We start from the raw sequence: 55,243 nt of genomic DNA, 5'->3' as shown, positions 1-55,243 counted from the left end.
AGGTAACGACGCGGATCACCGAGCTTGTCGTAAGGCAGCAGTCCCGCGGGGTCGTGGCGCACGATGTGGCGGGGCGGGTTGTGCACCACGCTGCCGGCGTTCTTCCAGGACAGCCCGGCGATCTGTTCCAGCGCCGGGCCGTTGCCGCTGAGCGTGGCGACCAGCTCTGACAGGGTTTCCTCGCCCTGCGCGCGCACCGCATAGTCGACATAGGGCGCGGCCAGCGTGGCGTCCGTGTGCAGCGTGGTGAAGTAGCCGCCCCAGATGATCGGCAGCGCCGGGAAGCGCGCGCGGATCGCCTGCGACACGGCGATCGCCGGCGCCACCTGCGGGCCTCCCATCACGCCGACGCCGACGGCGTCGAAGCGCTCCTGTTCCAGCACGCGCAGGGTGTCGTCGACGAAGTCGCGGTCCACGTTGCCGTCGATGATGCGGCTGCTGCCGCTGCGCTCCAGCGCCGCCGCCAGGTGCAGCAGCGCCAGCGGGAAGCGCGCGCTCGTGCGCGAGGTGATGGTGGGGTTGATCAGCAGGGTGCGTGGGGAAGTCATGGGAAGGCCTGCGGGCAAGCGGCGTCAGGGTGCCCGCCGCAGCTGGAATACCAGCGCGACGGGAACCTCCAGCGCCATGCGGTCGAAGTGCGCGCCGGCGGGAACGTCGGCCGGGTCGAGCATGGGTTCCAGCACCTGTTCGATCTGCAGTCCGAGCGTGGCGCAGGCGCGATGCCAGTGGCTGTACAGATGCGGCGTGTGGCGCACGGCGTAGCTCAGGCCGCCGGCCTTGAAGTCGCGCCGCCAGCCGAGCGCATGGCCGATCGGATGCACGTCGCTCAACAGCAGCGTGCCGCCGGGCCGGGTCACCCGGCGCAGCTCGGCTAGCGCTGGTTCGAGGTTGTCGAGGTGTCCGACGACCAGGCCGCAGACGGTAAAGTCCGCCTGCGCATCCGGCAGCGGCAGCGCGGCCACGCTGCCCTGCACCAGCGCGACCGGCACGCCGGCATGCAGCGCGGCCAGTTCCGTGTCGGCGCGCTTGAGCATGTGCGGCGAAAGATCCACGCCGGTCACGCGCGCCACGCCGCGGCGCAGCGCGTGCAGCATGTAGCGCCCGCTGCCGCAGCCGACGTCGAGCACGGCCTGCCCGCGCAGGCTGGCGGGCATCAGTGCCAGCATCGCGCGCTCCTCGGCCTGCATCACCGGGTTGTGCGCACGCGCCGGGTAGCCGGGCGCCCACAGCGCGTAGGCCGCGCGCGGTTCGAGTGTGGGCTGGGCGGTCATGGGTAGCACCTGGCTTCGGCAGTGGCATCGCGCGCGCGGTCGTTGCGCGCAGCGACGCGTTCGAGTCCGGGCTCGAGCGCGAGCAGCGCCGGCTCGGCCAGCGCCGCGGCCAGCAGCTTCGGCTTGCCGTCCAGCGTTACCGGCACCGTGTCCACGCCAGCGGCGGCGAACCATGCGGCGAAATCCGGATCGGCGATGCGCGGCACGCCGTCGCGCACCACCGCGCGGATGTCGCTGCGGCGGACGCCGGTCAGGCTGCCGGCCGGGCCCCCACCGCGGTCCTCGACGATCACCAGGTCGGCCCGCGCGCCCGGCGCAAGGCTGCCGCGCGAAGGCAGGCGCAGGATGCGCGCGGCCGCGGTGGTGGCCAGCTCCAGCACCTGCATGGGGCCGAGCTCGCCGCGCTCGACCACGCCGCGCATCTCCTCGAGCAGGTCGCGCGCGCCGCTGAGCCGCGAGTCGCTGCCCAGCGCCAGCCGCCCCGCCGCGCACAGCCGCCGCGGGTCGAGCGAACGCCCGAGCAGGCGGTGGTTGCTGGTCGGGCACCACACCACCGCCGCGCCGCTGGCGAGCACGCGGTCGATGTCGCATTCGCGCAGGCCCACGCCGTGCACCAGCACGCTGTTCGCGGCGAGACAGCCCAGTTGATCCAGCTGATCGAGTTCCGCTTGCGCGATGGCGTCGGTGCCCTCGGCCAGGTGGATCAGCCACGGGCGATCGGCAGGCGTGGCGGCAAAGCTCTCCTGCACCGGCGGCCCGTAACCGGGCCAGCCCGGCGCGTAGCTCCAGCCGTAGTCGCGCAGCAGCGCCACCGGGAAATCCAGCGCGTCCAACGCCGCGTGCCAGGGGTCGTGATGCGCCACGCAGGTGACTCCGGCAAGCAGGTTCTTCAGCGCGCCGTGGCGCAGCCGCCGCGCCTTCGGCACCCGCAGCGCGGCGGCCACGGCGGGGTCGGCGAAGTGCGCCTGGAACGCCGCGATCCAGGCGTAGCTGTTGGGGAACGGCGCGCCGTGGCGCAGCGGCGGCACGGCGTTGACGTGCAGGTGCTCGTGCGCGTTGACCAGGCCGGGAAAGATCAGGTGGTCGCGCAGGTCGATGCGCCAGGCCCGCGCGGCCAGCGAAGCGCCGATGCGCCCGGCGCGGATCGGCAGCGGCGCGCGCGAGGTTGCCGCCGGCGTGACCGTCGCCGCGCGGCACAGGCTGACATCCAGCGCGGCCTGCAGCACGTCCATCGCTCAGCGCCGCCGCAGCACGATCAGAAAGTGATCGCCCATGTCGCGCAGCAGCGGCAGCGCGCCGAAGCGGTCGTCGAGCCGGCCCAGCCGCTCGCACCAGCGCGGGTGGCGGCGGCAGTAGTCGACCAGGTAGGGCGGCGGCATGAACAGGCTCAGCGCGCGATAGCCGGCCAGCGCGAAGTGGCCGGCGAACGCGCGGTAGAACTCGCGCGGCAGGTAATAGCAGGCCCACACCGTGTGGCGGTTCATGCCCACCGCGGTGGCGCCGCGCGCGGCGCGCACACCGGCGCGGCGGAAGCGGCCGCGCAGCGCGTAGTGCCCCAGTTCCCACGGGCAGATCCGACCCATCACCGAGAACACCAGTCGGCCGCCGGGGCGCAGCAGACGCGCGCACTCGGCCGCCACGCCGGCGAGGTCCGACACGCAGTTCAGCGGGCCGAAGTTCGAGTAGATGCCATCGAACGCGTCGTCGAGCCGGTCCAGCTGCTGGATGCCGAGGTGGATGGCGCGCACCTGCGGCGACAGGCTCGCCGCCGCCGCGCGCGCCCGGGTGCGCTCGACCATCCGCGGCGACCAGTCGCTGGCGACGACCTGGTGGCCGCGGCGCGCGAACTCGACGGCGTCGATGCCGGTGCCGCAGCCGAGGTCGAGCAGGCGCGCGGCGACCGGGAACTCGCCCTGCATGGTGTCCCACATGGTCAGGCGCATGCGCTGGATCAGCTCGTTGTTGCCGCGCGGGCCGTCGTAGTCCGCGGCGACGCTGTCGAAGGCATGCTGCGTGTCGAGCAGCTGCGCGTCGTCCAGCGACATGCCGGCGCCTTCGAGTTTGTGCTGTCCGTTCATGCCCATCCGCGTTCCGCCGCCTCGATGGCTCTGGCCGTGAGTGCCGGCCGTGGCCGCTTTGGTTGAATGCGCGGCGGTCACGCCCGCGAACGCCGCGCCACGTCCCGCGCCAGCGCCGCGGAGGCGCCCAGGAACAGCGCCAGCAGCAGGCCGAGGCCATAGGTCAGCTCGGGGTTCGGGAAGGCCTGCTTCTCCGGCACATAGGCCGGCCACACCATCGAGGTGTCGTAGGTGTAGGCCGGCCCGAGGCGCTCGACGAGATCGTTGCGCTGCTGGGTCAGGCCGCGCACCTCTTCGTTCTTGTTGGCCAGCAACAGGCTGGCCAGCACCGGGTTTGCCATGTCCTTGCCGCCAACCGCGTGCAAGCCGCCCGGCTCGGCCGCCTGCTGGTAGCGGGCGTGGTCGGCCTCGGCGGTGCCCAAGTCGGCTTCGATCCGCACCAGCCGCGCGCGAGCCGCCTGCAGCGGCGGCTCCTCCAGCTCCCGGTGCACCGCGCGCAGCCGCGCCACCGTGGCCGCAGCGAGTTCGCCGGCCTGCTGGGGCGAGTAGGCGCGCACGGTCAGCTTGACCAGCGAGCCGGCGTAGAGCATCGGTTCCAGCTTCAGGCTGTTGCGGTAGAGCCGCGCCACCGGCGTGGTTTTCGCGTAGCCGGCGCTGGCCAGCACCTGGTTCTGGAACGGCACCAGCTGCAGCCGCTCGGTGACCCGCTGCAGCGGCTCGACCTTCGGGTCCTGGCCCGCCGGCACCGAGCCGACCTGCGCGATCTGGATCCACGCGGTCGCTTCCCACTGGCGTTTCACCAAATGTGCGAAGGCGTAGGTGCAGGCCAGGGTCAGCACCAGCACCAGCACGAACCACTGCCACTGGCGGGTGAAGATCCGCCACAGGTCGATCAGGTAGATTTCATCGCGTTCCATGGTTCGCCACTCGCTGGGTGGAAGGTGAAGGGGCCAATGCGCGCCGGTTCGGCAGCCAGCTGGCGATGACCGGCAGCACCAGGCAGATGCCGATGAAGCCGGCGTTGGTCCAGGTGAATGCCTGCGGCGCGAACGGCGACATCACGCCGACATAGGTCATGCGCAGGAACATCAGCAGGGAGAACAGCGGCACCGCCGGGCGCAGCCGCTGCACGCTCCACAGCAGCAGCGCGTACAGCGCGAACACCGACAGCGCGGCGCCCACCGGACCGAACGCCAGCAGGAACGGGAAGAACTCGGTGCCCACGTTGATGTTCGACGCATCCAGCGGGATGCCGGTGCCGGCGGTCGCCACCGAGCCGTGCAGCGGCACCAGCTGGTTGATCAGGAAGTCGGGGTTGCGGTAGCCCTTGGCCAGGATCGCGCTGAAGTTGTAGGGGCCGGCGCTGGCGTACAGCAGCAGCCATTTGATGGCTTGCGGCGCGGCGTGGTACGCCGCACTGAACGGCAGCGTGACGTGGTCCAGCGGCCCCGAGCGCAGCATGCCGAGGATCGAGAAGATGCTGCTGCCGGCGAGCGCCAGCAGCAGCAGCGTTTTCCACGGCAGCGGCCGCGCCTCGTCACGGCGCAGCACCAGCACCAGCGCGAACGAGAAGAAGGTGGCGAACAGCCGGTTGCGGTCGATCACCAGCACCGGGAACACGAAGCCGATGGCGATCAGCGCAATGCGCAGCCGCCGGCTGCGTGCGCACAGCAGGCCGATCGGCGGCAGCACCCAGCACATGTCCGAGACGTGCCGCACGTGCGCGCGGCCGCCGTCCATCACCGCATAGGCCGAGGGCTTGTCGAACAGCGGGATCGGGAACAGCGTAAGGTCGAGCACGCAGAACAGTACGATCAGCCAGGCCAGCGCCAGCGCAAGGAACGCCTCGCGGGTGCCGGCGTAGTGGCGCGCGCGGAAACGCGCGAACTCCGGCAGCCGCACGCCCGCCTGCACGTCGAACAGGATGATCACCGCCGCGAGCAGGGCCAGCAGCAACAGGCCCTGCAGGTAGTCGACGGAAAGGTCATAGGTGAACCAGGTCAGCCCGCAGGCGAACAGCAGCGGCAGGCTGAGCCAGCTGGAGGGAAGCCGCAGCAGCTGTTTCATGGCAGCCCCGCGTGGGGCGGCGGCGACGGCGGCCGGGTGCGCGCCGCCAGCACCAGCGACAGGTAGGCCGCCACGTGCGCCAGCAGCGGCCCCGGCCGGCGCTGCAGGAAGGCGATCTTGGCGTCGATGTAGTGCGCCTGCGCGCGCAGCAGGGTGCGGTACGGTTCGTCGAACAGGCCGGCGCGGCGCAGCGCGATGTGCCGCGATTCGGCGAGGTTGCCCAGGCGCGTCTCCAGGTGCCGGGTGCGGCTCAGGTTCGCGTCGTGCATGCGGTAGGCGCACACGCCGACGTCGATGAAGCCGAGCGCGTCGCGCGCGGCCAGGCGCAGGAACAGGTCCCAGTCCTCGATGCGCAGCCCCTCGCTCCAGCGGTCGACGGTGTCCAGCGCGCTCTTGCGGATCAGCGCGACCGGCCCGCCCACCGCCCACTGCCGGATCACCGCGCGACGGATGCCGTCGTCGGAGCGGTACAGGCTCTTGTCGGCGCCGTGCAGGTCGCACATGCCGCTGTCGTGCAGCTTGCGGTCGTCCTGGTCGACCACGATCGAATCGCCGATCACCGCGCCCTTGCCCGGGTGTTCCTGCAGGTAGCGGACCTGGGCGTCGAGCCCGCCGGGCAGCAGATAGTCGTCGCTGGCGCCTGGGCGCAGGAACTCGCCGTTCGCGCGCGCCGCCAGTTCGTTGAGGGTCGCGGCGATGCCGCGGTTCCCGCGCTGCACGTACTCGATCGGGATGTCCATGCAGTGCGTCGCCACCCAGTCGGCGATGAGCGCGCCGGTGCGGTCGGTCGAGCCGTCGTCGATGATGATCAGCTCCTTCGCCGGGTACGGGTCTTCCAGCACGCTGTCCAGGCAGCGGCGCACGAAGCGCTCGTGGTTGAACGCCGGAATCAGCACCGAGACCAGCGGCGGCGCGGCGCTTACGGATACGTCGTACGCCATCTCACAGCCCTCCCAGGTAGCGCCGCACGACCAGCAGGTTGAAGGCGAGGTAGCCGAGGTAGTTGGCGGCGAAGGCGTACATCGCGCCGACCAGGCCGAAGCGCGCGGTGAACACGTAGACCAGCGCCAGGTAGCTGGCCGCGAACACGCACTCGGAGATCACGAACAGCCGCGTCATGGCCTTGGCCAGCATCACGTAGGAAAGGATGAAGGCGGCGATCTTGATGACGTCGCCGACCAGCTGCGGCGCGTACAGCGCATTGGCCGGCGCGAAGTCCGCGCTGAACAGCCAGCGCGTCAGCGGCTCGCGCAGCAGGTACACCGAGGCGGCCAGGAGCACCACCACCGGCAGGATGTAACGGTACGCATGGCGCAGCTCGGCCAGCAGCGCGTCGCGCCCCTGGATCGAGGCCAGCTTGGGCAGGTAGTAGATGTTGATGGCCGCGGTGAGGAACAGCAGGTAGGCGTCCGACACCTTGCCCACCGCCTGCCAGTAACCGACCTGTTGCCAGCCCAGCTGCAGCGCGAGGTGGTCGCGCACCGCGATGTTCACCAGCGGCGAGACCAGCGCGGCGGTGAGCGTCATCACCGAGAACGCGGCCAGCCGCCAGGTCATCTCGCGGTCGAAGCGCAGCCGCAGCATGCTGCGCCGGAAGTACGGGCTGCGCCACCACGCCGGCAGCCCGACCAGCAGCCACAGCAGCTGGCCCAGCACCAGCGCCAGCAGCGCGCCGTACAGCTGCAGCCAGCGCGCCAGCGCGATCACCGTGGCGATGCTGAGCAGCGAGCCCAGCACCTGGATCAGCGCCAGCCGGCGCACGTCCATGAAGCCGTTGACCACGGCCAGAATGTAGTTGACCAGCGCGATGCCGAGCTGGGCCACGGCCAGCACGCGGATCAGCCCCGCGTAGGCCGGGTCGTCGAGCAGCCACGACGCCAGCGGCCGGCTGAACGCCAGCGCCAGGCAACCCATCAGCAGCGAGGCGCACAGCGCGTACCACAGCGCGGCGGCCAGCAGGCGCGCGAGGCGCTGTGGATCCTCGCGGTATTCGGCCACGTACTTCACGATGCCGGCGCTGATGCCGCCGCCGGCCAGCACCGCCAGCAGCGACATCAGGCTCATGAACTGGCCCAGCTTGCCCACGCCCTCCGGCCCGGCGAACCACGCCACCAGCTTGACCACCACCAGCGCCGCCAGCAGCCGCGCCGCGGTGGCCAGGCCGGAGTAGAAGCCGGCGCGCGCGATGTTCATGGCGGACACCGGAATGCCTGGCAGGCGTCGATCACCCGCTGCACCGCCTCGTCGCCCAGCGTGGGGTCCATCGGCAGGCTCAGCACTTCGTCATGCAGGCGTTCGGTCAGCGGCAGCCGCAGCTGGTACAGCTCCGGGTAGGCCGGCTGCCGGTGCGGCGGCACCGGGTAGTGCACCTGGCTGTGGATGCCGTGCGCGAGCAGGTGCCGCTGCAGCGCGTCGCGCCGGGCGCAGCGCACCACGAACAGGTGCCAGGCGTGGCCCTCCTCGTGCGTCACCTGCGGCAGCCGGATCTGCGCATGGCGGATGCCATCGCGGTAGCGGCGCGCCACTGCGCGGCGACGCGCGACATCCTCGTCGAGGTGGCGCAGCTTCACCCGCAGCATCGCCGCCTGGATCTCGTCCAGCCGCGAGTTGACGCCCTGCCAGAGGTGGCGGTACTTCACCTCGGAGCCGTAGTTGCGCAGCGCCGCGACTTGTCGCGCCAGCTGCGCGTCGGCGGTCACCACCGCGCCACCGTCACCCAGCGCGCCGAGGTTCTTGGCCGGGAAGAAGCTGAAGGCCGCCGCGTCGCCGAACGCGCCGGCGCGGCGGCCGTCGCACGCCGCGCCATGCGCCTGCGCGGCGTCCTCGATCAGCAGCAGCCGGTGCCGCTGCGCCAGCGCCGCCAGCGCCGGCATGTCGGCCAGCTGGCCGTACAGGTGCACCGCCATGATCGCGCGTGTGCGCGGCCCGATCGCCGCCTCCACGCAGGCCGGGTCGAGGTTGAAGCTCGACGGGTCGGGCTCCACCGGCACCGGCAGCAGCCGGTTCGCGCTGACCGCGAGGAAGCCGGCGATGAAGGTGTTGCCCGGCACGATCACCTCGTCGCCCTCGCGCAGCGCGCCGAGCTGCCGGTAGCCGCGCAGGATCAGCGCCAGCGCATCCAGTCCGTTGCCCACGCCCAGCGCGTGCGGCACGCCGCACCAGGCGGCGAACTCGCGCTCGAACGCCGCCAGCTCCGCGCCCATCACGTACCAGCCCGAGTCGATCACCCGCGCCACCGCCGCCTTCAGCTCGTCGGCGTGGCGCGCGTTGATCGCCCCGACGTCGAGGAACGGCACGTCGGCCAGGGCGACTTCGCTCACGGCGCCGGCCATCACAGCGGCCACTCGTAGAAGTCGTGCACCACCGCGCGCGCGCCGAAGTATTCCTTCTGCGTGACCAGGCCGCCGTTGAGCACGCGTCCTTCCTGCTCGGTGGAAATGCCGAAGCTGAAGTACGCGCGGTCGGCGTAGACGCCGCCGATCAGTTCGGCCAGCAGGAAGCTGAGCGCGCCGGCACTGCGGCCCTGCTCCGACACGGCCATGTACTGGGTGTGCGCGACCTTGCCGAGGTCGTAGACCAGCACGCCCGCCAGCAGCTCGCCCTCGCGGCGCGCCTCGTGCAGCACCAGCTGCTGCGGGAAGCGCGCCTGCAGCAGGCGCAGTTCCGCCAGGCTGTGGGTCGGCCGCGCGTCGTGCTTGCGCAGCACCTCGCTCAGCAGCGCGTGGAACTGTGCCGGGTCGGCGGCGGGCTTGAGCTCGATGCCGGCCTTGCGCGCCTTGTTGACCGCGCGCTGGCGGCCCTGCGAGAAGTGGAACGCCTCGCGCAGCGCGATCGCCGAGGAGAGGTCGCGCCGCTGCAGCCGCGCGCCCAGGCAGTGCAGCGCGTACAGGTCCTCCTCGGCCGGGTAGGCGTGGAAGATGTGCGGCACCGCCTTGTAGATCACCCGCTCCACGCCGAGCGCGCGGTAGTGGCGGGCGATCTGCCCGAACACGCCCAGCGTCGACTCGGCGCGCAGCTCCTGCGTGGTGAGCAGCCCGGCGTAGGTGAGGCCGGCGTGGCTGGTCACCACGCTGCCATGGCGGCTGGCGGGGAACACCGCCACCGCCTCGCCGTGCCGCTCGACCACCAGCGACTGGTCGACGAAGCGCTCGGCGTGGTAATCCATGTAGCCGCGCCGGTGCAGCAGGTTGCCGTTGCGCGAACGCCCGACCAGCGCGTCCCAGGCCTGCACGTCGGCAGCGGTGTAGGGCCTAACGCTGCACATCGGCGGCTCCCTCCGCATCGTCGGCGGTGGCCAGGCCGAAGCCGTCCACGCCCATGTCGTTGCCGTTGTAGAACATCAGCAGCCGGTCGCGCCGGCGGATCAGCGCGGGGTAGCACAGCGTGCGCGAGTCCCAGCCGCTGGTGGACAGCGCGATGCCCAGGCTCGCGTCGCGACGCTGCCACGCGATGCCGTCGTCGCTGGCGGCGACGCCGGGAAAGTAGTCGCCATTGAGGTTGCCGCGGGTGAAGTACATCAGGTAGCGGCTGCCGTAGCGGTACACGCGCGGCCGGCCGATGCGGTATTCGCTGCCCTGCGGGCGCAGGCAGACCTGGTCCGCACGCGGGATCGCAGAGAGGTCGTCCGTCGCCACGTGGCGGATGTGGTAGCGCGGGAACGGCTGGCCGCCGATGCTTTCCCAGTCGTCGCCCACCGCGTACCACAGGCGCCAGCGGCCGTTCTCGTACATGGCCGTATGCACCGCGGCGATGGTGCTGCGGCCGGGCGCGCGATCCAGCATCGGGGTGTCCTGGGTGCGCTGGAAGCTGTTGCCGCCGTCGCGCGAGATGGCCAGACCGGTGAAGGCCAGGAACTTGGCGCGGGCCACGCGCTGGAAACCGACGTAGAACAGGTGCAGGCCGCCCGGCGCGTCGACCAGGTCGCCCAGGATCATGCCGCTGTCGTCGAAGCAGCCGCCCCGGCCGATGTCGAGCACCGGCTCGGCGCTGACCCGCACCACCTTCGCGGGGTCGTCCGCGCGTACGTCGACGTAGCCGATCCGGCTGACCCCGTCGGCGTCGCGAAAGCCCGCATAGACGCGGATGAGCTCGTCGTCGAGGCGGTACGGCGTGGGGGTGAGCGCCGAGTGGCGCATCCAGCCGCCCACCCCCTGCCGCGCGGTGTCGAAGATCAGCCCTTGCTTGGCCCAGGCGAACATGCGCGCGTCACAGCCTCACGTCGAGGCTGGACTTGCCGGGCAGCGCATGCGCCGGCGAGCCGACGTAGACGCGGCCCGGCTCGGTGTCACGGGTCACCAGCGCGCCGGCGCCGATCACGTTGTCGGCGGCGACTTTCACGTGGTCGTTGAAGGTGCTGTTCACGCCCACGAAGCTGCTCTGGCCGATCTCGCAGTAGCCGGAGATGACGGCGTGCGAGGCGACGAACACGTGGTCGTGCACCACCGTGCGGTGGCCCACGTGGTTGCCGCTCCACAGCACGCAGTTGTCGCCGATGCGCACGAACGGCTGCACCACGTTGCCCTCGAAGATGAAGCTGTTCTCGCCCACCTCGGCGTTGCGCCACACGAAGGCGCGCGAACTCACGTAGCTGGCCAGTCGGTAGCCGCGGCGCTTCGCATCGAGGTAGAAGCGCGTGCGCAGGCGGTTCAGCTGGCTGGCCGGTATCGCGACGAACACGTCGAACCCGGCTGGCGGGTAATGTGCTTCCAGCGTCTCGTACGCCACCACCGGGCGGCCGGCCAGCTGCGGCTGCGCGAGGTAGTCGCGCTCGACGCTGAAGGCGACCACGTCGCGGTCGCCGTCGTGCTCGAAGTACTCGCAGGCGATCTGCGCGAACTCGCCCGCGCCGACGAGGACTAGAGGCTTTGGCATGCGGCCAGGCCCTCCTGGTACACCGGGCCGCGCACCTCGCGCAGGAACGCCGCGTAGTCGGTGATGTAGTCGGCCGGGTCGTACACGTGGTCGGCCAGCACCATCAGCACGCAGTCTTCGCTGAAGTCGTACAGCTCGCGCCACACCATGCTGCCCAGGTGCAGGCCGTACGCGGGGTCGTCGAGCACCACCTGCACCTTGCCCGTGCCGTCGTCCAGCAGAAAGGTGACCGAGCCGCGCACCGCCACCGCCAGCTGGTTGAGGTGGCGGTGCGCATGCCGGCCGCGGTGCACGCCGTCGTGGGTGGCGAACAGGTAGTACACGCGCCGGATCACGAACGGCACGTTCCGGTCCTGCTCCAGGGCGACCAGCATGCCGCGGCTGTCGCCGTGCTTCTGCAACGGGATGCGTTCGATTTCCATGTTCCGGGCCCGGCAGTGATGTCGAGGGGAGGACCGACCTCACTGGGTGCCGCCCGGCGCGCGAAAGGTTGCGGCGGGAACCTCGCCGGGCGGCAGCGACTCCGATGTCATGCGGGCGACGCTCACGGCGGCCGCGCCGGACTCGCGGCGGCTACCTTGGGACCCTGCATCCATGACATGCTCTGGCCAGCGCAGCACGATGGAAACTCCCCGCGCCTTCCCGCCCGGGTGGGCGCGAACGCCGCCGGCATCAATACTGGCCGTTTCATCACGCACCGATGGGCTTGACGACGCTCTGGCAAGCAGCACGGTCCCCCGCCGCACCCCGGCTTGCGGTGCGCTCCGGCCGGTGTGGCGCGCGTGCGGCTGAGGCGCCGGTGACGCGGCCGCACGTGTATCGCGCGCGCGGCAGTCGGGTCTTCCGCGGCGCGCTCGCGCTGCTGCTCGCCGCGGCCAGCCTGGCGCCGGCGCTGCATGCGCAGGTCGCCTTCAACGGCGCGGCCGCGCTCAGCTCGCAACTGGTGGACCGCGGCCAGGCGATGACCCCCGACACGCCGATCCTGCAGGGCACTGCCTCGTGGACCTTCCCGGCCGGCTGGTCGCTGGGCCTGTCCGGCAGCACGCGGCTACGTTCGCCCGGCCGCCTGCTGGCGGCGCTGGCGCAGGCCTCGCGGCAATGGGCGCCGGCCGGCAACTGGCAGATGCAGGCGAACCTGCTTTATTACCGCTACCAGGGCAGCTCGCGCTCGCGCGCGTTCGACCGCGCCGAGGCGGGGCTGAGCTGGAGCTATCGCGACGTGCTGACCCTCGGCCTGTCGGCAATCCACGTGACCGGCGGCCGGAACCGGCTGCGCGGCGCCGCGGACGCCAGCCTGCAGTGGCCGCTGACGCGCGAGCTTTCGCTGTCCGCCGGCGCGGGTATCGCGCAGGCCCCGATCGCGCCGTACGATAGCTACGGCTACGACCGCCCGGGCCCCTCCGAATACGCCCGCGCCGGCAGCTACCGCCAGCGCCCGGCGGCGGAGTTCCGGCGCTACGGCCACCTCGGGCTGCTGTGGAGCCGCGGGGCCTGGCGGGTGGAAGCCCAGCGCATCCTGGCCGACCCGCGGACGCGCTGGCAATCGGACGCCTTGGACGCCTCGCCGTGGGTGCTCACCGTCTCGCGCTCGTTCTGACCCGGAGGCAACCTTTCCGCACTGACGCGGCACCCATCCAGCAACCCGGCACCGTCCCTCGACCCAAGCGAGGATCCCATGCATGACGACGAGCTCGACTCCGACGTCACCGACCGCATGCTGCTGCAGCGCATGTCAGGCGGTGATCGTGCCGCGCTGGGCATCCTGTACCGCAGCTACCACGGCCGGCTGTGCCGCTTCCTCGGCCGCCTGACCCGCCGCGCCGACGTGATCGAGGAAGTCATCAACGACTGCTTCTGGATCGCCTGGCAGAAGGCCGGCAGCTTCCACGGCGACTCGCGCGTCTCCACCTGGCTGATGGGCATCGCCTACCGCAGCGGGCTGAAGACCCTGCGCCAGTACGGCGACGCGCCGGTGGAGGACGATCCCCGCCGCGAGGAGCGCAGCGCCGTCCACGACCTGGACGAGGACCGCGAACTGCGCGACTGGCTGAGCAAGGGGCTCGACCGCCTGTCGGCGGACCAGCGCGTGGTGATCGAGCTGGTCTACGGCGTGGGGCACAGCCTGGACGAGGTGGCGGTAATCATGCAGTGTCCGGTGGGCACGGTGAAGGCGCGTCTGTTCCATGCGCGGGTCAAGCTGCGCAACGTGCTGCCGAGCCTGGCCGGCGAGCCGCCCCAACACACCGAGGCCATGCCATGACGTTCCCGCTGGATTCCGGCAAGGACTGCGTACGCGCCTGGGAAATGATGCCGTGGGTGCTGCAGGACAGCGCCACGGCGGAACAGGGCGCGTGGCTGGAAGGCCACCTGGCGCAATGCGCGGCCTGCCGCGCGGAGTTCGCCCAGCAGGGCCGGCTGCGGCTGGCGCTGTCGCTGCCGGCGCAGCTCGCGCCCGACGTCGAGGCCGGACTGGGCCGCCTGCTGCAGCGCCTCGACGCGCCCGCGGCGCCGGCTGCCCCGGCGCGCCCGCGCGCGGCCGGCTGGATCAACCGCGCGCTGGTCGCCGCGGTGCTGGTGCAGGCGCTCGGTATCGGCATCCTCGGCGTGAAGCTGTGGTCGGCGGACGGCGCGCCCGCCTATCGCACGCTGAGCCAGCCAAGCCAGCCCGCGCTGGCGGGGACGATCCGCGTGGTGCCCGACGCCGGCATGACGCTGGCCGACTGGAACGCGCTGCTGCACGCGCTGCGGCTGCAGGTGGTGGCCGGCCCCAACGACGTCGGCGCCTATACGGTGGCGCCGGCCAGTTCCGCCTCGACCACGCAGCAGGCGCTGCAGCAGCTGCGCAGCACGCGCGGCATCGTGCTGGCGGAGCCCCTTGCCACGCCATGAAGCGCGGCCTGCCCGTTCTCGTCATGGCGCTCGCCCTGGCCGCGTGCGCGTCCACCCCGCCGCAGGCCACCGGCCCCGGCCGCATGACGGCCGGCGACGCGGCCGCGATGGACAGCCAGCGCGACATCATCCTGGCGGTCGCCAACCCGCTGCAGTCGCCGCCGATCCACGCCGGCTCCAGCGTGCTCGGCTACGCCCCGTCGCGCTACTACGGCGCCGGCCAGCAGGCGGCCTCGACGCTGGCCGCGCTGCGCCAGCGCTACGCCTTCAGCGAGCTCGCCGGCTGGCCGATCAAGGCACTCAAGCTGTACTGCATCGTGCTGCAGCCGCCGCCCGGCACCAGCCGCGACAGCCTGCTGCAGGCGCTCGCCGCGGACCGCCGCGTGCAGCTGGCGCAACCGCTGCACGACTACGCCGTGTACGCGAAAAGCGCCGGCGGCGGGCACGCGTACAACGACCCCTACGTCGGCCTGCAGCGCGGCTTCATCGAGACCGAGGCGGCGCGCGCGCACCGCTACAGCGAGGGTCGCGGGGTGCGCGTGGCGGTGGTCGACACCGGCGTCGACCTGACCCATCCCGACCTCCAGGGGCGCATCCACGACGCGCACAACCTGGTCGACGACGACGCGGCGGCGTTCGACCACGACAGCCACGGCACCGAGGTCGCCGGCGTCATCGCCGCGGTCGGCGACAACCACCTGGGCATCGTGGGCATCGCCCCGCAGGCCCAGCTCAGCGTGTACAAGGCCTGCTGGTATCCGTCCGCGCCGAATGCCGGCGCGCGCTGCAACTCCTTCACGCTGGCCAAGGCGCTGGCTGCGATCATCGACACCGACGACCGCATCATCAACCTGAGCCTCGGTGGCCCCGCCGACCCGCTGCTCGACCTGCTGCTGGTGCAGATCCTGCAGCAGGGCCGCATCGTGGTCGCCGCGATCCCGCCGGAGGGCAACCTGGCGGGTTTCCCCGACAGCACGCCCGGCGTGTTGCTGGTCAGGGTGAGCGGCCCGTCGGCGGCGCCGCCCGGCGTGCTCAGCGCGCCCGGCCACGACATCCTGACCACCCAGCCCGGCGGCGGCTACGACTTCACCTCCGGGCCATCGATGGCCGCGCCGCACGTGAGCGGCATGGCCGCCCTGCTGCTGTCGCTGGCGCCGAGGCTGGACGTGCGCGCGATCCGCGACCTGCTGCTACGCAGCAGCAGACTCTCCGGCGGCGTGCTGCAAGTGAACGCCGCCACCGCCGTGACGGAACTGCGCGGCACGCCGCAAGCCTCCCGCTGAGCGGGCGGCGCCCTATCGGGCGGCAGTTCGCCTGGTGGTTTTTACACAGCGCATTCACCCGGCTGATCGCAATGTAACCCGGCGCCCAGGTGCGGGTGCCACGGTCAGGAGCATCCCATGTCGCCGAAGCGGCACGCCGACTTGAGCCAGGAGTTCGTCGAGCAGCAGCGCCTGCGCCTGCTGGCGTTGCGCAAGCAGTTGCTTGGCGGCGAGGAAAACGATCTGGCCGGCAAGCGGGCGTTCCAGCTGCAGCATGGCGATGGCGAAGAGGCCGAAGAAGAAGAGGACGACGCGCAGGATCTGTCGCGGCGGGAAGTCGACCAGGCCCTGCACAACGTGGACGATCGCCGCGTGGCGAACATCGAGCGTGCGCTGCAGAAAATCGCAGAAGGCAGCTACGGCCGGTCGGACCTCAGCGGCGAGCCGATCCCGCGGGCCCGGCTCGAAAGCGCACCCGAAGCGAACCTCACCGTGCAGGAAGAACGCCGCCAGGAGGCCGACGCGGCGCGCTAGTCCGTCCGACGGAGCAGGCCGGCCGCGGGCGTGTCGGCGACGCCGCTCCGATATCCGGGTTGCGGGCGAATGCAGACGCAGTTGACGGGATCGCCCGAATTGCCCGGGCATGCCGGCGTTCCCGCGTGCTCGAATCCCTCACGCATTGACCTGCGTTTCTGTGTTGACGCGCCGCCAACACGGACAAACCTATTTTACGGACTCTCCCGTAGAGCAAACCACACGCCGTCTTTCTGATCGTCTACCGTCACCGGTGGCAACCATGGCATCCAGCCCGCAACACTACGACTTCCTCATCCTCGGCAGCGGCGAATCGGGAAAATACCTGGCCTGGACCATGGCCAGGGCTGGCCACCGCGTCGCCGTGATCGAGCGCCGCTGGATCGGCGGCTCCTGTCCGAACATCGCCTGTCTGCCGAGCAAGAACGTCATCCACAGCGCGCATGTGGCATCACTGGTTCGCCGCGGCAAGGAGTTCGGCATCGCTGCGGGTCCGGTCGGCATCGACATGGCGGGGGTGCGCGAGCGCAAGCGCACGATGGTCAATGAGCTGATCACGATCCACCGCAACAACTACGCGAACAGCGGCGCGGAGCTGATCATGGGCGAAGGCCGTTTCATCGCACCGAAGACGATCGAGGTGCAACTGCAGGATGGCGGCACCCGCGTGCTGAGCGGCGAGCTCGTCTATCTGAATCTGGGTACCCGTGCGGCGATCCCCGACGTACCGGGCCTGCACCAGTCCACGCCACTCACGCACGTCGAGGCGCTCGAACTGGACCACGTGCCGGAACACCTGATCGTGCTGGGCGGGGGTTATGTCGGCCTCGAGTTCGCGCAGCCGATGCGGCGCTTCGGCAGTCGCGTCACGGTGGTGGAGCAGGGCCCGCAACTGGCCGGCCACGAGGACCCCGACGTGGCGCAGCTGCTGATGCGGCGCTTCGCCGACGAAGGTATCGCGGTCGAGCTGAATGCCCGGCCGATCAGGGTCGAGGGTCGCTCCGGCGACAAGGTCCGCTGCCATGTGCAGACCGCGACGGGCGCCAAGGTCATCGAGGGCAGCGACATCCTGGTGGCGGCCGGACGCACGCCGAATACGCAGGCGATCGGTCTCGACGTCGCGGGTGTGAACCTCGATGCGCGCGGCTATGTGCAGGTCAACGAACGCCTGGAGACCAGCGCGCCCGGGGTGTGGGCGATGGGCGACTGCGCGGGGAGTCCGCAGTTCACCCACGTTGCGTTCGACGACTTCCGGGTGGTCAGGGACAACCTCGCCGGCGGCCAGCGCACGACCCGGGACCGGCTGGTGCCGTATTGCATGTTCACCGATCCGGAGCTTGGCCGGGTCGGTCTGAACGAGACGGCGGCACGGCGCGCCGGCATCGCCTACCGCGTTGCCCGCACGCCGATGGCGGCGGTGTTGCGCACCCGCACGTTGTCCGAGACGGGCGGATTTCTCAAGGCGCTGGTGGCCGCCGACAGCGATCGCCTGCTCGGCTTCACCGCGCTGGGCGTGTCGGGAGGTGAGGTGATCGCGGTGGTGCAGACCGCGATGCTGGCCGGACTTCCCTACACCGCCCTGCGCGACACCATCTTTACCCACCCCACGATCGCCGAGGGCCTCACGGTACTGTTTGCCAACCCACCGGCCATGCCCGCGGCAGCCACGCACTGACCACGCGATCATCCCGCCGGGAGCGGCGTGCCCCGCGCACGGACGCGCCGATTTTCACCGATTCAAAACGGTGCCAAGGCACATCATTCGACAGGTATTCCCGCATGGGTGGTCGTGCATGGATCTCCTGCAGGGAAACGCCATTGCGCACGGGTCATCCGCAAGGAATCACGATCTTCGCGCCGCGGAAGAGGCCGTCACGACAACGACCGACAACCATGGAAGCATCCCCGCGGACACACAAATTTTGCAGCACGGAACCATCAGACTAGAGACTGCCATGACCATCCTCGCCGCCGGCACCACCGCGCCGGAGTTCACCCTGCATTCCACCCCCGACCAGAGCGTGGCGCTGAAGGAGTTCCGCGACCGCAACGTGATCCTGGCGTTCTACCCCGCCGACTGGAGCCCGGTGTGCAGCGACCAGCTGGCGCTGTACAACGAGCTGCTGGACGAGTTCGCCCGGCTCAACGCGCAGCTGCTGGCGATCTCGGTGGACGGCGTGTGGAGCCATGCCGCGCTGGCGCGCGAGCGCAAGTTCCACTTCCCGCTGCTGTCCGACTTCGAGCCGAAGGGCAAGGTGGCGCGCGCCTACGGCGTGTACGACGCGGAGCACGGCGTCGCGGGCCGCGCGCTGTTCGTGATCGATGGCGACGGCGTGATCCGCTGGAGCTACCTGTCGCCGATGGGCGTGAACCCGGGCGCCGCCGGCATCATCAAGGCGCTGGAAGCGCTGCCGTCGAACAACATCCAGAAAACGCTGCCCGCCGATGCCGCGCAGGAGGCTGCATGATGCTGCACGAGGACTCGATCCTGGCCGTGCCGGTAACCACGCACGACCATATCCAGGGCAACGCGCACGCCGTGGTGACCCTGGTGGAGTACGGCGATTTCCAGTGTCCGGCCTGCGGCATGGCCTACCCGCTGGTGAAGCAGTTGCAGCACCGCTACGCCGGCAACCTGCGCTTCGTGTTCCGCCACTTCCCGCTGAGCCAGGCCCACCCCTATGCCCAGATGGCTGCCGAACTGGCCGAGGCCGCGGCGGTCGAGGGCGAGTTCTGGGCGATGCACGACTGGCTGTACGAGAACCAGGACGACTGGGCGCCCCGCGGGGGCGCCGGCCTGGAAGCCGGCGTGCGCGCGCTGGGCCTGGACGAGCAGGCGCTCGCCGCCACCCTGCGCAGCCCCGACATCGATGCGCACATCCGCCGCGACTTCATGGGCGGCGTGCGCAGCGGCGTCAACGGCACGCCCAGCTTCTACGTCAACGGCTACCTGTACCAGGGCGACTTCGACACGCTGGTGCACAGCATCGGCCGGGCGATCGCGCGGCAAGCGTGACCCCGCGCCGGCCCGGGCCACCACGCAACGCCACATCGCCGGGTCACGCACGGAATGTCCGCTGCCGTGAAGCAGCTTCCATCACAGGCTCGAAACCGGGATACCCACGACCATGAACGAGAAATCGCCGCCTTCCGCCAAGCCATTGCCGGGCAATCTCCACGACCTGTTGCCGCAGCTGCAGGCGCTCTACACCGACATCCACGCGCACCCGGAACTGTCGATGCAGGAAACCCGCACCGCGGGACTGGCGGCCGACCACCTGCGCGCCGCCGGCTATGAAGTGACCACCGGCATCGGCAAGACCGGCGTGGTCGGCCTGCTGCGCAACGGCGACGGACCCACCGTGATGCTGCGCGCCGACATGGATGCGCTGCCGGTGCAGGAAGCGACCGGCGCGCCGTACGCCAGCAAGGTCACGGCGGTCGATCACGAGGGCAAGACCGTGCCGGTGATGCACGCCTGCGGCCACGACATGCACGTCACCTGGCTGGTCGGCGCGACCACGCTGATGGCGCAGAACCGCGACAGCTGGAAGGGCACGCTGATGGCGGTGTTCCAGCCAGCGGAGGAGACCGCGCAAGGCGCCCAGGCGATGATCGACGACGGGCTGTTCAAGCGTTTCCCCAAGCCCGATGTCGTGCTCGGGCAGCACGTGATGGTGGGCCCGGCCGGCGCGATCGGTGGGCGCAAGGGGGTAATCACCTCGGCCGCCGACAGCCTGCAGATCCGCCTGTTCGGCCGCGGCGCGCACGGCTCGATGCCGCAGGCCAGCATCGATCCGGTGGTGATGGCGGCGGCGACGGTGCTGCGGCTGCAGACCATCGTCGCCCGCGAGCTGGCGCCCACCGAGGCGGCGGTGGTCACCATCGGCTCACTGCAGGCCGGTACCAAGGAAAACGTGATCCCCGACGAGGCGGTGATCAAGCTCAACGTGCGCACCTTCGACGAGGGCGTACGCAAGCGCGTGCTCGCCGCGATCACCCGCATCGTCAACGCCGAGGCGGCCGCCTCGGGCGCGCCGAAGCCGCCGGAGATCACGCCGCTGGACAACTATTCGCTGGTGACCAACGACGACGCGGCAACCACCACCGTGGTCGAGGCGTTCCGCCAGTACTTTCCGGCCGAGCGCATCCGGCAAACCGGGCCGACCTCGGCCAGCGAGGATTTCGGCTCGTTCGGCGCCGAATGGGGCGTGCCGTCAGTGTTCTGGTTCGTCGGCGGCACCGACCCCGACACCTACGCCAAGGCCAAGGCCGCGAACCGGCTCAACGAGATCCCGACCAACCACAACCCACGCTTCCTGCCGGTGCTCCATCCGACCCTGGAAACCGGCGTGGAGACGCTGATGGTGGCCGCGCGGGCATGGCTGGCGGCGGCGCCCTGAACCATGGAACGGCCGGACGAAGCCACCCGGGCCATGCTGCATGTGCTGCAGCTGGTGCTGGACCTGGGCGGCACCTTCGTGTTCGCCATCAGCGGCGCGATGGTCGCGGTCAGGCATCGGCTCGACATCTTCGGCGTGCTGGTGCTGGCGTTCGCGGCCGGCAACGCGGGCGGCATCACGCGCGACCTGCTGATCGGCGCGGTGCCGCCGGCGGCGATCGCCGACTTGCGGTATTCCGGCGTGTCCGCCCTGGCCGGATTGATCACCTTCTTCTGGTACCCGGTGACGAACCGGTTGCGCCGCGACGTGTTGTGGCTGGATGCCGTGGGGCTGGCGTTCTTCGCGGTCGCCGGCGCGCAGAAGGCGCTGCTGCACGGCATCGACCCGGTGATGGCGGCCCTGCTCGGCATGGTGACCGGCATCGGCGGCGGCATGCTGCGCGACGTGCTGGTGTCCGACATTCCGGCCGTGTTGCGCGCCGACCTGTATGCGCTGGCGGCGCTGGCCGGCGCCGGCGTGGTGGTGAGCGCCCACCTGCTGCACCTGTCGCCAATGGTGGCCGCGCTGGCTGGCGGCGGCCTGTGCTTCGTGCTGCGCTTCATGGCGATCCGCCACGGCTGGCACCTGCCCACGGCGCGGCCGGCATCGGCGGGGGCATCGGACGCACCGCAGCGCAGGCACCACGACGAAGGGAGCTGACATGGGAACCTGCGTATTGCTGTGCGGCCGGATGTTCGATGGCATAGCCGACCGCCTGACCGGCCCGGTCGAGATCCTCGTGGAAGACGACCGCATTGCCGAGATCGGCCCCACCGTGCGCCGGCCGCCCGATGCGCAGACGATCGACCTGTCCGGGCGCACCGTGAGCCCCGGCTTCATCGACTGCCACGTCCACCTGACCATGGATGCCGCCGATCTAGCCCGACAGACGCTGGCGTCGTCCGCAACCAAGGCACTGAAGGGACTGAGCATCGCCCGCGAGTACATGCGCTACGGCTTCACCACCCTGCGCGACATGGGCTGCGTCGATCCGGACTTCCCCACCGTGGACCTGCGCAATGCGCTCGCCGCCGGCCTCGTCGAAGGGCCGCGGCTGATCGTCGCCGCGCACATCATCAGCTCGTCCGGCGGGCATGGCGACCTGCGCGGGTTCTACGGGCCACGCTGGGACATCCCCGTTTCCGCCATCGCCGACGATGCGGGCGCGATCAAGGCGCTGGTACGCCGCGAGCACGCCTTCGGCAGCGACTGGATCAAGACCACCAACACCGGCGGCTACTTCAGCCCCGGCGACGACCCCGCCCGCGTGACGTGGTTCGACGACGAGATGAACCTGCTGGCCGCCACCGCGCGGCAACTGGGCATGCCGGTGGCGGTGCACACCGGCGCCGCCGACGGTTGCAGGCAGGCCATCCGCGCCGGCGCGCGCAGCCTGGAACATGCCTACCTGATCGACGATGCCGCGCTGGCGATGGCGCAGCAGGTCGGCACCTTCCTGGTGCCGACCATGCAGATGACCCGCGAAGACCTGCACGCGCTGCACGAGCACACCCTGCCGTGCCAGGCGGTGTGGAAGTTCAGCCGCGACAGCGGCACGATCGTCGACTCGCAGCGGCTGATCGCGCAGAGCGAGGTGAAGATCGCCTACGGCACTGACTGCGGCATGTTCCCCTTCAGCCACGGCATCCTCGAATTCCAGGCGATGGTGGCGGCCGGCCTCACCCCGCTGCGCGCGCTGAAGGCCGCTACCAGCGTGGCGGCGGAGCTGCTCGGCCAGGACGACATCGGCGTGCTGGCCGTGGGCAAACACGCCGACATCGTGGCCATGCCGGGCGATCCGCTGGCCGACATCAGCGCCACCGCCGGGGTGGACTTCGTGATGAAGAGCGGCCGCGTCTATCGCAGCCCGGGCGCGCCACGCACGGCGCGGGAGAAGTGATCGGGGTCTTGCGCAGGAATCGCGCAACCTTGCGCGGGTGGAGTGACCCCGATGAAGTCTGCTGCTGGATTGCTCGGGAAAGGCCGTTCTGATTACGGGCGCGGTCAGCGGCTTCGGGGCGACGGCTCTCGCCTTGGCCAGGCAGGGCACCAGGGTTTGCATCGGGGATGTCAGCGACGGCAACCCCTCGATCAGTTTCATGACCGGCGGGATGTATCCGGTGGGCACGCGGACCGCTCACTGAAACCGACCACCATGGAAAAACATGGAAGTCAGGAGAAACCGACATGACACAACGTGTTCTGGTAACCGCCGGCGCCAGCGGCATCGGCAAGGAAATCGCGCGGGCATTCGTCGCCAGCGGCGCCACCGTCTGCGTCTGCGACATCAATGTGCAGGCGCTGGAGACGGCCGCGAATGACATTCCCGGCCTGGTGACCCTCGTCTGCGACGTGTCGAAGCGACAGGACATCGAACGCATGGTCGCCAGCGCCGCCGAGGCACTGGGTGGACTGGACGTGCTAGTCAACAACGCCGGCATCGCCGGCCCCACCGCGCCCGTCGAGACAGCGGATCCCGATCAGTGGGAGGCGGTGATGGCCGTCGACGTCATCGGCACCTTCCACGTCACGCGGCTGGCGATCCCGTATCTGAAGCAATCCCCGGCCGGCAGCATCGTCTGCATGTCCTCGCTCGGCGGCCGCTACGGCTATCCGAACCGGAGCGCCTACTGCGTCGCGAAGATGGGGCTGATCGGCTTCACCAAGACACTGTCGCGCGAACTGGGCCAGTACGGCATCCGTTGCAACGCGATCGCGCCGGGTGCGGTGGGCGGCGAACGCATGGAACGCGTACTGCAGGGCCGCGCCGATGCGGACCACACGTCGCTGGAAGAAGAGCGGCAAGCCATGATGAGCATCCAGTCGATCAAACGCTTCGTCGACCCGAAGGACATCGCCAGCCTGATCGTGTTCCTCGCGTCAGATGCAGGCAAGTCGATTTCGGGACAGGTCATTCCCATCGACAACGACGCGCAGACCTCGGCCTTGTGACGGCGGACCCATGTCGTGGCAAGAACGCACGAGCCTCCGTCGCCATCACGCCCTTCGCGACTGTAGTGGCACTCGGCCGAACGGCACGCTCCGCATCGAGATCGAGCCGCCGCCCATGCCCTCAACCGGGAAGCTCAACCGATTCCTTAGGGCAGGCACTCCCCGCCAGCTTCTGCCATCGAGAGCGGCGGGCAGTGCCCGCCCTACAACAATGCACTCAGCCGAACTGCACGCTCAGCATCGAGATCGAGCCGCCGTCCATACCCTCGACCGGGAACGTCACCGGCTCACCCGGGTCGCTGGCGCCGAGCACGTACAACAGCGGCAGGTAGTGGTCGGGCGTGGGGATCGACAGCTCCGCGTCGCGGCCCAGCGCCTCGTAGTTCGTCAGCGTCGCGTGGTCGCCCTGCACGATCAGCTCGCGCGCGGTCGCCTCGAAGCGCTGCGCCCAGTCGAATGGTTCGACCGGATGCCGGCCCCAGGCATAGCTGTGCAGGTTGTGCACCACGTCGCCGCTGCCGATCAGCAGGATGCCCTCGTCGCGCAGCGGCCGCAGCAGCCGGCCCAGCCCGTAGTGGAACTCCGGTGGCTGCGACTCGTCGATGGACAACTGCACCACCGGCACGTCGGCAGCCGGATAGACGTGGCGCAGCACCGACCAGGTGCCGTGGTCCAGTCCCCACGACACATCCGCGCGCACCTCCAACGGGCGCAGCAGTTCGCGCACGCGGCGCACCAGCTCGAGGTCGCCGGGCGCGGGATATTGCACCTCGAACAGCTCGCGCGGGAAGCCGCCGAAATCGTGGATCGTGCGCGGCGCCGCCATTGCGGTCACCGCAGTGTCGGGCAGGTACCAGTGCGCCGATACCGACAGCACCGCACGCGGCCGCGGCAGGCGCTGGCCGATCGCCGCCCAGCCCCGCGTCCAGGCGTTGTCGTGCAGTGCGTTCATCGGATTGCCATGGCCGAAGAAGATCGTCGGCATCCGGGTCGCCAGGGTATTCCGCTCAGGCATCGGGGGCACTCCGCAAGGGCCGGTTCATATCCACGTATTGCAGACATCCGCCGCGTTAGTCTGGCGTGATCGGCGGTAGGGCGCCACGGTTCGCGGATGGACGTCTGTCCGCGCCGCGGATGCCGCGCGGTGACTGCCGGGTTTTTCAACGACTGCCGCCTCACCATGCATGCCAGGAAGCCGATATGAGCACACCAAAGTCGCCTTCGAAACCGTATGACGGCTTCGACCACCAGCCGATCGCCGGCACCTGGCGCAGCGGCCGCTCCACCCGCCACAACACCGACATCGACCCCTACACCGGCAAGACCCTGGTCACGATTCCGCTGGCCACCGCGCAGGATGTGGACGACGCCTACCGCGCCGCCGCCGACGCGCAGCCCGGCTGGGCCGCCACCGCACCGGCCGAACGCGCACAGGTGCTGCACAACGCGCTGCGCATCTTCGACGAACGGCGCGAGGAGATCATCAGCTGGCTGATCCACGAGGCAGGCTCGACCCGCCTGAAGGCGAACATCGAATGGGACAGCGCCCGCGCCATCACCCGCGAAGCAGCCTCGTTTCCGTACCGTGTAGCCGGCCGCATCCTGGCCTCGGACATCCCCGGCAAGGAGAACCGGGTCTACCGCCGCCCGCTCGGCGTGGTCGGCATCATCAGCCCGTGGAACTTCCCGATGCACCTCACCCAGCGTTCGCTGGCGCCGGCGCTGGCGCTGGGCAACGCGGTGGTGATCAAGCCGGCCAGCGACACCCCGGTCAGCGGCGGCCTGCTGGCGGCGAAGATCTTCGAGGAGGCCGGCCTGCCCGCCGGCGTGCTCAGCGTCACTGTGGGTGCGGGTAGCGAAATCGGCGACTACTTCGTGGCGCATCCGCAACCGCGGCTGATCTCGTTCACCGGCTCTACCGCGGTGGGCCAGGGTATCGGCCGCATCGCCTCCAGTGGTGCCCATCTGAAACGCGTGGCGCTGGAACTGGGTGGCAACAGCCCGTTCGTGGTGCTGGCCGATGCCGATGTGGAACAGGCGGTGCGCGCCGCCGTGTTCGGCCGCTTCCTGCACCAGGGACAGATCTGCATGAGCATCAACCGGATCATCGTCGATGCCAAGCTGCACGATGCCTTCGTCGAGCGTTTCGTGGACCACGTGCGCAAGCTGAAGGTGGGCGACCCCGACCACATCGCCACCGCGATCGGCCCCATTATCGACGCCGACCAGCTGCGCGGCCTGATCGAGAAGATCGTGCTGGCGAAGCAGCAAGGCGCCACCCAGGTGCTGGGCGGCGAGCCGGACGGGCAGCTGCTGCCGCCGCACGTGTTCACCCACGTCTCGCCGGAGAGTTCGCTGTTCCGCGACGAATCGTTCGGGCCGATCGTGCCGATCGTGCGCGCGAAGGACGAGGCCGACGCGCTGCGGCTGGCCAACGCCACCGATTACGGGCTTTCCAGCGCGGTGTTCTGCGGTGACCTGGAGCGCGGCGTACGTTTCGCCCAGGGCATCGAGGCGGGCATGACCCATGTGAACGACACCTCGGTGGAGGACGAGCCGCATACCCCCTTCGGCGGCGAGAAGAACTCCGGCATCGGTCGTTTCGGCGGCGACTGGATCATCGACGAGCTCACCTCGGCGCACTGGGTTTCGGTGCAGCACACGCCGCGCAGCTATCCGTTCTAGTTTCGTATGGTCCTTCCATACGATCCACAGCCTGTCACGGAGACATCGCCCATGGCTACGACCAGCGACATCAAGAGCAACGCGGTTCCTGGCGGCGGCTGGATCATCGCCTGGGGCGTGCTGCTGATCATCGCCGGCGTGCTCGCCCTGCTGATGCCGGCGATCGCCGCGCTGGCGACCGCGCTGTTCTTCGCCTGGCTGCTGATCCTGGGCGGTGCGTTCGAGATCGCCTACGCGATCCAGACGCGCAGCCACCGCGGTTTCGGCTGGAAGCTGTGCTCCGGGCTGCTGACCCTGGCGCTGGGCATCGCGATCCTGGTCATGCCGGTGGCCGGCGTGGCCTCGCTGGCCCTGCTGGTCGGCAGCTTCCTGCTGCTCGGCGGCGTCGCGCGCAGCATCCTGGCGTTCCAGCTGAGGCCGCTGCCGCGCTGGGGCTGGGTCTTGTTCGATGGCCTGCTGTCGATCGTGCTGGCGTTCCTGATCATGCTGGGCTGGCCGGAAAGCTCGCTCGCCTTCATCGGCCTGCTGACCGGCTTCTCGCTGATCTTCACCGGCATCTGGCGCGTTGCCTTGGGAAATTACTTCCGCACGTGAGCGCTTGCCGGAAACCATGATCAACCACGACCTCCACGGGAGAGAGCCATGAATGTTGTCCTGCTTGGTGTCAGCGGCCGCGTCGGTTCGCGCCTGCTGGCGGAACTGCTGCGGCGCGGCCACCAGGTGACTGGCATCGCCCGCGACACCGGCAAGCTGGCCAGCCAGTCGCAGCTGGTGCTGAGGAACGGCGACGCCAACCAGCCGGCGCAACTGGGGCCGCTGCTCGCCGGCCACGACGCGGTGCTCAGCGCGCTGAAATTCGCCACGACCGACGCCGCGTCGCTGATCGCCGCGGTGAAGCAGGCCGGGGTCGGCCGCCTGCTGGTAGTCGGCGGCGCGGCCACACTGGAACTGGCGCCGGGTCAGATCCTGCTCGACGCACCGGGCTTTCCCGCGGCCTATCGGCCCGAGGCCGAGGGCGGCCGTCGCTTCCTCGACGCCTTGCGCAGCGAGCGCGAGCTCGACTGGACCTTCCTGTCGCCGTCGGCCGAGCTCGTCCCCGGTGAACGCACCGGCACATTCCGCCTGGGCGGCGACCAGTTGCTCACCGCCGCCAGCGGCAAGAGCTGGATCTCGATGGAGGACTACGCGATCGCCCTCGTCGACGAACTGGAAGCGCCGAAGCATTCGCGGCAACGTTTCACGGTGGGCTACTGACCACCCCCGAGCATTCCGACCAGAGGACTCACCTCATGAAGAAATCCGGCTCCAGCAAGGCCTCCGCACAGCGCATACAACACGCCCCGCTGGCTACCCCCAGCGATCTCGACGCCCGCGCCACCCGCGACGTGAGCGGCGCGATGAACGCGATCCTCGCCGACGTGTTCGCGCTGTACCTGAAGACCAAGAACTTCCACTGGCACATGAGCGGGCCGAACTTCCGCGACTACCACCTGCTGCTCGACGAGCAGGGCGACCAGCTGTTCGCGATGACCGACCCGATCGCCGAACGCATCCGCAAGATCGGCGGCAGCACGCTGCGCTCGATCGGCCACATCGCGCGGCTGCAGCGCGTCAACGACAACGACGCCGACTACGTCGAACCGACCGACATGCTGGCCGAGCTGCGCGAGGACAACCAGGCGCTGGCCGCGCGCCTGCGCGAGGCCCACGGCGTGTGCGAGGAACGGCGCGACATCGCCACCGCCAGCCTGATCGAGGAATGGATCGACGAGACCGAACGGCGCACCTGGTTCCTGTTCGAGACCACCCGCCGCGGCGACTCCAGCGGACACTGACCGCCGCGCATATCGCGACACGCGGCGGCTTGGCGGAACGTCCACCCACGAGGCTCGGCACATGACAACGAACAGGCTGATCGGATTCGTCGGCGCTGCCTTCCTCGCCGCGCTGGCGGCAACCACGGGCGCGGCCGCGCCATCAACACCGGCGCCGGCTCCGACGATCCGGCTGGCTCCGGCCACGCTGCCGGCGATCGCGACCGTCGACGCGCGCTACCAGTCCTACAACGTGGAAATGGCCGAAGTGGTCGGCGGCAACTTCTGGAAGCCATACACCGCGCAGAGCATCGCGGCGATGAAGGCCAAGGCGGGTGCGGGCGCGGCGACGACCGGGGTGGCGGGTCAGGATCCGACGATGTTCCAGGCGCGAGCGCCGATCGACCTGTCCAACCCGCGCCTGCGCAAACTCGCCGGGGCGCTCGGGCCGGCCTACATGCGCACCAGCGGCACCTGGGCCAATACGGTGTACTTCCACGATGCCGATGGCCCCGCGCCAGCCGAGGTGCCGCAAGGTTTCCAGGGCGTGCTCGAGCGACGCCCGTGGAAGGGCGTGATCGACTTCGCGCAGGCGGTGGACGCCAGGTTGGTCACCTCCTTCGCCATCGGCGCCGGCGTGCGCGACCAGAACGGTGTCTGGACGTCCGAACAGGCACGGAAGTTCGTGGCCTATACCAAGATGGCCGGCGGCCACATCGCCGCGGCGGAGTTCTTCAACGAACCGGACATGCCGGTCTACGGCGGCGCCCCGAAGGGCTACACCGCGCAGGACTATGCGCGCGATTTCGCGGTGTTCAGCGCGTTCGCGCGCAAGGCCGCGCCCGACATGCGGATCGTCGGCCCCGGCTCGGTCGGCGAGGGCGTGCTGATGCCCGCCATGGGCGGTGGCGGGCTGGCCGCCGGCCTGGTCAGGACCGCGGACATGCTCGCCGCCACGCCGAAGCCGGCGTTCGACGTGTTTTCGTACCACTTCTACGGCGCGGCCTCGATCCGCTGCGCGTCGATGGGCGCCGGCGCGCAGACCACGGCCGCCGACGCACTGTCCGAAGCGTGGCTGGCGCGCACTGACTCCAGCTACGACTTCTACGTGAAAGGCCTGCGCGACCGCTACGTTCCGGGCAAGCCGGTGTGGATCACCGAGACCGCCGACGCGGCCTGCGGCGGCAACCCGTGGGCGGCGACGTTCCTGGACAGCTTCCGCTACCTCGACCAGCTCGGGCGGCTGGCCCGGCGCGGCGTCAGCGTGGTGTTCCACAACACGCTGGCATCCAGCGAATATGGTCTGCTCGACCAGAACACCTTCGCGCCCCGGCCCAATTACTGGGCGGCCCTGCTGTGGCACCAGCTGATGGGCGCGACCGTGCTCGACGCCGGCCCGTCGCGTCCCGGCCTGCACCTGTACGCGCAGTGCCTGCCCGGACACGCCGGCGGCGTGACCGTGCTGGCGATCAACAACAGCCGCACCCAGCCCGCCGCCATCGAGCTGCCGTTGCCGGCCCGGCGCTACACCCTGGGTGCAGCGAAACTTGAAGACGGCCAGGTGCAGCTGAACGGCCACACGCTGGCACTGGCTGCCGGCGACGCGTTGCCGCCGCTGCAGGGCGCCGCGGAAGCGGCCGGTCGCGCCGCGCTGGCGCCGGCCACCATCACCTTCTTCGCCATGGCGGGCGCAGCAAACCCGGCCTGCCATTGAGAGGTTGTGGATTTTTCAACCTCGAAGCGCGGCCAGGGCGAGGACATGGCGAGGGCATGGATGCCCGAGTTGAGGCAACGCAGGAGCAGTTGCCCGATGCCCGAGTTGAGGCAAGGCAGGGAGCAGTTGCCCGATGGCCGGGCGCGGATCGGGCACGTCAGTGCCTGATTCGCGTGAGCGAGTCCGGGCCTGTACCGGACTCGCGATAGAAGAAAACCACAGGAAGTGGTTTTCTTCACAAGCTCTGAGAGATCACCCGCCGCGACGGTTCCAGCGGCGCCACCCCACGTCACCCACGAGGAAGTTCCCATGACTACGTTCAAGGTCGGCTACATCGTCGGCGGCCTCGCCAAGGGCTCCATCAACCGCCTGCTGTCCAAGGCGCTGGTCCGGCTCGCACCACCCGCGTTGCAACTGGTGGAGATCCCGATCCGCGACCTGCCGCTGTACAGCTACGACTACGACGCCGACTACCCGCCGGTGGCGCGCGCGTTCAAGCAGGCGATTGCCGAGGTCGATGCCATCCTGTTCGTCACCCCGGAATACAACCGCTCGATTCCCGGCGGGCTGAAGAACGCGATCGACTGGGCCAGCCGGCCGTGGGGCAAGAACTCGTTCGCGCGCAAGCCGTCCGGGGTGATCGGCACCTCGCCCGGCTCGATCGGCACCGCGGTCGCCCAGCAGCAGCTGCGCGGCGTGCTGTGCTTCTGCAATTCGCCGCTGATGAACACCATGGAGGCGTACATCCAGTTCAAGCCGGGGCTGATCTCCGAGGACGGCACGGTCAGCGACGAATCGACCACCGAGTTCCTCAGCAACTACATGAAGGAACTGCACATCTTTATTGAGCGCGTGCTCACCGTGCTGCCCAGGGAGGATTAGGGCGGCGGCACACCGTTGCCGCCGGAACCGGCGGCAACGACGCTGGACCAGTGCAGCGACGACGGCGGGGAAGTTCATGGCCTCCATATCCTCCACACGCCTGAGCGTGTATGCCGCGCTGGCGGGCAACCTGCTGGTCGCGCTCACCAAGACCGCCGCCGCAATCGGCACCGGCAGTTCGGCGATGCTGAGCGAGGCCGTCCATTCGTTCGTCGATACCGGCAACGAGCTCCTGCTGCTGCACGGCATGCGCCGCTCGCTGCAGCAGGCCGACCCGGAGCACCCGCTGGGCTACGGCCGCGAGCTGTACTTCTGGAGCTTCATCGTGGCCCTGATGGTGTTTGCGCTGGGCGCCGGCGTGTCGATCTACCAGGGCATCGTCCATGTCCGCCAGCCGCAGCCGATCACCCACCCGCTGGTGAGCTACGTGGTGTTCGGCCTGTGCTTCGTGTTCGAGGGCGCCTCCTGGCTGGTCTCGCTGCACCAGTTCCGGGCTGCCAAGGGTCCGTTGGGTTACTACGAGGCCTTCCGCCGCAGCAAGGATCCGCCGTCCTTCATGGTGTTGTTCGAGGACAGCGCCGCGCTGGTCGGCATCGCGATCGGCGTGGCCGGCACCTATGCCGCCACCACGCTGGCGCTGCCGGCCGCCGACGGCATCGCCTCGATCCTGATCGGCCTGCTGCTAGCCTTCGTCGCCGCCCTGCTCGCCCGCGAGAGCAAGAGCCTGCTGATCGGCGAACGCGGCGATCGCCGGCTGCATGCGGCGATCCTGCGCATCGCGCAGGAACAGGGCCCGATAGCATGCGTCAACGGACTGCTCACCGTGCAACTGGCACCGAACCAGATCGTCGCCGCGCTCAGCCTGCAGTTCGCCGACGACATCCGCGCCAGCGAGATCGAGGATCTGGTGCTCGCCCTCGAACGGAAGATCCGCCAGGCCTACCCGGAGGTCATCGACCTGTTCGTGAAGCCGCAGACCGACGACGCCTACCGGGAAAGCATGCGCCGACGCTTCGGCGAGACGCTACCGGTCGCACGTCATGAATGCGATGGTCGGTCCATCGCAGCGTCGACGCTTGCCGTGCCGCCGCCGTTCCTGACGAACCACAGCAGGCCGCCGGCGATCGAGAGGTTCTTCATGAAATTGATGGCCTGGCTGGGGTCGGCCAAATGCGTATGCGCGACCAGCGCCGAGCCTACGGTGAACAGCGCCATGACGGCAGCCACCCAACGGGTCTTGAACCCGAACAGCAGGGCTAGCCCGCCACCCAGTTCGACGAGGATGACCAGCGGGGTCACCACGCCAACCAGGGGAATGCCCATCTGGGCGAAGTAACCTTCGGTGCCGCTGTAGCCTGTCAGTTTCTGCCAGCCCGAGATGATGAAGAGCTGCGCCATCAACAGGCGCGCCGCCACGCTGATCAACTTGTCCACGATGTTCTCCCCTCTCACGGAGTTGAACTTGCCGACCCGTCGGGTACGCGCCGGAGAAGCCGCCGCCGACGCCACGATGAAACGCGTCTTCGACCAACGGCCTCCGCGTGCGGCACCGCGTTGCATGCCGCGCGGTCGGCGATGCTCCCCCGGCTCGACGCGATCGATGGAAGGATCGACACGGTCGTGGGCCATCGCGCGGCATGACGTTGATCCGTCGCTCGTCACACATGCGTGAACGTTGCAAGATGGAGATACCGCAAAATTTTCCGGTCGGCATGGCCGCGGCGATGCTGCGGAAAGCCCGGCAAGGCCTTTACCTTTCGTGAGGCGCCAACCACGTATCGCGGCTTTCGCGGTCCGGATTTTTTCACATCGTCTTGAGCCCGCAGCAGAGTAGCGTTGCCGTGTCCGGCAAGTCGCCGGATGGTGGCATCAAGCTGGGGAACATCATGGCGACGAACCTGCCCGAGAGCATCGACACTCCGTGCGGCAGCCCCACCGATCCTGCGCGGCGGCGCCTGCTGGTCGGCCTGCTCACCGCCTACACCGCCTCGCTGATCCCCTGGGCGCTGGCGCAACCGGCGCCGCGCGCCGACCTTGGCGCGTTCACCGCGCTGTCGGCGATCCTGGTCGGACGGCAGGCGCTGGATGCCGCGCAGGCAACACGCCTGTACGACGCCCTCGCCGCCGCCCATTCGACTTTTCCGACCGACGTGCAGGCGCTGCTGGCCCTGATCAACGAACGCCACATCGACCCACTGCAATTGCAGGGCGTGCTGGATACCGAACATGCGGCGCTGGCGCCGCTGCCGCGGCAGATCGTCAGCGCCTGGTGCCTGGGCGTGATCGGTAGCGGCGAAGGCGCGCGCTGCGTCGCCTATGAGACCGCGCTCAACGCAGTGATCGTGGCCGACGTGCTGAAGCCGCCGACCTATGCCTACGGCAGCTACGGCAGCTGGACCGGCAAACCTGTCTGAAGGAGTGGCAAGGCATGTCCGCACAGCAGTCGGCTGACATCGTGGTGATCGGCGCAGGCATCGTCGGCGCGCTGGCCGCGCGGCGGCTGGCGCAGCAGGGCGCCTCGGTGCTGATCCTGGAAGCGGGGCCGCGGCTGGAACGCGCCCGCATCGTCGCCGCGTTCCGCAACTCGCCGCTGAAGGGCAACTGGATGGCGCCGTACCCGCCGTCGGCGTGGGCGCCGCATCCGATCTACGTGCCCAAGGACAACGGCTACCTGAAACAGGCCGGGCCGTATCCGTACCAGGCCGAGTACATCCGCGCGGTGGGCGGCACCACCTGGCACTGGGCCGCACAGGCGTGGCGGCTGGTACCGAACGACGTGCGCATCAAGAGCCTGTACGGCGTGGGCGTGGACTGGCCGCTGACCTACGAGGAACTCGACCCCTGGTACCAGGAAGCGGAAGAAATTCTCGGCGTGGCCGGCGCGGACAACACCGGCTCGCCGCGACAGCACCCGTTCCCGATGGAGCCGGTGGCCGAGCCGTGGTCGATGCGCCGCTTCCGCGAACGGCTGGCGCCGGTGTATCCGGTGGTCGCCAACACGGTGGCGCGCAACAGTCGCGGCTACGACGGGCGACCGGCCTGCGTGGGCAACAACAGCTGCCAGCCGATCTGCCCGGTCAACGCGCAATACCTGGGCATCAATGCGGTGGAGTCGGCCGAGGCGGCCGGAGTGAAAGTGGTGCCGAACGCGGTGGTCTACCGCATCGAGCACGACGCCGGCGGACGCATCGCGGCGGTGCACTACTACGCGCCCGACAAGAGCGAGCACCGCGTCACCGGCCAGACCTTCATCCTCGCCGCGAACGGCATCGAAAGCCCGAAACTGTTGCTGTTGTCGGCCAGCAGCAAATACCCGAACGGGCTGGCCAACAGCTCCGGCATGGTCGGCCGCCACCTGATGGACCACCCCAGCACCTCGCTCACCTTCTACGCCGACGAGGAACTGTGGCTGGGCCGCGGCCCGCAGAGCCCCAGCTCGATCAATACCCTGCGCGACGGTGCGTTCCGCAGCCAGCACGCGCCGTACCGGCTGGACTTCACCAACATCTCGCAGGTGTATAGCGTCACCAACGACCTGATCAAGGAAGGCGTGTACGGCGCGGAGTTCGAGAAGCAGCTGCGCTGGCGCGCCGCGCGCCAGGTCAACGTGAAGAACGTGCTGGAGGTGCTGCCGAACCCCGACAACCGCATCGCGCTCAGTTCGGAGAAGGACGCCATGGGCATCCCGAAACCGGAGGCGCACTACGCGATCGACGACTACACGCGCCGCGCCGCGGAAGTGTCCAAGGCCGACTTCGCCCGCATCGCCGAGCTGATGGGCGGCATCGGGCTGCGCTACAGCGCGGAAGGCCAGTTCGCCAACAACCAGCACATCACCGGCACGATGAGCATGGGCAACGACCCAGCCAGTTCGGTGGTCGACGCGTTCGGCCGCACGCACGACCACGAGAACCTGTTCGTCTGCAGCACCGGCGTGATGCCCACCGCAGCCACGATGAACTCCACGCTCACCGCGGTGGCGCTGGCACTGCGCACCGCCGAGCACATCCTGCCGGCGAAACAGGCACGCACGGCCACGGCGCACACGAGCCACGAGGCGGGCCTGGCATGAACGCGCCGATCCGTTGCCTCCCGCTGCTCGCCCTGCTCGGCCTGCTCGTCGCCACGCCTGCCGGCGCAGCCGACAACACTGACGCCGCCCTGCTGCAGCGCGGCCAGTACCTGGCCACCGCAGGCGACTGCGTGGCCTGCCATACCGCGCCCGGCGGCAAGCCTTACGCCGGCGGGCTGACCGTGCCTACGCCGGTCGGCGACATCATCAGCACCAACGTCACGCCGTCGGCCGGCGCCGGCATCGGCAACTACACCGAGGCGCAGTTCCGCGACGCCGTGCGCAAGGGCATCCGCGCGGACGGCAAGCACCTGTACCCGGCGATGCCTTACACCGCCTACGCGCAGATCACCGACGACGACATGCATGCGCTGTACGCGTACTTCATGCACGGCGTGGCGCCGGTGGACAGCGAGCCGGCGCCGACCCGGTTGCCGTTCCCGTTCAACATCCGCCTGTCGATGGCGGCGTGGAACCTGCTGTTCCTCGACCGCAAGCCGTTCACGCCCGACCCGGCCAAGAGCGAGGTGTGGAATCGCGGCGCCTACCTGGTGCGCGGGCTGGCCCACTGCAGCACCTGCCACACGCCGCGCAACCTGCTGATGGCCGAGCGCCCGTCGCAGGCACTGGCCGGCGGCATGGTCGGCAGCTGGCGCGCACCGAACATCACCGCCGATCCGGACAGCGGGATCGGCAACTGGAGCGAGCAGGACCTGGTCGACTACCTGCGACTCGGCCACGCCCGCGGCAAGGCGCAAGCGGCCGGGCCGATGGCCGAGGCGATCGAGCACAGCCTGCAGCATCTCGAACCCGCCGACCTGCAGGCGATCGCCACCTACCTGAAGACGGTCCCCGCGCAACATGACCCGGCCGAGACCCGGCCCGTCGACAGCTGGGGCGCGGCGTTCGACGGGATCGCCGACCAGCGCGGCACCGCGCTGCCTGACGACGGCGAGCAGTGGAACGGCGCGCAGCTCTACGACGCGCACTGCGCCAGCTGCCACCAGGCCAGCGGCGAAGGCAGCTTCGACGGCGGCTTGCCGCCGCTGTTCCACAACACCGCCACCGGCCGCGCCGACGCCGCCAACCTGGTGCTGGTGATCCTCGACGGCATCCGCTGGCAGACCGGCGACTCCGGCGTGCGCATGCCGGGCTTCGCCGACGCGCTGTCCGACCGCCAGGTGGCCACCCTGGGCAACTACCTGACGCTGCGTTACGGCAACCCCGCCGCACGGATCACCGCGACGCAGGTCGCCAACCTGCGCGGCGGCGGCGCGCCGTCGCACCTGGTCGCGCTGACACGGCTGGCGATGGTGGTGGTGCTGCTGCTGATCCTCGCCTTCATCGTCCTGTGGCGCCGGCGCAGACAGCGCCGAACTTCCTCCGGCCGGGCCTGAGCCCATGCGCCATCTTTTCTGCACGAACCCCGGCCTGCTGCTCGGCGGCGCGTTGTGGCTGGGCGCGCTGCCGGCCATGGCGCAGCAGGCCAGCAGCTGGCTCACCCGACCCACGCTGACCGGCGACTGGGGCGGCACGCGTACGCAACTGCAGAACGACGGCATCACCCTGCGTGCACACTGGACCACCGAAAGCGCGGGCAACCTGTCCGGCGGCCACCGCCAAACCGCGCGCTACACCCAGCAACTCGACGCCGGTGCGGACTTCGACCTCGACAAGCTGTGGGGCGTGCCGAACGCGAAGATCCAGTTCACCGTCACCGAACGCGACGGCCGCAGCCTGAGCAATGAGGCGCTGGGCAACCAGTTCTCGGTGCAGGAGCTGTACGGCGCGGGGCAGAACTTCCGCCTGGCCGAGCTGAACTGGCAGCAGGACTTCCTCGACCACCGGCTGTTCATCCAGCTGGGCTGGTCACCGGTGGGTGACGACTTCGCGCGGCTGCCGGCGTTCTGCAGTTTCCAGAACGGCATCATCTGCGGCCACGCCAACGCGATGACCACCAACAGCGGCGCGCACAACTACCCCGTCGCGCAATGGGGTGGTCGCGTGAAGTGGCACGCCACGCCGAACTTCTACGTCGCCGTTGGCGCCTACCTGGACAACGAGAAGGCCGGCAACAAGGACCAGGGCTTCAATCTCAGCTTCAAGCACCGCGGCGTGTTCGTGCCGGTCGAACTGGGCTGGAGTACCGGCCGCGGCCAGCTGCCCGGCGTTCTCAAGCTCGGCGCCTACTACAACACCGCCGGCACGCCGGACGTGTACACCGACATCAACGGCCAGCCAGCCGGCCTCACCGGCGCCCACTTCCTGCACCACAACGGCCGCTCCGGCGGCTACGTGATCGCCGACCGCATGGTCTATCGCGAAGGCCCCGACTCCAACCGCGGTCTGAACCTCGGCCTGATGGCCGGCGTCGGCGACAAAGCCACCGCCCGCTTCCGCGACTTCTGGCTGCTCGGCGGCCACTACCAGGGCACCTTCCCCGGCCGCGACAACGACGTGATCTCGTTCATGGTGGCCAGCGGCCGCACCAACCCGCGCCTGACCCGCTACCAGCGCGACCGCAACCGGGTGGCACCCGGCAGCGTCGGCATCCAGACGTACGAAACCATCGCCGAGATCGACTACGGCGCGAAGATCACCCCCTGGCTGACCCTGCGCCCGAACCTGCAGTACGTATTCCGCCCCGGCGGCACCGGCAAGATCCCGGACGCCTTCGTGATCGGCCTGTACACGCAGGTGACGTTCTGAGCTGCGGAAACGGGACGGACAAGTCAAACCAGCTTCGCCTGACTTGCTGCGTTCCACTTTCCGTTTCGCGCTATTTGCCCGGCTTCTTCAAGCGCCGCTGACGTGGTGGCGGCAGATAGTTTTCGCCGGTCACCACTTTCTTGCCGGTTTGGCTTTCCAGCTCCAGCCGAGCACGTTTCGCGATCGCGCCGCCACTCTTCGCGGCCACCTTGTTCGCCGGCATGCCGGTGGCTCGCGTGGTCTCGGCGATCTGCCGGGTGGACAGCTCGGCCAGCGCGGTAAAGATCAGTTCGGCCTCGCTCATGTGGTCACGCAGGTTTTGTGTCTTCAGCCCCTTGAGCTGTTTGTGCTCCTTCACGCCAAGGCCGGTCCACTCCTCGTGGATCAGGTTGGTGAGGATGGCGAACTCCTGACCACGCTTTACGTCGTGGCTGTCCCAGTAGTCGGTCAGCTTGGCTCGCGTTTCCTGTCCGGTCATGCGCTGGCTGATCCATTTCTCGCTGCGACCGTGCTTCTGCCACGTCGCGCGGGCGCGGTCCAGCGCCAAGGCCGGATCGGCCAGTTCCTGTATGCGCTCGTAGCCGATCTTGGCCAACCACAGCTTGATCGGCTCGGCCTTCGGGCTGGGCACGGATTGCACCAAGCGCAGCAAGGTTTCGGCGGTGGCCACGTCGGTGACGTAGTTCTTGCCGTCCGCTGCGGTCAATTTCAGTCGGTTACATTTTGTAACCGACTCACTTCCTTCTTTGGCCAGCCGGTTCTTCAAGACTTTCCAGTAGTTGCGCGCCGTCTGGTAATCTGGCTGTCGGGTCAGCACCTGCACGATGTCCACCACCGAGAACCACCAGGTCTCGCTTGCTTCGTCGTAGACGCGGCGGATCGCATGGTCTTCAAACTGGGCGGGTAGTTGCTGCATGGCCGACTCCTTGTGCGGGTTCACTGCAGGCATTGTCCCGTCACTGTAACTGGCTGTCGTCGCGGCGGTTGTGAGGTATCGGCCAGGACAGATGTCATCGGCGAACGCACGGATTGTTCGGGCGACCAAAACGACAACGGGCGCCGAGGCGCCCGTTGTCGTTCCGATGTGCCCGCGCTTGCAGCCGCCTTTGATCAGAGCGAGTAGTACATCTGGAATTCCAGCGGATGCGTGCTGGCGCGGTACTTGGTCACTTCCTTCATCTTCACCTCGATGTAGGCGTCAATGAAGTCGTCGGTGAACACGCCACCGGCTTTCAGGAACTCGCGGTCCTTGTCCAGCGCTTCCAGCGCGGCGTCGAGGCTGGAGCACACCTGCGGGATGTTCTTCTCCTCTTCCGGCGGCAGGTCGTACAGGTCCTTGTCGGCCGGCGCGCCCGGGTCGATCTTGTTGATGATGCCATCCAGGCCGGCCATCATCAGCGCGGTGAACACCAGGTAGCCGGAGTTCATTGGATCGGGGAAGCGCACCTCGATGCGACGGCCCTTGGGGCTGGCCACGTACGGGATGCGGCAGCTCGCCGAACGGTTGCGCGCCGAGTAGGCCAGCATCACCGGCGCCTCGAAGCCAGGCACCAGCCGCTTGTAGCTGTTGGTGGTGGAGTTGGCGAAGGCGTTGATCGCGCGAGCATGCTTGAAGATGCCGCCGATGTACCACAGCGCGGTCTGCGACAGGCCGCCGTAGAGGTCGCCGGCGAACAGGTTCTCGCCGTTCTTCGCCAGCGACTGGTGCACGTGCATGCCCGAGCCGTTGTCGCCGACCAGCGGCTTCGGCATGAAGGTGACGGTCTTGCCGTTCTGGTGCGCCACGTTCTTGATGACGTACTTCATCGTCAGCAGTTCATCGGCCTTCTTCACCAGCGTGTTGAACTTCACGCCGATCTCGCACTGGCCGGCGTTCGCTACCTCGTGGTGGTGCACTTCGACCTTCTGGCCCAGCGACTCCAGCACCTTGCACATGTCGGCGCGCAGGTCGCCCAGCGAATCGACCGGGCTGACCGGGAAGTAGCCGCCCTTCACGCCCGGGCGATGGCCGCTGTTGTTGCCGTCGTACTTGTAGCGCGACGACCACGCCGCTTCCTCGGAGCCGATTTCGTAGAACACCCGGCCCGGATCGTTCTGCCAGCGCACCGAATCGAAGATGAAGAACTCCGGCTCCGGCCCGAAGAACGCGGTGTCGGCGATGCCGGTGGATTTCAGGAACGCCTCGCCGCGTTTGGCGATCGAGCGCGGGTCGCGGCCGTAGGCCTGCATGGTCGACGGCTCCAGCACGTCGCAGTGCAGGATCAGCTGGGTGTGCGAGCTGAACGGGTCGAGGTGGGCGGTATCCGGATCGGGCAGCAGGATCATGTCCGACTCGTTGATGCCCTTCCAGCCGGTGATCGAGGAACCGTCGAACATCTTGCCGTCCTCGAACGTCGACTCGTCGATCGCGTGGGCCGGGAAGGTGACGTGGTGGTGCACGCCGAGCATGTCGGCGAAGCGGAAGTCGACGAACTCGACCTCATGCTCCTGGATCAGGTCGAGCACTTTGTTGGCGGACATGGAGCAACCTCGGCGATGGATGGTGAGCTGGCTTGAGCAAGGCCCGTGCCAATGGCTGCAGCCGTTGCGCAGCAACGGCTGGCGGAAGTTTTCGCTGCCTCGGGCCAATCAGAAGGAAACGTGATGGTGCAATACAAAGGCCATATTGCACCATCATGACTCATCCGATCCCGCTGCCCGATGCCCCGCTCAGCCATCGTAGGCGCTTTCGCCGTGCGAGGTAATGTCCAGCCCCTCGCGCTCGGCCTCGTAGGGTACGCGCAGGCCGAACACCAGCTTGACGACCAGATAGCCCAGCACCGAAACCACGCCGCTCCACAGCACGGTGATACCCACGCCCAGCGCCTGCACGCCGAGTTGGCGGATCACCGAATAGTTCGTCGCACCGGTGCCGCCCAGCCCCGGCGCGGTGAACACGCCGGTCAGCAACGCGCCCACGATGCCGCCGACGCCGTGCACGCCGAACACGTCCAGCGCATCGTCCGCGCGCAGCAGCTTCTTCAGCCGGGTCACGCCCCACACGCAGCACAAACTGGCCATTGCGCCGATCACGATCGCGCCCATCGGCCCCACCGTGCCGCAGGCCGGGGTGATGCCGACCAGGCCAGCCACCGCGCCGGAGGCGCCACCCACCATCGACGCGTGGCCGCGCATCGCCGCCTCCACCGCCAGCCACGTCAGCACTGCCGCTGCCGCCGCCAGCAGAGTGTTGATGAAGGCCAGCCCCGCGCCCGCGTTCGCCTCCAGATTGGAGCCGGCGTTGAAGCCGAACCAACCCACCCACAGCAGCGCCGCGCCGACCATGGTGAACGTCACGTTGTGCGGCTTCATCGGCTCGCGGCCGAAGCCCAGCCGCGGCCCGACCAGCCAGGCGCCGACCAGGCCGGCCACGCCGGCGTTGATGTGCACCACGGTGCCGCCGGCGAAATCCAGCGCGCCCCGGGCGAACAGGAAGCCGCTCGGCCCCGCCCACACCATGTGCGCGATCGGCAGGTAGGCGAAGGTGAACCAGATCGCCGTGAACAGCAGCACCGCGCGAAAACGCATGCGCTCGGCGAGCGCGCCCACGATCAGCGCCCCGGTGATGCCGGCGAAGGTGGCCTGGAACGCCACGAACACGTACTCCGGCAGCGCCACGCCGGCGCTGAACGTGGCCGCCAGCGTGTCTTTGGTCACACCGTGCAGGAACAGCTTGTGGAAATTGCCGATCACCGCGCCGCCGCCGCTGAAGGCGAGACTGTAGCCGTACACCACCCACAGCAGCAGCAGCAGCGAGAACACCGTCAGCACCTGCATCAGCACCGACAGCACGTTCTTCGCACGTACCAGGCCGCCGTAGAACAGCGCCAGCCCCGGCACCGTCATCAGCAGCACCAGCAGGGTGGAGGTGAGCATCCACGCCACGTCGCCCTTGTCGACCACGGGCGCGGGCGTGGCGGCGTGCAGCAGCGGCGCGGTCAGGGCCAACGCCAAGCTCGCGCCGACACCACGGTGGAACCTGAACTGTTTCATGGAAAACCTCACAGGATGCGGGTCAGAGGGGATGACGCTTGCTAAAGGTCGTCATCCCCGCGAAAGCGGGAGGCGCTTTATCAACAGCGAAGCTGGTCATCCAGCGCCTTCATATGCTCGGCAAACGACCAAAGACACGGGATCTCCGCTTGCGCGCGAATGACGGAAGTGGGTCAAAGCGCATCGGCGTCGAGCTCGCCGGTGCGGATGCGGAGCACCTGCTCCACGCCGGTGACGAAAACCTTGCCGTCACCGACGTTGCCGGTGCGCGCGGCGCGCTGGATTTCCTCCAGCGCCGCGTCGAGCAGCTCGTCGGGCACCACCACCTCGACCTTGAGCTTGGGCAGGAAATCGACCACGTACTCGGCTCCTCGATACAGCTCGGTGTGGCCCTTCTGGCGACCGAAGCCGCGCACCTCCGTCACCGTGATGCCCGACACGCCGGCATGCGCCAGCGCGTCGCGGACCTCGTCGAGCTTGTACGGACGGATGACGCTGGTGATCATTTTCATGGATGGCTCCGGGTGTATGTCTTTCAGAACGACCTGGCCACGCTCAGCAGCGCGGTAGCGCGGCCCAGATAGTGGCCGCGCGCATTGGTGTAGATCGACGCGTTCGCGTTGGTGTCGCAGTAACCCAGTGCCACCGACCAACCGCTGCCGAAGTTCCGGGTCACGCCCAGCTTCCAGTCGCTGAACGAGGCGCCGCGCACGTTCCTTACGTGCTGGTGTCCGACATGCGCGTTGAGCAGCCAGCCCGGCGCGAACGGCTGGTTCCACGACAGGTCCAGGTAGCCGCTGTGCTGGCTGCCGGCGTAGCCGAACAGGTCGGTAAACGCGTATGAGTACTTCAGCGACACGCTTTTCCAGGCCAGCGCGACATAGCCCTCGGTGGTATTCGGCAGGGTGAAGCGCGCCGGATAACTGCCGGGGTACTGGTAGCGGTACACGCCAACGTCCCCGCTCCAGTCGCTGCCGAAGCTGCCGCGCCAGCCGCCGTAGAGGTCGAGCTCCACGCTGCTTGAAATCAGTGCGGCGGACGTCGAGGCATCGGACAGCCAGCTGACATTGCTGCCCCAGCCGCCCACGTACCAGCCGCTGGCATGATCAAACTCGACGCCGGCCTGCACGGCAGGCTGGCGATCGGTCTGCGACAGGCCGCGGAACAGGTAGTCGCTGACCATGCCGGCGCTGACCACCCACCGGCTGGCCGGCACCTCGCCGACTTGCGCCGATGCGTGGCCGGAAGCGGCACAGCACGGCGCGACGACCACCATGTACAACCAGCTTCGCTGCATGGACCGCGCCCTCCGCTGATGACGTCGCGCGAATGGCCGTCCAGACGTCCATGAGCCACCGCGACACGGCCATGCGTTTGCATGGCTTGTCATGCTCAGCAAGCCGCGTGCCACGGGCGCAAACCGTTGCCGTGACGGCGTTGGCGACGCCGTGCGCGAACGCCCCGCACCGGCGTTAGCACCATCCGCACCCGTCGGCGCGGCCGGTTTGCACTGTTGCAGTGCGTGCGCGTTCCGACCGGTCGCTCAGCCTGCAGCCATCTGGCGCGAGGGCAAAGCCCGTAAGCTATGGCGTTTCACGCCGGCGATCCGCTCGACGGCGTCCCACCCCCGCCCGCCAACGGACCCACCCGTGACCGACCTGCTCCATGTCATCCTGCTCGGCATCATCGAAGGCATCACCGAATTCCTGCCGATCTCCTCGACCGGCCACCTGCTGATCGCCGAGAAGTTCGGCCTGGGCGCGCGCTCGGACCTGTTCAACATCGGCATCCAGGCCGGCGCAATCCTGGCGGTCACGCTGATCTACTGGAGGCGTATCTGGCAGTTGCTGACGCAGTGGCGCGACGCGGCCAACCGCGACTACCTGCTGAAGCTCACGGTGGCGTTCCTGATCACCGCGGTACTTGGCTTCGTCGCGGTGAAGCTGGGCTTCAAGCTGCCGGAGACGGTGACCCCGGTGGCCTGGGCGCTGGTGATCGGCGGCCTGTGGATGATCGCCGCCGAGCGGCTGGCCGCGCGCCAGCCCGAGCGCAGCGCGGTGACGTGGAAGGTGGCGATCCTGGTCGGCATTGCGCAGATGGCCGCCGGCATCTTCCCCGGCACCTCGCGCTCGGCCGCGACGATCTTCGCGGCGATGCTGTTCGGCACCAGCAACCGCGCGGCGGCCACCGAGTTCGCGTTCCTGGTCGGCATCCCCACGATGTACGCGGCCACCGGCTACGAGCTGCTGAAGGTGGCGAAGGACGGCGGCGCCGCGCACGAGGACTGGACCGCGCTGGTGGTCGGCTTCGTGGTCTCGGCGATCGTCGCCTTCATCGCGGTGAAGTGGCTGCTCGGCTACATCCGCAGCCACACCTTCACCCCGTTCGCGGTCTACCGCATCGCGCTCGGCGTGGCGCTGCTGTTGCTGGTGCCGGCCGGTGCCTGAACCCGCCGCGGCCGGAGGTGCGGCCGTTGCTGGATGCAGCGCCTACGCGGCTTCGACCAACGCCTTCCCATGCAGCGGTTTCGACGCGGCCTTCGGCGCACCGGCCATGTGCTGGCCCGGCTGGCTGGTGTGCTCGAACAGCTCGCGCACCCATTCGATGAAGGCCTGCACGCGCGCCGACAGCTGCTGCTTCCGCAGGTAGACGATCCACACCGGCTTGCCGGTGGAGCGGACGTCGGTCATCACCGGTTCCGGCATGTCCTTCTCCAGCAGGCACGCGGCCAGCATGCGCAGTACCTGGGTCCGGTCTTGATCAATGGAATCGTCCGGCGGAACGCCTAGCCAAAAGGCTGCTCGATGGACGGGCTCTGTGGCGTGAACCAGCGCGCACCGTCATCGGTGACATACATGATGTCCTCGAGCCGCACGCCGAACTCGCCGGGAATGTAGATACCCGGTTCATCGCTGAAGGTCATGTTTGCCAGGATCTTTCGCTTGTTGCCGCGTACCAGGTAGTACCACTCGTGCATGTCCATGCCGATGCCGTGACCGAGGCGGTGCGCGAAATATTTGTAGTCCGGTCCGTAGCCACCGTCGACAATCACCTTGCGGGCGGCGGCATCCACCGACTCCATCGTGGCACCCGGATGCGCCGCCTTCAGCGCCGCCTGCTGCGCCTTCTGCACGATGCCGAATACCTTCTTCATCTTGTCGGAGGCCTTGCCCAGGACGAAGGTACGGGTGATGTCGCTCTGATAGCCCTCCACGAAACAGCCCTCGTCGATAAGCACTACCGTGCCTTCGACGATTTTCTGCGGAGCGATCGAACCGTGCGGCTGGGCGGAGTATTTTCCGACATTGACGATCGCCTCGCCTGCCAGTCCCTGACGTCCGTAGGCGGCACCGATCCAGTCCAGCACCTGTTGCTGCGTCATGCCGGGTTCGAGCGCCTTCCACACGGCGTGGTACACCGCCAGCGTCGCGTTGTTGGCGACCTGCATCTGGGCCAGCTCGGCCGGACTCTTGATCGAACGGCAGCCGGCGGTAACCGGCATGGCGGACACGAGCCGCACGTGCGGCATCGCATTGCCGATGTTGGTGGCGCGGGAAAACGGTACCTGATCTTCGATGCCCAGCGTTCCGGTGGACGCGTGCAGCTCGGCCATGATCTGCGCGATCTTCTCGTAGGGACTTTCGTGCTCCTGCCAGGCACGCACGTCATGGCCGAACTTGATCTGCTCCAGCGCGCGGCTCAGTTCGAATGCAGGTGTGATGTAGATCGGATCCCCCGACCTGGGCAGCAGCATGCCCATGGTCCGCTCACTGGTGAACCAGTGCATGCCGGTGAAATAGTTCAGCGAGGCACCGCCATCCATGAAGATGGCATCCATCTTGTTTTCGGCCATGAACTGCTGCGCCCGGTTCAGGCGGGCCCGGCGTTCGGCGTCGGTGATGGGGACGATCTGCGACTGTACCGGCTGCAGCGCCATGATCGAAGGCGGCAAGCTGGCGCAGCCGGTGCCCTGTCGGGCCACGGCCTCGCCCGCCAGCAGGCTCGTCGACAAGGCCGCCGCACCCATGGCCGAGGCCTGCAGGAAGCGCCGCCGGCCAAGGTGGATCGTGTTGCTGGTTTCCATCATTGCTCCCCTGTATGCAGCTGCTCGTGGCAGCGATTCGGACCATCCCGGCGGCAACTGCACGGCTCTTCCGCGACGACGAAGCCACATCGTGGTGAGGTTACGCCGCTTGCGGACGCTCAACGCTGCACGATGTGCGCGAACCACTCCCAGCCGCGCACGCGCTCGCAGATCAGCTTAGTGCAGGTCAGCATCGGCACCGCCAGCAGCGCGCCGGGGATGCCCCACAGCCAGCCCCACAGCAGCAGCCACAGCAGGATGGCGATGGGCGACAGCCGCATGCTGGCGCCCTGGATCAGCGGCGTGATCAGGTTGCCTTCCACCGCGGTGATGCCGGCGAAGGTCAACACCGGCAGGAACACTTCCAGGCTGGCGTCGCTGGCGTAGAGCATGCACACCACCGCCAGCAGCGAGGTGGTGACGATCGCGCCGACGTAGGGAATGAAGTTGGCGAACATCGCCACCGCGCCCCACAGCAGCGGGTCGGGCACCTTGTACAGCCACAGCATGCCGGCGGTGACCGCGCCGAGGCTGGCGTTGATCAGCAGCGCGGTGAGCAGGTAGCGCGACACCTCGCTCTGGATGCCGCGCACGATGCTCACCGCGTGCCGCTTGTAGGTGAAGCCGGGGGTGATCTCCACCAGCCGGCGCAGCATCGAGTCGCCGTAGATCAGGAAGAAGAACACCAGCAGCAGCACGCCGAGCACCGCGGCGAGCACCTTCGGCGTGGTGGCAACCACGTCCCAGGCGCTGATCGAGATCGGCGTGGCCTGCGGCGCAGGCGCACGGGTGCTGCCGCTGACCAGGGTCTGGGTGGCGCGGTTGGCTGCTTCGAGCGGCCGGGTGAAGCTGCGCAGTTTCGGCACGAAGCTCTTGATCGCCGCCGGCGCGTCGTGGAACCAGCCGACCGCCGGCTGCGCCAGCAGGCCCACGCCACTGCCGATGCCGACGATCAGGCCAAGCATCAACACGCTGGCGGTGAGCCAGCGCGGCAGATGCAGGCGCGTGCCGAAGGCCACGATCGGGTTCAGCGCCAGCCCGATGAACGCGGCCAGCACCAGCGGGATCAACAGCGCCTTGCTCAGCGTGATGGTGTACAGCAGCGCCAGCAGCAGCAGTGTGTTCAGCACCACGCGCAGCGCACGCAGGTGGCGGCGCGTGGCGCGCGCGGCGGCCAGCCGTGGCGGCTCCGGGTGCAACGCCGTGCCAGTCGCCGGTGGCGCCGGCGGCGTGGCGACGACGTCGCCGGGCGCCGGCGGGAGTACCGGTGCGGATTCGCTCATGCCGGCTCGTCGTCCGCCGCATGCGCCGCGGCCGCGGCGACCGGCGCCACCGCTGCCAGTTCCGCAACCAGCCGCACCGCGTGGGCGGCCACTTCGGCCAGGCGGTCGCCGAGCAGAGCACCCAGCCCCGGCACCCGCAGCGGATGCACGTTGAGGCTGCCCAGCACGAAGCCGGCGCCGGCCGCAGTGCCCACCATGGTCAACGGATGCTCGCGGCCGCGGCCCAGCAGCGCCGCCGCCGGCGGGGCCAGGGCATGGCGCGCCGCATGCACGCGTCGCTGCGCCGCCTGCACCTTTGCCATCTGCCTGAACAGGCTCATGCCCGATCCTCCGCGCGGCGATCCTGCTCGGCGGTGGGCTCCGCCGGCTGCAGGCCCGCGCGCATCATCGCACCCCACTCGCTGCGTGTGGCCGGCAGACTCATCCAGTGCATGCAGCGGCGGAACAGCGCGATCGCGCCGAACAGGAACAGCACCTGCAGCAGCGCCAGCAGCAGCAGCGCCCAGATCCACGAATCGAACCACGTTGCCAGCAGCACGCCGGCCAGGCCGAGCAGGGTCAGGCCCAGCCCGACGCCGGCGACGGTGGCGGCCAAGCCGGCCAGCAACAGCCATGACACGGCGCTGCGTGCCAACCCCAGTTCCGCCGCCAGCAGTTGCGCCTGGGCGCCGAACAGCTGCCTCGCCGCGCGGCCGAACCGGCCGAGCTCGTCAAGCAGCCCGGACGGTGGCGGCGACGGCTCCGGCGACGGCGCTGCACGGGGCGACTCACCTTCCTCGTCGTGCATCCCCGGCCCCCGTGCCGCGTGGGTCAACGCCGCAGGATGCGGCCGAGCAGCCAGCCGGCGCCCAGCGCGATGGCGACCGATTGCACCGGCTTCTCGCGCACGTAGTCGCGCACCTGCTCCAGCCAGGCGTCGGCGCGGTCCCTCGTCTCGTCGTAGACCTCGCGGCCGCGCTCGCCGACCTGGGCCGCCTTGTCGCTGGCCTTGTGGGCGGCGCCGGCGGCCTTGTCGGTGGCATGGTGCAGGCCTTCCTCGACGCGGTCGGCGGCGCGCTCGACCTTGTCCTTGGTGGCCGCCACTGCTTCGGACGTGGCCTGCTTGATGCGCTCGGCGCGCTGGTCGATGCGGTCACCGGCGGCCGGCCCGGGGGGCTGGATTTGCTCGTTCATGGCATGCTCCGGAGAAGACTCATGGTGGCACAGTCGCGGTTCGATGGTCGCACTCAACTGGTGCGGCGGAAGAACGCGATGATCGCCAGGATGAGGAAGATGATGAACAGGACTTTCGCGATCCCGGCCGCGGCACCTGCAATGCCGCCAAAGCCGAGCACGGCGGCGATGATTGCGATGACCAGGAAAACCAGGGCGTAGTGAAGCATGGGGGCGTCCTCGGGGGGAATGGTGGCGGGGAACCGCCGTTGCGGCCATTCACCCACAGCCTGCGCCATGCGGGTGTGAAGGGTGCCGGCAGCGCCGTGCACGCGCTGCCGACGTTTGCGCTACGCGGGTTCAGCCGGCCAGCGCCGGGTTCAGGCTGTAGGTACCGACCAGCTCCGCCTCGGCCAGCACGTGGCCGGCCATTGCCGCGCGCAACTCGGCCAACGTGAAGCCGTGGTGCAGCGGCAGCGCAGCCGTGTCGAGCGCGTGGAGCTTGAAGTGGTAATGGTGCAGCAGCGCGTCGTTCCACGGCGGGCACGGGCCGTCGTAGCCGAGATAATCGCCGCCCATGTCAGCGTCGCCGGCGAACCAGCCGGTGTAGTCGTTGATGCCCTGCACACTGCCCGGCGGCCCGAACGGCGCGCGCTTGCCATGCGCGGTGACGCCGTCGCTGCAGCTGCCCGCGGCCAACTCGCCGCACTCGGCAGGGATGTTCGCCATCAGCCAGTGCACGAACTCCACTCGCGGCAAGTCGGCCGGCACGCTGCGACCGGGCTGGTTCACGTCGTCGCCGCGGCTGGGCACGTCGGGGTCGATGCAGGTGAGCACGAACGAACGCGTGGCGGCCGGCGCGCCCTTCCACGCCAGCTGCGGGCTGCGGTTGCCCGACAGCGCGACCGGATCGCCGCGCTTGCCGAAGGCGAACTCGGCGGGAATTGGCTGGCCGTTGGCGAAGTAGTCGCTGTGCAGGTGCATAAGAGCTCCGGGATTCGGGAGGCGGGATTCGGGATACGGAAAAACGCGCTACGACAAGCCTACCCTCATGGGCTTGCGGGGGCATCTACGCTCGCGCGCGGGCGCTCTTGCGAATCCCGAATCCCGTCTCCCGAATCCCGGCTTCCATACGTCACCCGATACACCGCCCCGGCCAGGTCGTCGCTGACCAGCACGCTGCCGTCGGGCAGTGGCTGCACGTCGACCGGGCGGCCCCAGGCGCTTTCGTTCTGTTCGAAGCCGGTGATCAGCGGCTCGTACGCCACCACCTTGCTGCCGTTCAGGCGCACCGTCATCACCCGGTAGCCGGATTTCTTCGTGCGGTTCCACGAGCCGTGTTCGGCCACGATGATCGCGCCGCGGTAGCTGGCCGGGAACTGTTGGCCTTCATAGAAGCGCATGCCCAGCGCGCCCACGTGCGCGCCTAGCTTCAGCACCGGCGGCACGTAATCCTTGCAGCGGCGACCCTTGCCGAACTCGGGGTCAAGCGTGTCGCCCTGGTGGCAGTACGGGTAGCCAAAGTGCTGGTCGGGGCCGGTGATCTCGTTCAACTCGTCGCTGGGCATGTCGTCGCCCATCAGGTCACGGCCGTTGTCGGTGAACCACAGGCGCTTCGTGCCTGGCTGCCAATCGAAGCCGACCGAGTTGCGGATGCCGCGGGCCACGTCCTGCCAGTCGCTGCCGTCGGCGTTCATGCGGATCAGCTTGCCGTGCGCCGGCGCCGGGTCGCAGATGTTGCACGGTGCGCCGATCGGCACGTACAGCTTGCCGTCCGGGCCGAACGCGATGAACTTCCAGCCGTGGTGGGTTTCGCTGGGCAGCTGGTCGGTGACCACGGCCGGCTTCGGCGGATCGTCCAGGTGGTTCTCGATGTCGCGCAGCACGACGATGCAGCTCACCGCCGAGACGTACAGGTCGCCACCCTTGAACGCCACGCCCACCGGCAGCTGCAGGCCGCTGGCGACCACCCGCACCTGGTCGGCGACGCCGTCGCCGTTGTTGTCGGTGAGCGCGTAGACCTTGCCGGCATCGTTGGAACCGACGAACACCGTGCCCTTCGCCCCCAGCGCAAGCTCGCGTGCGTCCGGCACCTGGTCGGAGTACAGCGCGATGTGGAAGCCCCTGGGCAGGGTCAGTCGATCCAACGGCGGCGGCGCGGCCAGCGCCGGCAGCGACGACAGGCCCAGCAGCAACGGCAGCAGCAGGCGCATGGCGATGGCCCCGTGATCGAGAGGGAAGGCGCAGCGTATACCGGAGTGGATGGAGCCAGAAACCCTGCCGCCCGCTAAACTGCGGCCTTTCGGGGGAACGCATGAGCGAACTGGACGACCTCACCACCCTGGTCCGTGCGGCCACGCCGCTGCTGGTGATCGAGACGGTGGACGAGCAGCGAGTGATCGAGTGCTTCCGCCACGTGATCGCGCAGGCGCTGCACCCGCTGTGGCGCTGGACCCTGACCGACGGCCTGCAGCGGCTGGACTTCGCCGCCGCCGGCAGCGTGGCGCCCGACGCCACCGCCACGCTGGAGGCGATCCGCGCCCAGGACCAGCGCGGCATCTACCTGATGTTCGATTTCCACGGCCTGCTCGGCTACGCGATGAGCCTGCGCCAGTTGCGCGAGATCGTGCAGCGCCAGCGCTCGGCCGCGCACACCATCGTGCTGGTCGGCGCCAAGGTCGAACTGCCCCGCGAGCTGGAGGCGCTGTCGCTGCGCGTGCCGCTGGCGCTGCCTGACCTCAAGGAACTGGCCGGCATCCTGCGCGGCGAGGCGGCCGCCTGGCAGCGCGAGCAGAACTGCCGTATCGAGGTGGACAACGATGCCGCGCGCACCATCGTGCGCAACCTGCTCGGGCTGTCCGCACCGGATGCGCGGCGCATCGTGCGCAAGCTGATCTACGCCGATGGCGCGCTCGGCCCGAACGACCTGCCGGTGCTGATGCAGTCCAAGTTCGAGCTGCTCAACCGCTCCGGCCTGCTGCACTACGAATACGCCACCGCCAGCTTCGCCGACATCGCCGGCGTGGCCCGCGTGCGCAAGTGGGTGCAGCGGCGCCGCGCGGTGTTCCTCGCCGCCACGCCCGATCCCGTGCTCGACCCGCCCAGGGGCGTGCTGCTGCTTGGCGTGCAGGGCTGCGGCAAGAGCCTCGCCGCGAAGGCGATCGCCGGCGGCTTCGGCGTGCCGCTGGTGCGGCTGGATTTCGGCACGCTGTACGACAAGTACCAGGGCGAGACCGAGAAGAACCTGCGCGAGGCGCTGGCCAGCACCGAGCTGCTGGCGCCGTGCGTGCTGTGGATCGACGAGATCGAGAAGGGCCTGGCCGGCGGCGGCGAAGACGGTGGCGTGTCGCGCCGCGTGCTCGGCTATCTGCTGACCTGGATGGCCGAACGCAAGGCCAAGGTGTTCGTCGTGGCCACCGCCAATGCCGTCAACGAACTGCCTGCCGAGCTGCTGCGCAAGGGCCGCTTCGACGAAATCTTCTTCGTCGACCTGCCGAAGGAATCCGTGCGCGCCGAGATCTTCGGCATGCACCTGAAACGGCGCAAGCTCGACCCCGCCGGCTTCGACCTGGCCACCCTCGCCGCCGCCAGCGACGGCTGCTCCGGCGCCGAGATCGAGCAAACCATCGTCAGCGCGCTGTATGACGCCGCCGGCAACGGCACGCCGCCCGACCAGGCCACCTTGCTCCACGCGCTGCAGCAGACGCGCCCGTTGTCGGTGCTGATGCGCGAACAGGTAGACGCGCTGCGCGCGTGGGCGCAGGGGCGCTGCGTGGCGGCAGATTGAACGACCCCGAGCCGCGCTGCGCAACGCCGGCGCGGTTCCGTCCGGCGCCCGGTTTCGGCGTAGTCTTGAGCGCGCATCGTCAGGAGGGTCGAATCATGTTTCGTCATACCTGCAAGCTGCTCATCCCGCTGCTCGCGGCACTGCTGCTCCCTGTCGCCGCCAGCGCCACTTCTGCCACCGCGCCTGACCGCACCACCGCGGCACTGCAGCAGGCGGTGAACGGCCACTGGCGTTCCGACGCGAACCGGGCCCGCGACCAATATCGGCATCCGCTCGAGACCCTGCAGTTCTTCGGCATCAAGCCCGACATGACGGTGATCGAACTGGCACCCGGCGGTGGCTGGTACACCGAAATCCTCGCGCCGTTCCTCCACGCGCACGGCCACCTGATCGAAGCGGCGCCACCATCAGCGGCGAAGTTCACCGCCAAGCTCAAGGCCGACCCGGCGGTGTACGGACACATCGCAAAAATCGTTCCGTTCGCCCCGCCGGATCAGGTGAAGCTGGGCGCTGACCACTCCGCCGACATGGTGCTCACCTTCCGCAACACGCACGACTGGCTCAACCACAGCCCGGCAACGCTCGATGCGGTGTTCAAGGCTGCATTCAACGTGCTCAGGCCCGGCGGCGTGTTCGGCGTGACCGAACACCGCGCCAAACCGTTCGCCGATGGCGTGGAAAGCGCCGGGGCATTGCACCGCCTCCCCGAGGATTACCTGATCGCGCTGGCCCTCAAGACCGGTTTTCGCGTGGCTGGCGTGTCGCAGATTAATGCCAACCCGAACGACCCGGAAGACATCAACGTGCACCGCCTGCCGCCGGATCTGTCCGGGCCTGACAACGAGCATGCGCAGATGAAGGCGATCGGCGAGTCGGACCGGATGACGTTGAAGTTCGTGAAGCCGTGAGGCAGCCGTTCGCAAAGTAGGCATCGATGGAAGCGCAGGACCTGAAAAAACTGGTGACGGTGCACATGCCGTACGGCAAGTACCAGGGGCGGCTGCTCGCCGACCTGCCCGGCGCGTATCTCGCCTGGTTCGCGCGCAAGGGCTTTCCGAGCGGCGAGCTGGGCCGGCTGCTGTCGCTGATGCTGGAGATCGACCACAACGGCTTGTCCCGGCTGCTGGAGCCGCTGCGCCAGCGGCCTTCCTGAAACCCCGCCGGTTACACTGCGCGCATGGATGATGCCAGCCTGTTCCGCACTGCCGCCGACGCCCTGGCTGGCGAGGGCTGGTGCGTGCTGAACGACCTGCTGACGGCGGCGCAGACTCGTGCGCTGGCCGACGAGTGTACTGCGCTGTATGCGGCGCAGCGGCTGGCGCCGGCGCGGGTAGGTGCAGCGCACACGGCCACGGAGTTGCGCGGCGACCGCACGCAGTGGTTCGACCCCGCCGCGCCGAGCGGGCCGCAACAGGCGTTCCTCGCCCGCACCGACGCGTTGCGCTGCACACTCAACCGCGAGCTGATGCTGGGTCTGGTGGAAAGCGAGGCGCACTACGCGGTGTATGTGCCCGGCGCGCGCTACGCGCGGCATCTCGACCGCCTGCGCGACGACGACGCGCGGGTGCTCTCGGCGGTGTTCTACCTCAACGAGGGCTGGCAGGAAGCCGATGGCGGCGCGCTGCAGCTGTACCTGGGCGACGGCACGCACCGCGACATCCTCCCGCGCGCCGGCACGCTGCTGCTGTTCCTCTCCGCGCAGTTCGAGCACGAGGTGCTGCCGGCCACGCGCGACCGCCTGAGCATCGCCTGCTGGATGCGCCAGCGCAGCGCCGGGCGGATCGCGTAGGAGCCCGCTCGCGGGCGATGCTTTTGGAGCCGGGATTCGGGATTCGGGATTCGGGATTCGCAAAAGCGGGAGCATCGCCCGCGAGCGGGCTCCTACGGGTTGGGTGCGGCGCCGAGCAGTTCGATTTCAACGAGGGCTTGCCTGGCGCCATCCGTCGATGGATCCAGGCGCAGCCGGTAGTACGCGTACTCGCCCGGTTCGCGCACGGCGAAAGCCCGGGTCTGCTGCGGCCAGGCGAAGCGTTCGTCACGGCGTGTATCGAGGGTGGACCAGTGCTGTCCATCGGCGGAGCCCTGCAACTGCCAGCCCGACGGCGCCGCGAGCGTGCTGCCGGCGGTCAGCGTGAGCATGCTCACCCGCAGCGGCCGCGCGAAGCGCCAGTCGATCGTGGTCGCTACACCGGGCAGCATCACTTCGGCGCCGGAGTCGTGGTTGAACAGCAGCGGCAGCCCCGCCGTGGCGGGCGCGGCGTGGGTGCGGCCCAGCCGCTGGTCGAGCAGATTGCGCCACGGCTGCGGCAGGCCCGCAGCCGTGAGCGATGGCGGCGCGGCATCTTCGCCGCTGGCCCAGCGCGAAGGCCTTGGCCCCATCGCGAACTGCAGCGTGGCGCCCTGCGCCAGCAACGTATGCGGCAGGGTCAGCCGGTTCCACGGCTGGCCGTTGACGTGCAGGCCCTGCACGTAGCGGTTGACGTCGCTGACTGCCGGCGCGTCGATCACCAAGTGCTTGCCGTTCTCCAGCGCGATGTCCATGTGCGGGAAGTAAGGCGCGCCGATCACGTACTCCGGCGTGCCCATGCGCAGCGGGTAGAAACCGGCGGCGCCGAACAGGTACCAGGCGGACATCTCGCCGTTGTCCTCGTCGCCCGGGTAGCCCTGGCCGATCTCGCTGCCGACGTAGAGGCGGCTCAGCACGTCGCGCAGCTTGTCCTGCGCCTTCCACGGCTGTCCGGCGAAGTCGTACATGTAGATGATGTGGTGCGAAGGCTGGTTGCTGTGGCCGTACTGGCCCATGCGCACGTCGCGCGCCTCCAGCATCTCGTGGATCGGTTCGCCGTAGCTGCCGACGTGGAACTCGCCCGGCGTGGCGAACAACGCGTCGAGCTTCGCCGCCAGCGCGGCGCGACCACCGTACAGCGCGGCGAGCCCGACGCCGTCCTGCGGCGCGTGGAAGGCCATGTTCCAGGCGTCGGTCTCGGTGTAGTCGCCGCCCCAGCGCAGCGGGTCGAAATCCTGCGCGTCGTGACGCCACCGGCCCGCGGCGTCGCGGCCGACGAAGAAGCCGACGGCGGGGTCGAACAGGTTGGCGTAGCCCAGCGCGCGTTGACGGAAGTACGCCGCGTCGTCGGCGTAGTGCTTGGCATACGGGTCGTCCGCGGCCGGTTGCTGCGCCAGCGCGGCGGCGAGGTTGCCGATCGCGAAGTCGTTGATATAGCCGTCCATCGACCACGACAGTCCCTCGTCCACGCCGGTGTCGGTGTAGCCGTTGAAGATCGAGCGCTGCAGCCCCTTGCGGCCGGTGCCGGCGAGCGGGCTGACCACCGTGGCGTCCTTCAGGGCGGACTGGTAGAACGCGCGCACGTCGAAATGGCGCACGCCCTTCAACCACGCGTCGGCGAACGCCACGTCGGCGCTGGTGCCGACCATCAGGTCGGCGTAGCCGGGCGACGACCAGCGCGCGATCCAGCCGCCGTCGCGGTACTGCTGCACGAAGCCGTCGATCATCTCGCCGGCTTTCGCGGGCGTGAGCAGCACGTAGGCCGGCCACGCGGTGCGGTAGGTGTCCCAGAAACCGTTGTTGACGTAGGGTTTGCCGTCGACGATCCGCGCGCCGGTGTGGGTCGGCGTGTCCTGGCCGGTCGGTGCGGAGAACGG

At 69.1% G+C, this 55,243-nt stretch carries 57 protein-coding genes and 1 pseudogene (2 of these 58 only partly in view); 28 read left to right on the top strand and 30 right to left on the bottom strand.

Annotated features, from left to right (window positions below; genetic code table 11):
• From LRK53_RS00515 to LRK53_RS00455, 13 genes are all read right to left on the bottom strand, one after another.
• Positions 1–548: the 5' end (the start) of a B12-binding domain-containing radical SAM protein gene (locus tag LRK53_RS00515; protein ID WP_027491256.1), read on the bottom strand. 961 nt of this gene lie to the left of the window's left edge; the window shows 548 of its 1,509 coding nt (coding positions 1–548); the start codon lies at positions 546–548; the stop codon falls past the left edge of the window.
• 24 nt (positions 549–572) lie between these two features.
• Positions 573–1,271 (bottom strand): class I SAM-dependent methyltransferase, encoded by a 699-nt coding sequence (locus LRK53_RS00510; protein WP_027491255.1) that lies wholly within the window; start codon positions 1,269–1,271, stop codon positions 573–575.
• Positions 1,268–2,503 carry an amidohydrolase family protein gene (locus LRK53_RS00505; RefSeq protein ID WP_027491254.1) on the bottom strand — a complete coding sequence of 412 codons (1,236 nt, stop codon included), beginning with the start codon at positions 2,501–2,503 and terminating at the stop codon, positions 1,268–1,270. Before LRK53_RS00505 ends, LRK53_RS00510 begins: the two co-directional genes overlap by 4 nt.
• Positions 2,504–2,506: 3 nt before the next feature.
• A complete protein-coding gene (locus LRK53_RS00500) occupies positions 2,507–3,349 on the bottom strand; it encodes a class I SAM-dependent methyltransferase (protein ID WP_235642438.1) in 843 nt (280 codons plus the stop codon).
• Between the two features lie 77 nt (positions 3,350–3,426).
• Positions 3,427–4,266 carry a Wzz/FepE/Etk N-terminal domain-containing protein gene (locus tag LRK53_RS00495; RefSeq protein WP_027491252.1) on the bottom strand — a complete coding sequence of 280 codons (840 nt, stop codon included), beginning with the start codon at positions 4,264–4,266 and terminating at the stop codon, positions 3,427–3,429.
• Positions 4,253–5,416 (bottom strand): hypothetical protein, encoded by a 1,164-nt coding sequence (locus tag LRK53_RS00490; RefSeq protein ID WP_027491251.1) that lies wholly within the window; start codon positions 5,414–5,416, stop codon positions 4,253–4,255. The genes LRK53_RS00495 and LRK53_RS00490 overlap by 14 nt, the downstream gene beginning before the upstream one ends.
• Positions 5,413–6,357 carry a glycosyltransferase family 2 protein gene (locus tag LRK53_RS00485; protein ID WP_027491250.1) on the bottom strand — a complete coding sequence of 315 codons (945 nt, stop codon included), beginning with the start codon at positions 6,355–6,357 and terminating at the stop codon, positions 5,413–5,415. Before LRK53_RS00485 ends, LRK53_RS00490 begins: the two co-directional genes overlap by 4 nt.
• A gap of 1 nt (position 6,358) precedes the next feature.
• Complete coding sequence (locus tag LRK53_RS00480; RefSeq protein ID WP_027491249.1) at positions 6,359–7,609, bottom strand: O-antigen translocase; 1,251 nt, start codon at positions 7,607–7,609, stop codon at positions 6,359–6,361.
• Entirely contained in the window at positions 7,606–8,748 is a 1,143-nt protein-coding gene (locus tag LRK53_RS00475) for a DegT/DnrJ/EryC1/StrS family aminotransferase (RefSeq protein ID WP_037088774.1), read from the bottom strand. The genes LRK53_RS00480 and LRK53_RS00475 overlap by 4 nt, the downstream gene beginning before the upstream one ends.
• Complete coding sequence (locus tag LRK53_RS00470) at positions 8,748–9,680, bottom strand: GNAT family N-acetyltransferase (RefSeq protein WP_027491247.1); 933 nt, start codon at positions 9,678–9,680, stop codon at positions 8,748–8,750. The genes LRK53_RS00475 and LRK53_RS00470 overlap by 1 nt, the downstream gene beginning before the upstream one ends.
• Positions 9,667–10,614 carry a glycoside hydrolase family protein gene (locus tag LRK53_RS00465; protein ID WP_027491246.1) on the bottom strand — a complete coding sequence of 316 codons (948 nt, stop codon included), beginning with the start codon at positions 10,612–10,614 and terminating at the stop codon, positions 9,667–9,669. Before LRK53_RS00465 ends, LRK53_RS00470 begins: the two co-directional genes overlap by 14 nt.
• Positions 10,615–10,621: 7 nt before the next feature.
• A complete protein-coding gene (locus LRK53_RS00460) occupies positions 10,622–11,287 on the bottom strand; it encodes an acetyltransferase (protein WP_027491245.1) in 666 nt (221 codons plus the stop codon).
• Complete coding sequence (locus LRK53_RS00455; RefSeq protein WP_027491244.1) at positions 11,272–11,709, bottom strand: sugar 3,4-ketoisomerase; 438 nt, start codon at positions 11,707–11,709, stop codon at positions 11,272–11,274. Before LRK53_RS00455 ends, LRK53_RS00460 begins: the two co-directional genes overlap by 16 nt.
• Before the next feature lie 377 nt (positions 11,710–12,086).
• Here LRK53_RS00455 and LRK53_RS00450 point away from each other — a divergent pair, with 377 nt between their 5' ends.
• The 12 genes from LRK53_RS00450 to LRK53_RS00395 all read left to right on the top strand — a co-directional run bounded on the left by LRK53_RS00450 (position 12,087) and on the right by LRK53_RS00395 (position 23,366).
• On the top strand, positions 12,087–12,884 hold the full coding sequence (locus LRK53_RS00450) for a hypothetical protein (protein ID WP_235642437.1): 798 nt from the start codon (positions 12,087–12,089) through the stop codon (positions 12,882–12,884).
• 78 nt (positions 12,885–12,962) lie between these two features.
• Complete coding sequence (locus LRK53_RS00445; protein WP_027491242.1) at positions 12,963–13,547, top strand: sigma-70 family RNA polymerase sigma factor; 585 nt, start codon at positions 12,963–12,965, stop codon at positions 13,545–13,547.
• Complete coding sequence (locus LRK53_RS00440) at positions 13,544–14,176, top strand: anti-sigma factor (protein WP_027491241.1); 633 nt, start codon at positions 13,544–13,546, stop codon at positions 14,174–14,176. Before LRK53_RS00445 ends, LRK53_RS00440 begins: the two co-directional genes overlap by 4 nt.
• Complete coding sequence (locus LRK53_RS00435; RefSeq protein ID WP_027491240.1) at positions 14,173–15,459, top strand: S8 family serine peptidase; 1,287 nt, start codon at positions 14,173–14,175, stop codon at positions 15,457–15,459. Before LRK53_RS00440 ends, LRK53_RS00435 begins: the two co-directional genes overlap by 4 nt.
• Before the next feature lie 117 nt (positions 15,460–15,576).
• The gene (locus LRK53_RS00430; RefSeq protein ID WP_027491239.1) at positions 15,577–15,972 is read left to right on the top strand and encodes a TraR/DksA family transcriptional regulator; all 396 of its coding nucleotides are present in this window, start codon (positions 15,577–15,579) and stop codon (positions 15,970–15,972) included.
• A gap of 262 nt (positions 15,973–16,234) precedes the next feature.
• Complete coding sequence (locus LRK53_RS00425; RefSeq protein ID WP_027491238.1) at positions 16,235–17,647, top strand: mercuric reductase; 1,413 nt, start codon at positions 16,235–16,237, stop codon at positions 17,645–17,647.
• Positions 17,648–17,927: 280 nt separating this feature from the next.
• Complete coding sequence (locus LRK53_RS00420) at positions 17,928–18,440, top strand: redoxin domain-containing protein (RefSeq protein WP_027491237.1); 513 nt, start codon at positions 17,928–17,930, stop codon at positions 18,438–18,440.
• Positions 18,437–18,988 carry a DsbA family protein gene (locus LRK53_RS00415; RefSeq protein ID WP_235642436.1) on the top strand — a complete coding sequence of 184 codons (552 nt, stop codon included), beginning with the start codon at positions 18,437–18,439 and terminating at the stop codon, positions 18,986–18,988. The genes LRK53_RS00420 and LRK53_RS00415 overlap by 4 nt, the downstream gene beginning before the upstream one ends.
• 112 nt (positions 18,989–19,100) lie before the next feature.
• Complete coding sequence (locus LRK53_RS00410) at positions 19,101–20,375, top strand: M20 family metallopeptidase (RefSeq protein ID WP_027491235.1); 1,275 nt, start codon at positions 19,101–19,103, stop codon at positions 20,373–20,375.
• A 3-nt stretch (positions 20,376–20,378) separates the two neighbouring features.
• Positions 20,379–21,074 carry a trimeric intracellular cation channel family protein gene (locus LRK53_RS00405; protein WP_027491234.1) on the top strand — a complete coding sequence of 232 codons (696 nt, stop codon included), beginning with the start codon at positions 20,379–20,381 and terminating at the stop codon, positions 21,072–21,074.
• A 1-nt stretch (position 21,075) separates the two neighbouring features.
• On the top strand, positions 21,076–22,314 hold the full coding sequence (locus LRK53_RS00400) for a metal-dependent hydrolase family protein (protein ID WP_027491233.1): 1,239 nt from the start codon (positions 21,076–21,078) through the stop codon (positions 22,312–22,314).
• Positions 22,315–22,601: 287 nt separating this feature from the next.
• Entirely contained in the window at positions 22,602–23,366 is a 765-nt protein-coding gene (locus LRK53_RS00395) for an SDR family oxidoreductase (protein WP_027491232.1), read from the top strand.
• Positions 23,367–23,583: 217 nt separating this feature from the next.
• Here the strand turns inward: LRK53_RS00395 and ygiD are convergent, their stop codons facing one another.
• Positions 23,584–24,381, bottom strand: a complete 798-nt coding sequence (gene ygiD, locus LRK53_RS00390; protein WP_235642435.1) for a 4,5-DOPA-extradiol-dioxygenase — start codon at positions 24,379–24,381, stop codon at positions 23,584–23,586.
• Positions 24,382–24,566: 185 nt separating this feature from the next.
• Here ygiD and LRK53_RS00385 point away from each other — a divergent pair, with 185 nt between their 5' ends.
• The 7 genes and pseudogenes from LRK53_RS00385 to LRK53_RS00355 all read left to right on the top strand — a co-directional run.
• Positions 24,567–26,051, top strand: a complete 1,485-nt coding sequence (locus tag LRK53_RS00385; RefSeq protein WP_027491230.1) for an aldehyde dehydrogenase family protein — start codon at positions 24,567–24,569, stop codon at positions 26,049–26,051.
• Positions 26,052–26,102: 51 nt separating this feature from the next.
• Positions 26,103–26,645: an HdeD family acid-resistance protein gene (locus tag LRK53_RS00380; protein ID WP_037088762.1), complete on the top strand. Its 543-nt coding sequence runs from the start codon at positions 26,103–26,105 to the stop codon at positions 26,643–26,645.
• 48 nt (positions 26,646–26,693) lie between these two features.
• Positions 26,694–27,305 (top strand): NAD(P)-dependent oxidoreductase, encoded by a 612-nt coding sequence (locus tag LRK53_RS00375; protein ID WP_027491228.1) that lies wholly within the window; start codon positions 26,694–26,696, stop codon positions 27,303–27,305.
• Positions 27,306–27,340: 35 nt separating this feature from the next.
• Entirely contained in the window at positions 27,341–27,886 is a 546-nt protein-coding gene (locus tag LRK53_RS00370; protein ID WP_027491227.1) for a Dps family protein, read from the top strand.
• Positions 27,887–27,947: 61 nt separating this feature from the next.
• Complete coding sequence (locus tag LRK53_RS00365) at positions 27,948–29,579, top strand: glycoside hydrolase family protein (protein WP_027491226.1); 1,632 nt, start codon at positions 27,948–27,950, stop codon at positions 29,577–29,579.
• A 309-nt stretch (positions 29,580–29,888) separates the two neighbouring features.
• Entirely contained in the window at positions 29,889–30,461 is a 573-nt protein-coding gene (locus LRK53_RS00360) for an NADPH-dependent FMN reductase (protein WP_027491483.1), read from the top strand.
• Between the two features lie 76 nt (positions 30,462–30,537).
• Positions 30,538–31,380, top strand: a pseudogene (locus LRK53_RS00355) (cation diffusion facilitator family transporter); the annotation flags it as partial.
• A gap of 119 nt (positions 31,381–31,499) precedes the next feature.
• Here the strand turns inward: LRK53_RS00355 and LRK53_RS00350 are convergent.
• Entirely contained in the window at positions 31,500–31,859 is a 360-nt protein-coding gene (locus LRK53_RS00350) for a DoxX family protein (protein ID WP_081666532.1), read from the bottom strand.
• Positions 31,860–32,347: 488 nt separating this feature from the next.
• Here LRK53_RS00350 and LRK53_RS00345 point away from each other — a divergent pair, with 488 nt between their 5' ends.
• Genes LRK53_RS00345 through LRK53_RS00330 form a run of 4 tightly spaced genes read left to right on the top strand, consistent with a single transcriptional unit; the run spans position 32,348 to position 37,242 of the window.
• On the top strand, positions 32,348–32,875 hold the full coding sequence (locus LRK53_RS00345) for a sugar dehydrogenase complex small subunit (RefSeq protein ID WP_051257479.1): 528 nt from the start codon (positions 32,348–32,350) through the stop codon (positions 32,873–32,875).
• Positions 32,876–32,889: 14 nt separating this feature from the next.
• Positions 32,890–34,533 (top strand): GMC family oxidoreductase, encoded by a 1,644-nt coding sequence (locus tag LRK53_RS00340; RefSeq protein WP_027491485.1) that lies wholly within the window; start codon positions 32,890–32,892, stop codon positions 34,531–34,533.
• Entirely contained in the window at positions 34,530–35,930 is a 1,401-nt protein-coding gene (locus tag LRK53_RS00335) for a cytochrome c (protein WP_027491486.1), read from the top strand. Before LRK53_RS00340 ends, LRK53_RS00335 begins: the two co-directional genes overlap by 4 nt.
• A 4-nt stretch (positions 35,931–35,934) precedes the next feature.
• Positions 35,935–37,242, top strand: coding sequence for a carbohydrate porin (locus LRK53_RS00330; RefSeq protein ID WP_027491487.1), 1,308 nt, complete (start codon positions 35,935–35,937; stop codon positions 37,240–37,242).
• A gap of 70 nt (positions 37,243–37,312) precedes the next feature.
• On the opposite strand, the gene LRK53_RS00325 is transcribed toward LRK53_RS00330, so the two are convergent.
• The 5 genes from LRK53_RS00325 to LRK53_RS00305 form a co-directional block, all read right to left on the bottom strand.
• Positions 37,313–38,158 carry a BRO family protein gene (locus LRK53_RS00325; RefSeq protein WP_027491488.1) on the bottom strand — a complete coding sequence of 282 codons (846 nt, stop codon included), beginning with the start codon at positions 38,156–38,158 and terminating at the stop codon, positions 37,313–37,315.
• 194 nt (positions 38,159–38,352) lie between these two features.
• Complete coding sequence (glnA, locus tag LRK53_RS00320; protein ID WP_027491489.1) at positions 38,353–39,762, bottom strand: type I glutamate--ammonia ligase; 1,410 nt, start codon at positions 39,760–39,762, stop codon at positions 38,353–38,355.
• Positions 39,763–39,951: 189 nt separating this feature from the next.
• The gene (locus LRK53_RS00315) at positions 39,952–41,274 is read right to left on the bottom strand and encodes an ammonium transporter (protein WP_027491490.1); all 1,323 of its coding nucleotides are present in this window, start codon (positions 41,272–41,274) and stop codon (positions 39,952–39,954) included.
• Between the two features lie 173 nt (positions 41,275–41,447).
• Positions 41,448–41,786: a P-II family nitrogen regulator gene (locus LRK53_RS00310; RefSeq protein ID WP_027491491.1), complete on the bottom strand. Its 339-nt coding sequence runs from the start codon at positions 41,784–41,786 to the stop codon at positions 41,448–41,450.
• Between the two features lie 23 nt (positions 41,787–41,809).
• On the bottom strand, positions 41,810–42,571 hold the full coding sequence (locus LRK53_RS00305; protein WP_027491492.1) for a TorF family putative porin: 762 nt from the start codon (positions 42,569–42,571) through the stop codon (positions 41,810–41,812).
• A gap of 352 nt (positions 42,572–42,923) precedes the next feature.
• Between LRK53_RS00305 and LRK53_RS00300 the strand changes: the two genes are divergently transcribed.
• Complete coding sequence (locus LRK53_RS00300; RefSeq protein ID WP_027491493.1) at positions 42,924–43,721, top strand: undecaprenyl-diphosphate phosphatase; 798 nt, start codon at positions 42,924–42,926, stop codon at positions 43,719–43,721.
• A 42-nt stretch (positions 43,722–43,763) separates the two neighbouring features.
• On the opposite strand, the gene LRK53_RS00295 is transcribed toward LRK53_RS00300, so the two are convergent.
• The 9 genes from LRK53_RS00295 to LRK53_RS00255 form a co-directional block, all read right to left on the bottom strand.
• The gene (locus LRK53_RS00295) at positions 43,764–44,009 is read right to left on the bottom strand and encodes a hypothetical protein (RefSeq protein WP_027491494.1); all 246 of its coding nucleotides are present in this window, start codon (positions 44,007–44,009) and stop codon (positions 43,764–43,766) included.
• 50 nt (positions 44,010–44,059) lie between these two features.
• Positions 44,060–45,421, bottom strand: coding sequence for a M24 family metallopeptidase (locus tag LRK53_RS00290; protein ID WP_221174163.1), 1,362 nt, complete (start codon positions 45,419–45,421; stop codon positions 44,060–44,062).
• Positions 45,422–45,477: 56 nt separating this feature from the next.
• Positions 45,478–46,641 (bottom strand): AI-2E family transporter, encoded by a 1,164-nt coding sequence (locus tag LRK53_RS00285; RefSeq protein WP_027491496.1) that lies wholly within the window; start codon positions 46,639–46,641, stop codon positions 45,478–45,480.
• Entirely contained in the window at positions 46,638–46,961 is a 324-nt protein-coding gene (locus tag LRK53_RS00280; RefSeq protein WP_027491497.1) for a hypothetical protein, read from the bottom strand. Before LRK53_RS00280 ends, LRK53_RS00285 begins: the two co-directional genes overlap by 4 nt.
• Positions 46,958–47,428, bottom strand: a complete 471-nt coding sequence (locus LRK53_RS00275; protein WP_027491498.1) for a hypothetical protein — start codon at positions 47,426–47,428, stop codon at positions 46,958–46,960. Before LRK53_RS00275 ends, LRK53_RS00280 begins: the two co-directional genes overlap by 4 nt.
• Positions 47,429–47,451: 23 nt before the next feature.
• Complete coding sequence (locus LRK53_RS00270) at positions 47,452–47,814, bottom strand: ElaB/YgaM/YqjD family protein (protein ID WP_027491499.1); 363 nt, start codon at positions 47,812–47,814, stop codon at positions 47,452–47,454.
• A 53-nt stretch (positions 47,815–47,867) separates the two neighbouring features.
• On the bottom strand, positions 47,868–48,023 hold the full coding sequence (locus LRK53_RS00265) for a DUF1328 family protein (RefSeq protein WP_027491500.1): 156 nt from the start codon (positions 48,021–48,023) through the stop codon (positions 47,868–47,870).
• A 130-nt stretch (positions 48,024–48,153) separates the two neighbouring features.
• Entirely contained in the window at positions 48,154–48,777 is a 624-nt protein-coding gene (locus LRK53_RS00260; protein ID WP_027491501.1) for a YbhB/YbcL family Raf kinase inhibitor-like protein, read from the bottom strand.
• 65 nt (positions 48,778–48,842) lie between these two features.
• The gene (locus LRK53_RS00255) at positions 48,843–50,006 is read right to left on the bottom strand and encodes a PQQ-dependent sugar dehydrogenase (protein ID WP_235642434.1); all 1,164 of its coding nucleotides are present in this window, start codon (positions 50,004–50,006) and stop codon (positions 48,843–48,845) included.
• A gap of 101 nt (positions 50,007–50,107) precedes the next feature.
• Here LRK53_RS00255 and LRK53_RS00250 point away from each other — a divergent pair, with 101 nt between their 5' ends.
• From LRK53_RS00250 to LRK53_RS00235, 4 genes are all read left to right on the top strand, one after another.
• Entirely contained in the window at positions 50,108–51,580 is a 1,473-nt protein-coding gene (locus LRK53_RS00250) for an AAA family ATPase (protein WP_027491502.1), read from the top strand.
• A 95-nt stretch (positions 51,581–51,675) separates the two neighbouring features.
• Positions 51,676–52,488, top strand: coding sequence for a class I SAM-dependent methyltransferase (locus tag LRK53_RS00245; protein ID WP_027491503.1), 813 nt, complete (start codon positions 51,676–51,678; stop codon positions 52,486–52,488).
• Positions 52,489–52,514: 26 nt separating this feature from the next.
• On the top strand, positions 52,515–52,733 hold the full coding sequence (locus tag LRK53_RS00240; RefSeq protein ID WP_027491504.1) for a DUF3820 family protein: 219 nt from the start codon (positions 52,515–52,517) through the stop codon (positions 52,731–52,733).
• A 24-nt stretch (positions 52,734–52,757) separates the two neighbouring features.
• Positions 52,758–53,369 (top strand): 2OG-Fe(II) oxygenase, encoded by a 612-nt coding sequence (locus tag LRK53_RS00235; RefSeq protein WP_235642433.1) that lies wholly within the window; start codon positions 52,758–52,760, stop codon positions 53,367–53,369.
• A gap of 92 nt (positions 53,370–53,461) precedes the next feature.
• Here LRK53_RS00235 and LRK53_RS00230 read toward each other — a convergent pair whose 3' ends face one another.
• On the bottom strand, positions 53,462–55,243 hold the 3' portion of the coding sequence (locus LRK53_RS00230) for a GH92 family glycosyl hydrolase (protein ID WP_037088868.1). Its footprint extends 1,602 nt past the window's final position; only the last 1,782 of its 3,384 coding nucleotides appear in the window; its start codon lies off the right edge, out of view — the gene reads right to left on this strand; it ends in the stop codon at positions 53,462–53,464.

This window comes from Rhodanobacter thiooxydans, from assembly GCF_021545845.1.
In the GTDB taxonomy this organism is placed as follows: Bacteria; Pseudomonadota; Gammaproteobacteria; order Xanthomonadales; family Rhodanobacteraceae; genus Rhodanobacter.
Note: the sequence above shows the minus strand (reverse complement) of the source record. Positions and strands in the feature narration are given on the sequence as shown.

Excerpts from the sequence above, each read along its gene's own strand:
- LRK53_RS00265 (WP_027491500.1), bottom strand. The coding sequence starts at position 48,023 with ATGCTTCACTACGCCCTGGTTTTCCTGGTCATCGCAATCATCGCCGCC.
- LRK53_RS00325 (WP_027491488.1), bottom strand. The coding sequence starts at position 38,158 with ATGCAGCAACTACCCGCCCAGTTTGAAGACCATGCGATCCGCCGCGTC.
- LRK53_RS00235 (WP_235642433.1), top strand. The coding sequence starts at position 52,758 with ATGGATGATGCCAGCCTGTTCCGCACTGCCGCCGACGCCCTGGCTGGC.
- LRK53_RS00430 (WP_027491239.1), top strand. The coding sequence starts at position 15,577 with ATGTCGCCGAAGCGGCACGCCGACTTGAGCCAGGAGTTCGTCGAGCAG.
- LRK53_RS00470 (WP_027491247.1), bottom strand. The coding sequence starts at position 9,680 with ATGTGCAGCGTTAGGCCCTACACCGCTGCCGACGTGCAGGCCTGGGAC.
- LRK53_RS00260 (WP_027491501.1), bottom strand. The coding sequence starts at position 48,777 with ATGCACCTGCACAGCGACTACTTCGCCAACGGCCAGCCAATTCCCGCC.
- LRK53_RS00415 (WP_235642436.1), top strand. The coding sequence starts at position 18,437 with ATGATGCTGCACGAGGACTCGATCCTGGCCGTGCCGGTAACCACGCAC.
- LRK53_RS00485 (WP_027491250.1), bottom strand. The coding sequence starts at position 6,357 with ATGGCGTACGACGTATCCGTAAGCGCCGCGCCGCCGCTGGTCTCGGTG.
- LRK53_RS00360 (WP_027491483.1), top strand. The coding sequence starts at position 29,889 with ATGACTACGTTCAAGGTCGGCTACATCGTCGGCGGCCTCGCCAAGGGC.
- LRK53_RS00500 (WP_235642438.1), bottom strand. The coding sequence starts at position 3,349 with ATGAACGGACAGCACAAACTCGAAGGCGCCGGCATGTCGCTGGACGAC.
- LRK53_RS00345 (WP_051257479.1), top strand. The coding sequence starts at position 32,348 with ATGGCGACGAACCTGCCCGAGAGCATCGACACTCCGTGCGGCAGCCCC.
- LRK53_RS00435 (WP_027491240.1), top strand. The coding sequence starts at position 14,173 with ATGAAGCGCGGCCTGCCCGTTCTCGTCATGGCGCTCGCCCTGGCCGCG.
- LRK53_RS00280 (WP_027491497.1), bottom strand. The coding sequence starts at position 46,961 with ATGAGCCTGTTCAGGCAGATGGCAAAGGTGCAGGCGGCGCAGCGACGC.
- LRK53_RS00285 (WP_027491496.1), bottom strand. The coding sequence starts at position 46,641 with ATGAGCGAATCCGCACCGGTACTCCCGCCGGCGCCCGGCGACGTCGTC.
- LRK53_RS00425 (WP_027491238.1), top strand. The coding sequence starts at position 16,235 with ATGGCATCCAGCCCGCAACACTACGACTTCCTCATCCTCGGCAGCGGC.
- LRK53_RS00310 (WP_027491491.1), bottom strand. The coding sequence starts at position 41,786 with ATGAAAATGATCACCAGCGTCATCCGTCCGTACAAGCTCGACGAGGTC.
- LRK53_RS00275 (WP_027491498.1), bottom strand. The coding sequence starts at position 47,428 with ATGCACGACGAGGAAGGTGAGTCGCCCCGTGCAGCGCCGTCGCCGGAG.
- LRK53_RS00255 (WP_235642434.1), bottom strand. The coding sequence starts at position 50,006 with ATGCGCCTGCTGCTGCCGTTGCTGCTGGGCCTGTCGTCGCTGCCGGCG.
- LRK53_RS00270 (WP_027491499.1), bottom strand. The coding sequence starts at position 47,814 with ATGAACGAGCAAATCCAGCCCCCCGGGCCGGCCGCCGGTGACCGCATC.
- LRK53_RS00405 (WP_027491234.1), top strand. The coding sequence starts at position 20,379 with ATGGAACGGCCGGACGAAGCCACCCGGGCCATGCTGCATGTGCTGCAG.
- LRK53_RS00295 (WP_027491494.1), bottom strand. The coding sequence starts at position 44,009 with ATGCTGGCCGCGTGCCTGCTGGAGAAGGACATGCCGGAACCGGTGATG.
- LRK53_RS00505 (WP_027491254.1), bottom strand. The coding sequence starts at position 2,503 with ATGGACGTGCTGCAGGCCGCGCTGGATGTCAGCCTGTGCCGCGCGGCG.
- LRK53_RS00385 (WP_027491230.1), top strand. The coding sequence starts at position 24,567 with ATGAGCACACCAAAGTCGCCTTCGAAACCGTATGACGGCTTCGACCAC.
- glnA (WP_027491489.1), bottom strand. The coding sequence starts at position 39,762 with ATGTCCGCCAACAAAGTGCTCGACCTGATCCAGGAGCATGAGGTCGAG.
- LRK53_RS00250 (WP_027491502.1), top strand. The coding sequence starts at position 50,108 with ATGAGCGAACTGGACGACCTCACCACCCTGGTCCGTGCGGCCACGCCG.
- LRK53_RS00365 (WP_027491226.1), top strand. The coding sequence starts at position 27,948 with ATGACAACGAACAGGCTGATCGGATTCGTCGGCGCTGCCTTCCTCGCC.
- LRK53_RS00305 (WP_027491492.1), bottom strand. The coding sequence starts at position 42,571 with ATGCAGCGAAGCTGGTTGTACATGGTGGTCGTCGCGCCGTGCTGTGCC.
- LRK53_RS00315 (WP_027491490.1), bottom strand. The coding sequence starts at position 41,274 with ATGAAACAGTTCAGGTTCCACCGTGGTGTCGGCGCGAGCTTGGCGTTG.
- LRK53_RS00380 (WP_037088762.1), top strand. The coding sequence starts at position 26,103 with ATGGCTACGACCAGCGACATCAAGAGCAACGCGGTTCCTGGCGGCGGC.
- LRK53_RS00475 (WP_037088774.1), bottom strand. The coding sequence starts at position 8,748 with ATGGCCGGCGCCGTGAGCGAAGTCGCCCTGGCCGACGTGCCGTTCCTC.
- LRK53_RS00455 (WP_027491244.1), bottom strand. The coding sequence starts at position 11,709 with ATGGAAATCGAACGCATCCCGTTGCAGAAGCACGGCGACAGCCGCGGC.
- LRK53_RS00240 (WP_027491504.1), top strand. The coding sequence starts at position 52,515 with ATGGAAGCGCAGGACCTGAAAAAACTGGTGACGGTGCACATGCCGTAC.
- LRK53_RS00375 (WP_027491228.1), top strand. The coding sequence starts at position 26,694 with ATGAATGTTGTCCTGCTTGGTGTCAGCGGCCGCGTCGGTTCGCGCCTG.
- LRK53_RS00510 (WP_027491255.1), bottom strand. The coding sequence starts at position 1,271 with ATGACCGCCCAGCCCACACTCGAACCGCGCGCGGCCTACGCGCTGTGG.
- LRK53_RS00465 (WP_027491246.1), bottom strand. The coding sequence starts at position 10,614 with ATGTTCGCCTGGGCCAAGCAAGGGCTGATCTTCGACACCGCGCGGCAG.
- LRK53_RS00480 (WP_027491249.1), bottom strand. The coding sequence starts at position 7,609 with ATGAACATCGCGCGCGCCGGCTTCTACTCCGGCCTGGCCACCGCGGCG.
- LRK53_RS00335 (WP_027491486.1), top strand. The coding sequence starts at position 34,530 with ATGAACGCGCCGATCCGTTGCCTCCCGCTGCTCGCCCTGCTCGGCCTG.
- LRK53_RS00395 (WP_027491232.1), top strand. The coding sequence starts at position 22,602 with ATGACACAACGTGTTCTGGTAACCGCCGGCGCCAGCGGCATCGGCAAG.
- LRK53_RS00410 (WP_027491235.1), top strand. The coding sequence starts at position 19,101 with ATGAACGAGAAATCGCCGCCTTCCGCCAAGCCATTGCCGGGCAATCTC.
- LRK53_RS00340 (WP_027491485.1), top strand. The coding sequence starts at position 32,890 with ATGTCCGCACAGCAGTCGGCTGACATCGTGGTGATCGGCGCAGGCATC.
- LRK53_RS00495 (WP_027491252.1), bottom strand. The coding sequence starts at position 4,266 with ATGGAACGCGATGAAATCTACCTGATCGACCTGTGGCGGATCTTCACC.
- ygiD (WP_235642435.1), bottom strand. The coding sequence starts at position 24,381 with ATGCCTGAGCGGAATACCCTGGCGACCCGGATGCCGACGATCTTCTTC.
- LRK53_RS00460 (WP_027491245.1), bottom strand. The coding sequence starts at position 11,287 with ATGCCAAAGCCTCTAGTCCTCGTCGGCGCGGGCGAGTTCGCGCAGATC.
- LRK53_RS00445 (WP_027491242.1), top strand. The coding sequence starts at position 12,963 with ATGCATGACGACGAGCTCGACTCCGACGTCACCGACCGCATGCTGCTG.
- LRK53_RS00440 (WP_027491241.1), top strand. The coding sequence starts at position 13,544 with ATGACGTTCCCGCTGGATTCCGGCAAGGACTGCGTACGCGCCTGGGAA.
- LRK53_RS00370 (WP_027491227.1), top strand. The coding sequence starts at position 27,341 with ATGAAGAAATCCGGCTCCAGCAAGGCCTCCGCACAGCGCATACAACAC.
- LRK53_RS00400 (WP_027491233.1), top strand. The coding sequence starts at position 21,076 with ATGGGAACCTGCGTATTGCTGTGCGGCCGGATGTTCGATGGCATAGCC.
- LRK53_RS00245 (WP_027491503.1), top strand. The coding sequence starts at position 51,676 with ATGTTTCGTCATACCTGCAAGCTGCTCATCCCGCTGCTCGCGGCACTG.
- LRK53_RS00490 (WP_027491251.1), bottom strand. The coding sequence starts at position 5,416 with ATGAAACAGCTGCTGCGGCTTCCCTCCAGCTGGCTCAGCCTGCCGCTG.
- LRK53_RS00420 (WP_027491237.1), top strand. The coding sequence starts at position 17,928 with ATGACCATCCTCGCCGCCGGCACCACCGCGCCGGAGTTCACCCTGCAT.
- LRK53_RS00350 (WP_081666532.1), bottom strand. The coding sequence starts at position 31,859 with ATGGCGCAGCTCTTCATCATCTCGGGCTGGCAGAAACTGACAGGCTAC.
- LRK53_RS00330 (WP_027491487.1), top strand. The coding sequence starts at position 35,935 with ATGCGCCATCTTTTCTGCACGAACCCCGGCCTGCTGCTCGGCGGCGCG.